This window comes from Pedobacter hiemivivus (assembly GCF_005144565.1).
GTDB lineage: Bacteria > Bacteroidota > Bacteroidia > Sphingobacteriales > Sphingobacteriaceae > Pedobacter > Pedobacter hiemivivus.
Genome location: NZ_SWDX01000014.1, coordinates 57672 through 110254, shown reverse-complemented (window position 1 = coordinate 110254; position 52583 = coordinate 57672). Strand labels below are relative to the sequence as shown.

49 protein-coding genes and 2 tRNA genes (1 of these 51 only partly in view) are annotated in these 52583 nt (G+C 39.1%); 30 read left to right on the top strand and 21 right to left on the bottom strand.

Annotated features, from left to right (window positions below; genetic code table 11):
- A partial coding sequence (locus tag FBD94_RS26170) for a hypothetical protein (RefSeq protein WP_205945321.1) occupies positions 1–192 on the top strand: 192 nt, incomplete at its 5' end.
- 136 nt (positions 193–328) lie between these two features.
- On the opposite strand, the gene FBD94_RS24205 is transcribed toward FBD94_RS26170, so the two are convergent.
- The 6 genes from FBD94_RS24205 to FBD94_RS24180 form a co-directional block, all read right to left on the bottom strand.
- Complete coding sequence (locus FBD94_RS24205; RefSeq protein WP_136882122.1) at positions 329–1264, bottom strand: DUF3137 domain-containing protein; 936 nt, start codon at positions 1262–1264, stop codon at positions 329–331.
- Positions 1264–1821: a LemA family protein gene (locus FBD94_RS24200; RefSeq protein ID WP_136882121.1), complete on the bottom strand. Its 558-nt coding sequence runs from the start codon at positions 1819–1821 to the stop codon at positions 1264–1266. The genes FBD94_RS24205 and FBD94_RS24200 overlap by 1 nt, the downstream gene beginning before the upstream one ends.
- A 317-nt stretch (positions 1822–2138) precedes the next feature.
- Positions 2139–3515, bottom strand: coding sequence for a DNA repair protein RadA (gene radA / locus FBD94_RS24195; RefSeq protein WP_136882120.1), 1377 nt, complete (start codon positions 3513–3515; stop codon positions 2139–2141).
- A 169-nt stretch (positions 3516–3684) separates the two neighbouring features.
- The gene (locus FBD94_RS24190) at positions 3685–5235 is read right to left on the bottom strand and encodes an Rne/Rng family ribonuclease (protein ID WP_131612068.1); all 1551 of its coding nucleotides are present in this window, start codon (positions 5233–5235) and stop codon (positions 3685–3687) included.
- A 251-nt stretch (positions 5236–5486) separates the two neighbouring features.
- Positions 5487–6356 (bottom strand): tetratricopeptide repeat protein, encoded by an 870-nt coding sequence (locus tag FBD94_RS24185; protein WP_136882119.1) that lies wholly within the window; start codon positions 6354–6356, stop codon positions 5487–5489.
- 5 nt (positions 6357–6361) lie between these two features.
- The gene (locus FBD94_RS24180) at positions 6362–6664 is read right to left on the bottom strand and encodes an HU family DNA-binding protein (protein WP_090785712.1); all 303 of its coding nucleotides are present in this window, start codon (positions 6662–6664) and stop codon (positions 6362–6364) included.
- Between the two features lie 171 nt (positions 6665–6835).
- Here FBD94_RS24180 and mutY point away from each other — a divergent pair, with 171 nt between their 5' ends.
- Complete coding sequence (mutY, locus tag FBD94_RS24175; protein ID WP_136882118.1) at positions 6836–7897, top strand: A/G-specific adenine glycosylase; 1062 nt, start codon at positions 6836–6838, stop codon at positions 7895–7897.
- A 3-nt stretch (positions 7898–7900) separates the two neighbouring features.
- Entirely contained in the window at positions 7901–8326 is a 426-nt protein-coding gene (locus FBD94_RS24170; protein ID WP_131612062.1) for a single-stranded DNA-binding protein, read from the top strand.
- Positions 8327–8373: 47 nt separating this feature from the next.
- On the opposite strand, the gene glmS is transcribed toward FBD94_RS24170, so the two are convergent.
- The 3 genes from glmS to FBD94_RS24155 form a co-directional block, all read right to left on the bottom strand.
- On the bottom strand, positions 8374–10212 hold the full coding sequence (gene glmS / locus FBD94_RS24165; protein WP_131612060.1) for a glutamine--fructose-6-phosphate transaminase (isomerizing): 1839 nt from the start codon (positions 10210–10212) through the stop codon (positions 8374–8376).
- A gap of 84 nt (positions 10213–10296) precedes the next feature.
- A complete protein-coding gene (locus tag FBD94_RS24160; RefSeq protein WP_136882117.1) occupies positions 10297–11742 on the bottom strand; it encodes a DUF4270 domain-containing protein in 1446 nt (481 codons plus the stop codon).
- Between the two features lie 23 nt (positions 11743–11765).
- On the bottom strand, positions 11766–12590 hold the full coding sequence (locus FBD94_RS24155; RefSeq protein ID WP_225874830.1) for a glycogen/starch synthase: 825 nt from the start codon (positions 12588–12590) through the stop codon (positions 11766–11768).
- Between the two features lie 152 nt (positions 12591–12742).
- Between FBD94_RS24155 and panC the strand changes: the two genes are divergently transcribed.
- From panC to FBD94_RS24140, 3 genes are all read left to right on the top strand, one after another.
- The gene (gene panC, locus FBD94_RS24150) at positions 12743–13582 is read left to right on the top strand and encodes a pantoate--beta-alanine ligase (RefSeq protein WP_131612054.1); all 840 of its coding nucleotides are present in this window, start codon (positions 12743–12745) and stop codon (positions 13580–13582) included.
- A 45-nt stretch (positions 13583–13627) separates the two neighbouring features.
- Complete coding sequence (gene panD, locus FBD94_RS24145; protein WP_131612052.1) at positions 13628–13978, top strand: aspartate 1-decarboxylase; 351 nt, start codon at positions 13628–13630, stop codon at positions 13976–13978.
- 95 nt (positions 13979–14073) lie between these two features.
- Positions 14074–15213: an acyl-CoA dehydrogenase gene (locus tag FBD94_RS24140; protein WP_131612050.1), complete on the top strand. Its 1140-nt coding sequence runs from the start codon at positions 14074–14076 to the stop codon at positions 15211–15213.
- 244 nt (positions 15214–15457) lie between these two features.
- Here the strand turns inward: FBD94_RS24140 and FBD94_RS24135 are convergent, their stop codons facing one another.
- Positions 15458–15931 carry an Lrp/AsnC ligand binding domain-containing protein gene (locus FBD94_RS24135; RefSeq protein WP_090785720.1) on the bottom strand — a complete coding sequence of 158 codons (474 nt, stop codon included), beginning with the start codon at positions 15929–15931 and terminating at the stop codon, positions 15458–15460.
- Between the two features lie 155 nt (positions 15932–16086).
- Here FBD94_RS24135 and FBD94_RS26060 point away from each other — a divergent pair.
- Positions 16087–16194, top strand: a tRNA-Asp gene (locus FBD94_RS26060).
- Positions 16195–16267: 73 nt separating this feature from the next.
- A tRNA-Asp gene (locus FBD94_RS26055) sits at positions 16268–16412 on the top strand.
- 50 nt (positions 16413–16462) lie between these two features.
- On the opposite strand, the gene FBD94_RS24130 is transcribed toward FBD94_RS26055, so the two are convergent.
- Positions 16463–16858, bottom strand: a complete 396-nt coding sequence (locus tag FBD94_RS24130) for an iron chaperone (RefSeq protein WP_136882116.1) — start codon at positions 16856–16858, stop codon at positions 16463–16465.
- 208 nt (positions 16859–17066) lie between these two features.
- Here FBD94_RS24130 and FBD94_RS24125 point away from each other — a divergent pair, with 208 nt between their 5' ends.
- The 7 genes from FBD94_RS24125 (at position 17067) to FBD94_RS24095 (ending at position 22989) form a co-directional block, all read left to right on the top strand.
- Positions 17067–17510 carry a cytochrome B gene (locus FBD94_RS24125; protein ID WP_131612048.1) on the top strand — a complete coding sequence of 148 codons (444 nt, stop codon included), beginning with the start codon at positions 17067–17069 and terminating at the stop codon, positions 17508–17510.
- Positions 17511–17885: 375 nt separating this feature from the next.
- Positions 17886–19292, top strand: coding sequence for an anthranilate synthase component I family protein (locus tag FBD94_RS24120; protein WP_136882115.1), 1407 nt, complete (start codon positions 17886–17888; stop codon positions 19290–19292).
- 4 nt (positions 19293–19296) lie between these two features.
- Positions 19297–19881, top strand: a complete 585-nt coding sequence (locus FBD94_RS24115) for an anthranilate synthase component II (RefSeq protein ID WP_169472397.1) — start codon at positions 19297–19299, stop codon at positions 19879–19881.
- Between the two features lie 2 nt (positions 19882–19883).
- A complete protein-coding gene (gene trpC, locus FBD94_RS24110; RefSeq protein WP_136882114.1) occupies positions 19884–20675 on the top strand; it encodes an indole-3-glycerol phosphate synthase TrpC in 792 nt (263 codons plus the stop codon).
- Positions 20676–20698: 23 nt separating this feature from the next.
- Positions 20699–21889 carry a GTPase HflX gene (gene hflX / locus FBD94_RS24105; RefSeq protein ID WP_136882113.1) on the top strand — a complete coding sequence of 397 codons (1191 nt, stop codon included), beginning with the start codon at positions 20699–20701 and terminating at the stop codon, positions 21887–21889.
- Positions 21890–21907: 18 nt separating this feature from the next.
- Positions 21908–22285: a 30S ribosome-binding factor RbfA gene (gene rbfA / locus FBD94_RS24100; protein WP_131612040.1), complete on the top strand. Its 378-nt coding sequence runs from the start codon at positions 21908–21910 to the stop codon at positions 22283–22285.
- 53 nt (positions 22286–22338) lie between these two features.
- Positions 22339–22989 (top strand): TonB family protein, encoded by a 651-nt coding sequence (locus tag FBD94_RS24095; protein WP_136882112.1) that lies wholly within the window; start codon positions 22339–22341, stop codon positions 22987–22989.
- A 16-nt stretch (positions 22990–23005) separates the two neighbouring features.
- On the opposite strand, the gene FBD94_RS24090 is transcribed toward FBD94_RS24095, so the two are convergent.
- A complete protein-coding gene (locus FBD94_RS24090; RefSeq protein ID WP_136882111.1) occupies positions 23006–23881 on the bottom strand; it encodes a diacylglycerol/lipid kinase family protein in 876 nt (291 codons plus the stop codon).
- 55 nt (positions 23882–23936) lie between these two features.
- On the opposite strand from FBD94_RS24090, the gene FBD94_RS24085 reads away from it, so the two are divergent.
- Positions 23937–24917, top strand: coding sequence for an App1 family protein (locus tag FBD94_RS24085; RefSeq protein WP_131612033.1), 981 nt, complete (start codon positions 23937–23939; stop codon positions 24915–24917).
- A gap of 4 nt (positions 24918–24921) precedes the next feature.
- Here the strand turns inward: FBD94_RS24085 and FBD94_RS24080 are convergent, their stop codons facing one another.
- On the bottom strand, positions 24922–25290 hold the full coding sequence (locus FBD94_RS24080; protein ID WP_131612031.1) for a YccF domain-containing protein: 369 nt from the start codon (positions 25288–25290) through the stop codon (positions 24922–24924).
- Between the two features lie 114 nt (positions 25291–25404).
- Between FBD94_RS24080 and aat the strand changes: the two genes are divergently transcribed.
- A complete protein-coding gene (gene aat / locus FBD94_RS24075; RefSeq protein ID WP_136882110.1) occupies positions 25405–26040 on the top strand; it encodes a leucyl/phenylalanyl-tRNA--protein transferase in 636 nt (211 codons plus the stop codon).
- Here aat and FBD94_RS24070 read toward each other — a convergent pair.
- Positions 26033–28927, bottom strand: coding sequence for a DEAD/DEAH box helicase (locus tag FBD94_RS24070; protein WP_136882109.1), 2895 nt, complete (start codon positions 28925–28927; stop codon positions 26033–26035). The genes aat and FBD94_RS24070 overlap by 8 nt on opposite strands.
- 244 nt (positions 28928–29171) lie before the next feature.
- On the opposite strand from FBD94_RS24070, the gene FBD94_RS24065 reads away from it, so the two are divergent.
- Complete coding sequence (locus FBD94_RS24065; RefSeq protein ID WP_131612025.1) at positions 29172–29804, top strand: GIN domain-containing protein; 633 nt, start codon at positions 29172–29174, stop codon at positions 29802–29804.
- A 168-nt stretch (positions 29805–29972) separates the two neighbouring features.
- Here FBD94_RS24065 and amaB read toward each other — a convergent pair whose 3' ends face one another.
- Positions 29973–31511, bottom strand: coding sequence for an L-piperidine-6-carboxylate dehydrogenase (gene amaB, locus FBD94_RS24060; protein ID WP_136882108.1), 1539 nt, complete (start codon positions 31509–31511; stop codon positions 29973–29975).
- A gap of 284 nt (positions 31512–31795) precedes the next feature.
- Here amaB and FBD94_RS24055 point away from each other — a divergent pair, with 284 nt between their 5' ends.
- The 7 genes from FBD94_RS24055 to FBD94_RS24025 all read left to right on the top strand — a co-directional run bounded on the left by FBD94_RS24055 (position 31796) and on the right by FBD94_RS24025 (position 37672).
- On the top strand, positions 31796–33199 hold the full coding sequence (locus FBD94_RS24055) for a tetratricopeptide repeat protein (RefSeq protein WP_131612022.1): 1404 nt from the start codon (positions 31796–31798) through the stop codon (positions 33197–33199).
- Positions 33200–33264: 65 nt separating this feature from the next.
- On the top strand, positions 33265–34032 hold the full coding sequence (locus tag FBD94_RS24050; RefSeq protein ID WP_131612020.1) for a phosphosulfolactate synthase: 768 nt from the start codon (positions 33265–33267) through the stop codon (positions 34030–34032).
- Positions 34033–34058: 26 nt separating this feature from the next.
- The gene (locus FBD94_RS24045; protein ID WP_136882107.1) at positions 34059–34802 is read left to right on the top strand and encodes a shikimate dehydrogenase family protein; all 744 of its coding nucleotides are present in this window, start codon (positions 34059–34061) and stop codon (positions 34800–34802) included.
- 1 nt (position 34803) lies between these two features.
- Positions 34804–35388: a gliding motility lipoprotein GldD gene (gene gldD / locus FBD94_RS24040; RefSeq protein WP_136882106.1), complete on the top strand. Its 585-nt coding sequence runs from the start codon at positions 34804–34806 to the stop codon at positions 35386–35388.
- Positions 35389–35398: 10 nt separating this feature from the next.
- Positions 35399–36037 (top strand): MBL fold metallo-hydrolase, encoded by a 639-nt coding sequence (locus tag FBD94_RS24035; RefSeq protein WP_136882105.1) that lies wholly within the window; start codon positions 35399–35401, stop codon positions 36035–36037.
- A 17-nt stretch (positions 36038–36054) separates the two neighbouring features.
- Positions 36055–37290: an ABC transporter permease gene (locus tag FBD94_RS24030; protein WP_131612012.1), complete on the top strand. Its 1236-nt coding sequence runs from the start codon at positions 36055–36057 to the stop codon at positions 37288–37290.
- Positions 37291–37294: 4 nt separating this feature from the next.
- Positions 37295–37672, top strand: coding sequence for a hypothetical protein (locus tag FBD94_RS24025; RefSeq protein WP_131612010.1), 378 nt, complete (start codon positions 37295–37297; stop codon positions 37670–37672).
- Here FBD94_RS24025 and FBD94_RS24020 read toward each other — a convergent pair.
- Both FBD94_RS24020 and mqnB read right to left on the bottom strand, forming a co-directional pair.
- A complete protein-coding gene (locus FBD94_RS24020; RefSeq protein WP_131612008.1) occupies positions 37669–38514 on the bottom strand; it encodes a menaquinone biosynthesis family protein in 846 nt (281 codons plus the stop codon). The two genes, FBD94_RS24025 and FBD94_RS24020, sit on opposite strands and share 4 nt — an antisense overlap.
- A gap of 34 nt (positions 38515–38548) precedes the next feature.
- A complete protein-coding gene (mqnB, locus tag FBD94_RS24015; RefSeq protein ID WP_136882104.1) occupies positions 38549–39181 on the bottom strand; it encodes a futalosine hydrolase in 633 nt (210 codons plus the stop codon).
- 72 nt (positions 39182–39253) lie between these two features.
- On the opposite strand from mqnB, the gene FBD94_RS24010 reads away from it, so the two are divergent.
- From FBD94_RS24010 to FBD94_RS23995, 4 genes are read left to right on the top strand one after another with little or no spacing between them, the layout of a single operon-like run.
- On the top strand, positions 39254–39667 hold the full coding sequence (locus FBD94_RS24010) for a 6-pyruvoyl trahydropterin synthase family protein (protein ID WP_131612004.1): 414 nt from the start codon (positions 39254–39256) through the stop codon (positions 39665–39667).
- A gap of 9 nt (positions 39668–39676) precedes the next feature.
- The gene (gene folE, locus FBD94_RS24005) at positions 39677–40309 is read left to right on the top strand and encodes a GTP cyclohydrolase I FolE (RefSeq protein WP_131612002.1); all 633 of its coding nucleotides are present in this window, start codon (positions 39677–39679) and stop codon (positions 40307–40309) included.
- Positions 40310–40335: 26 nt separating this feature from the next.
- Positions 40336–41214: an ACP S-malonyltransferase gene (gene fabD, locus FBD94_RS24000; RefSeq protein ID WP_136882103.1), complete on the top strand. Its 879-nt coding sequence runs from the start codon at positions 40336–40338 to the stop codon at positions 41212–41214.
- Between the two features lie 35 nt (positions 41215–41249).
- On the top strand, positions 41250–44972 hold the full coding sequence (locus tag FBD94_RS23995; RefSeq protein WP_235884642.1) for a sensor histidine kinase: 3723 nt from the start codon (positions 41250–41252) through the stop codon (positions 44970–44972).
- Here the strand turns inward: FBD94_RS23995 and FBD94_RS23990 are convergent.
- Complete coding sequence (locus FBD94_RS23990; RefSeq protein WP_136882102.1) at positions 44964–45872, bottom strand: hypothetical protein; 909 nt, start codon at positions 45870–45872, stop codon at positions 44964–44966. The two genes, FBD94_RS23995 and FBD94_RS23990, sit on opposite strands and share 9 nt — an antisense overlap.
- A 177-nt stretch (positions 45873–46049) precedes the next feature.
- On the opposite strand from FBD94_RS23990, the gene FBD94_RS23985 reads away from it, so the two are divergent.
- Positions 46050–47606 carry a glycoside hydrolase family 10 protein gene (locus tag FBD94_RS23985; RefSeq protein ID WP_136882101.1) on the top strand — a complete coding sequence of 519 codons (1557 nt, stop codon included), beginning with the start codon at positions 46050–46052 and terminating at the stop codon, positions 47604–47606.
- Between the two features lie 95 nt (positions 47607–47701).
- Here FBD94_RS23985 and FBD94_RS23980 read toward each other — a convergent pair whose 3' ends face one another.
- From FBD94_RS23980 to nagB, 3 genes are all read right to left on the bottom strand, one after another.
- Entirely contained in the window at positions 47702–50566 is a 2865-nt protein-coding gene (locus FBD94_RS23980) for a M16 family metallopeptidase (protein ID WP_136882100.1), read from the bottom strand.
- A 99-nt stretch (positions 50567–50665) separates the two neighbouring features.
- On the bottom strand, positions 50666–51823 hold the full coding sequence (locus FBD94_RS23975) for an acyltransferase family protein (protein WP_136882099.1): 1158 nt from the start codon (positions 51821–51823) through the stop codon (positions 50666–50668).
- 69 nt (positions 51824–51892) lie between these two features.
- Positions 51893–52583, bottom strand: the 3' portion of a protein-coding gene (gene nagB / locus FBD94_RS23970; RefSeq protein WP_136882098.1) for a glucosamine-6-phosphate deaminase. 1229 nt of this gene lie beyond the right edge of the window; only the last 691 of its 1920 coding nucleotides appear in the window; its start codon lies beyond the right edge, outside the window; the stop codon is at positions 51893–51895.

Genomic DNA, 52583 nt, shown 5'->3' with positions numbered 1-52583 from the left:
ACGTGCGACTTCCTATGGAATACAGAATATGGAAATGCAGGGGGCTATGGCAATTTTTACCGTAAACTTAAAAAGAATCCTAAAACTGATCTAATATTCAATAAATCTGAGTTAAATCCAGTCAATTGCAACCAAAATGCTTATTTATCCTTCGAAAAAGACAGGTATATATTGATCAAAAAATCAGTATAACGAAATCTCAACTTTGTTCAATAAAAAAAACGATCAAGTAAAAAACATGTTCTACTTGATCGTTCCTTAAGCTGGCTCATAAATGAGGAACTTTTTCAGTGCCCTCTCGTGAGATATAGCCCTTTTAGTTTACTGATTAATTTTTCGTCCAGATTCTTGTATTTAAGTCCAGATCTTTAATAATGCCATACATAAATCGAATTACTTCGGTGTCTTCATTTAAAAAACCTGAAGTAAGAATACTTTTATACACAGGGGGTTCGAAGTAGTCCTTGTTTAGGGGGAATGCGATAAAAACGCAGGAACCTATAAATGAAAGTGAAATGGTGTAACTGCAGCGCTTATTTAGCTCGCATAGTCGTTCCATCATCGCCGGTGTCAAAATGTATCGGGCTTCTACCTGATCCGTTGAGTAGGTAGCAAATTCTTTTTCAAATTCGGGATTTTCCAGCCGTACAGGTGTTCGGTCTGAAGAATTGAATATAGGCATTGCTTTTGATATCCAGGCGCCTAACGCTGTCCCCATATCTTTGGGTCTTACTATGGTTACACCATTAAAATTCTTATTAAAATCGGCATAAAAAACGATTCCTTTCAATATGGTATGCCAATGTTCTTGCCTACCATTCTTTGTCTGCGTAACAGTTTTGTACTCTGCATGAAGTTCGGAAAAGGAAAATGATGTTTTTCCTGCTATTCCAGAAACCTGATCTTCGCTCCTATAGCGATCCGGCTCTTTGCTAAATAGCTGGGAACAAATGAACTCTTTTTCCGACAGACCGTTTGTATAATCCATTTCAAGGCTTTCATCTATGGTTTTGAGAACCAGTGGAATTACTCCTTGCTTAAAACTATGTCTGTATTGGTAAAACTTAGCATTTGTCTTACTCCATAAAACAAAGCCTGTAATCAGCATTATTCCGCCAATAACAGCCCCGGCTATGGCAAAAGTGCCGGAAGCAATTCCTGCCACTATAGTTAAAATACCTATGGCAATGCACAGGTAGCTCTTTATTTTTAGTGCAGAAACTTCTTTTCGTTGATTTTCTAAGTCGGCTAGTACGCTGTCCATTAGTTATTGAAAAGCTCTTTTGCGCTAATGTTTTTGCGTTCTTCTTCCGTGTTGGCAAGCAGATTTATAGGCTGATAATTCATCATGCCAGCAAAAATACTCCCTGGAAACATCATGATTGCATTGTTATAATCGGTAACCGAAGCGTTATATGTTCTTCTCGCCGCTGCTATTTGCTCTTCACTCTCTGTCCAGGTAGTTTGAAGGTTGATAAAGCTATTGTTGGCTTTTAAATCTGGGTAGTTCTCAACGGTTACCATTAGTCCCTTCACGCTTGTACTCAACTGCCGGTCTATGTCCAGCTTTTCTTCATTGCTGAGGCTTGCAGTTGTGGCCTTAGTTCGTAATTCAACGATCTTTCCTAGTAAGCCTTCTTCATAATTCATGTATTGTTTTACCGTTTCGATCAAATTTGGTAGTAGATCAAAACGTTTTTTTAGCATGACGTCAATTGCCGAGAAGGCGTTGTTGACTTGGTTTTTCTTTCCGATAAGGGAGTTGTAGAAACCGATCCCTACAAGAACGATTACAACTAGAATAATTAAGGCTATTATCATTTCGGCGTTTGAGTTTTTATAAATATATAAAAAAATCAAATACTTGCGTTAAGTGCTTAAGGCAAAAAAAAATCCTCGTTATCTAACGATAACGAGGATAATCATCCCTATTGTTTTGTTAAAATTCATAAATGAACGGTAACGTATAGATAAAGGCAATTAATAGGCCATTATTGAAAAACGACTTTGTTTTGGTTTAAACTCCTGTTATACAGGTTTATATATATTGATTGCTTTTGCTATCAATATCTGTATTCGAGCAAATTAATGCGCAATATGTGTAAAAGCGGGGTGTTATTTACTCAATTGTGCCCATTTTAGCCAAATAATGCGGAGAAGACATCCTCTATTTTACTTACTGGGCTAAGCTCGATTTTATAACGTTCAACTATTAGGCCTTTCATATTATAGTTGGAAAAAAAAATTCGCTCAAAACCTAGTTTCTCTGCCTCAGAGATGCGCTGCTCAATTCTATTAACCGCCCTTATTTCACCAGATAGTCCAACTTCGGCTGCAAAACATATTTTTGAGGAAATAAAGATATCCTCATGCGAAGAGATGATTGCAACGAGGATAGCGAGATCAATTGCCGGGTCTTCCACTTTAATGCCACCTGCGATGTTTAAGAAAACATCCCGCGTACTCAGCCTAAAACCGCATCTTTTTTCCAGGACAGCTAGTAGCATATTCATTCTTTTGGTGTCAAAGCCATTTGAAGAGCGCTGAGGCGTTCCGTAGGCTGCTGCGCTAACCAATGCTTGGGTTTCAATTAACATCGGTCTGGCACCTTCTAATGTGGCCGAAATGGCTATCCCGCTCAGCTCTTCATCACGCTGTGAAAGTAAAATTTCCGAAGGATTCGAAACTTCTCTTAAACCACTGCTGTGCATAGCATAAATACCGAGCTCAGCAGCGGCTCCAAATCTGTTCTTTATGGAGCGCAATATCCGGTATACATGGTGCCTGTCGCCTTCAAATTGTAAAACGGTATCTACCATGTGTTCAAGGATCTTTGGCCCTGCAATCGTTCCATCTTTGGTAATGTGACCGATAAGAAATACCGGGGTATCTGTTTCTTTTGCGAAACGCAACAGTTCGGCCGTACACTCTCTTACTTGCGATACACTTCCTGGCGTTGATTCTATATGTGCTGAATGTAGCGTTTGTATAGAATCTATAATAATGATATCGGGTTTAAGAATCTCTATTTGCTTAAAGATGTTCTGGGTCGAGGTTTCCGTTAAAATGTAGCAATCCGCTTTAGGCTTGTCTGTAATTCGTTCTGCACGCATTTTAATCTGCTGCTCGCTCTCTTCTCCCGAAACATATAAGATCTTTTTACCCGAAATATTTAGGGCAAGCTGGAGCATTAAAGTAGATTTTCCAATTCCTGGTTCTCCGCCAATTAAAGTGACCGATCCGGCAACAAGGCCGCCACCTAAAACACGGTCAAGTTCTTTGTCTCCGGTAAGGGTACGTTCTTCGCTTATGGATTGGATATCGTCTACCTTATTCGGCTTACTCACGCGTTGGGTTTCCGAACTGCTTTTCCATGTAGGAACCTTAGCTGCTGATTTTTCAATTACTTCTTCAACAAAAGTATTCCATTCGTTGCAGGATGGGCATTTACCCAGCCATTTTGCGGATTCATACCCGCAACTCTGACAAAAATATGCTGATTTTGTTTTAGCCAATTGATTTGATTTTAATGAATGATTTCGTCATCTGGGATGCTCAGGAAGACACTGTACTCCGTAAGGGCTTACGAATTTAGACTAAATTCCAGAAATAAACAGCAGTTAAAACAAAACAGGCCTAATCTCTATCAAGAAATTAGGCCTGTTCAAACAACCGTGGTTATTATTATAATTTAATCTCTTCGTCTTTAGAAGAAATAAAATGGAATTCAGTAAGGTTATACGACGGAACTGCTTTGATTTTTATCCGTTGTCCAAATTTAAAGAACCATTTCCACTGTAAAGAAATCAATCCTTTTTTAATGTAAGCTTCGATGTACGGGTGTACACAAAGCGTAATATTTTTTTCGTTTTGCTCCTGCAAAATATAGGTCAGATTATTTTCAATGTCATCCATTAAAACAATACTAGCCTTAATTTCTCCCGTACCGTCGCAGGTAGGGCATTTCTCGCTTGTTACGATGTTCATCTCTGGTCTCACACGTTGACGGGTGATTTGAACAAGGCCAAATTTACTTGGAGGAAGTATGGTATGCTTCGCGCGGTCCAGCATCATCAGATCTCTTAAGTGATCAAACAACATTTTTCTGTTCGCAGGTTTGTGCATATCAATAAAATCGATCACAACGATACCACCCATATCACGTAAACGCAATTGGCGGGCAATTTCTTTAGCCGCCTCTTTATTTACCTGGAGTGCATTCTCTTCCTGATTTTCTTTACTCGCAGTTCTATTGCCACTGTTCACGTCAATAACGTGCAAAGCCTCGGTATGCTCTACCACAAGGTAGGCTCCACCAGCTAGATTTACCGTTTTTCCAAAAGCATTTTTAATTTGCTTCTCAATACCGAAATGTTCAAATATAGGCTCCTTATGCTTGTATACTTTAACAATCTTTTCCATTTCCGGAGAAATCTCATGTACATATGAGCGGATGTCTTCGAAAAGATTAGTGTCGTTTACATAAACATTTGTAAAGTCTGTACTTAAAATATCACGGATCAGTGTGGATGTACGGTCCATTTCACCCCAAACGCGCTTAGAGGGTTCGGCATCGGGCAGCTTTTTTATAAAGCTTTCCCATTTGGCTACAGAATCCAAAAGGTCTTTCTGAAGTTCTGCAACGCCTTTTCCTTCCGAGACGGTTCTAATGATTACGCCAAAGTTCTTAGGTTTAATACTTTCAATAATCTTTTTTAAACGATTACGTTCGGTATTGCTCTTAATTTTTTTGGAAATTGAAATTACATTAGAGAAGGGTACCAATACAATATATCTTCCTGCAATAGAAAGATCAGAACTTAAACGAGGTCCTTTTGTTGAGATTGGTTCTTTAGCGATTTGTACAGGTAAAACAAGGTTTTTATTGACTACCTCTGATATTTTACCCGCTTTGTTAATGTCCTCTTCTAATTTGAAATTATCTAATAGTGTGCCATTAACAGAGCCATTACGCTTGATTTTTGTAAGCTTTATTAAAGATTGTACTTGAGGACCAAGATCGAAATAATGCAAAAAGGCATCTTTCTCATAACCAACATCAACAAACGCAGCATTTAGACCCGGCATAATTTTCTTTATACGGCCTAAATAAATGTCTCCAACTGCGTAATTGTTATTGATCTGCTCCTTATGAAGTTCTACAAGGTGTTTATCTTCAATTAAAGCTATGGTTACTCCCGAAGGAGATGAATCTATAATTAGTTCCTTTACCAAAAGCTACAGATTTTAAGGCATTACTGCCTTATTAACACATGGACAATAAAAAAAATATTGCTGCCAACAACTAAGGCTACGATCAGATCCTAGCCTTAGTTGTTGAGCAATAAACATTAAGAAAAATTATTTTTTCTTATGTCTGTTTTTTCTTAAACGTTTTTTGCGTTTGTGCGTAGCCATTTTATGTCTTTTTCTTTTTTTACCGCTTGGCATAATTTTAAAGTTTAAATATTTTTTGAATCTGTTTATTATTTTTTAGTCTTCAATGCAATTACTTTTTCATCAATAAATTTAGATAAAGTTGCATTGGCAGCCAATTTTTTGCTCTTTAAATAAGCATCAATTGCCTCTTCATTTTTTCCAAGATTTTCATAAGCTGTAGCCAGATAAAAATAAGCATCTGGGGTAGGCTTAATCGCAATAATACTATTAAATCTTGTAATCGCTTTATCAAACTGACCGGATTTTATGGCGAAAGTACCTAAGCTCATATTTGCTTTTAAGTTCTTAGGGTCTTTTTTCACTACATCCATTAACATGGCGATACCTTGCATTGGCATACCCATACCATTAACAATGGTAATACCTAGGCCTGTTTTAGCATCAGCACTGGTCGAATCTGCAGCTACTGCATTGGTATAAGCCGTATTGGCTTTTTGTAACAATGCAGGTTGTAATAAGGTATCGCGAGTGTTGTCATAAGCTTTTAAAAACTTATCACCCGTTACTAGCCAATTGTTTAAAGTAGGCTCTTTTGCTGCTACAATCTCTAAATATAATGCGCTTGGAACAGTTTGTTCCAGATCATCCCATTTTTGGGCCAATAATTTTGCTGCTGGAGCTTTCTTGTCTTCAGAAGCAGATTTAAAGGCATTTTCTAATGAGGTGATTTCAGCGGCAAGACTAGCATTTAGCAAATTTTTACCTGTAGTCGAAACCTCAGTTAAATTGATTGCTGCTGTTTCTTGAGCAGGCATTTGCCCAGCAGAAGGAACAGCAGCAGTGGTATCTTCTTTCGGTTTTACCAAACCTTTAATATCCCTCGTAAACAAAAATGCTACAAGCAAAATGACAGCGCCTATTAGAATAATTTGTTTGGAATGGATACTTTTTATCATGGTTATTAAGCTTCTACGCTAAGTTTTTTTGTGTTGCTTTTCACTTTGTCAACAAATACTTTTGCTGGTTTGAAACTTGGTACAAAGTGCTCAGGGATAATAATCGCTGTATTTTTTGAAATATTTCTTGCAGTTTTTTGGGCTCTCTTTTTTACAACAAAGCTACCAAAACCTCTCACGTATACATTTTCGCCACCGATCATACTATTTTTGATGACCTTGAAAAATGCCTCAACGGTTTCTTGTACATCTACCTTTTCAATTCCTGTTTTCGTTGATATTTCTGAAATAATATCTGCCTTAGTCATATTTTTTGTTTTATTAATTTACTGTGTGTTGTATTTTATAAATGTTTTGGGCTGCAAAAGTATTGCTTTTTAATGAGATAGGAAAATAAAAGATGATTTATTTGTCAGATCTTCTATCACTGGATTGCAAGTTTTGCTAAAATCAAATAATTACGCCGTATTTTTACCACCATGAGTTTTCAATCTGAAATCGTAAACTGGTACCTAAAACATAAGAGAGCGCTCCCTTGGCGGGACACCAAAGATGCATACATTATCTGGTTATCTGAAGTTATTTTGCAGCAAACCCGTGTAGAGCAGGGCTTGCCTTACTTTAACCGCTTTTTGCAGCATTACCCCACAGTTCTGGATTTTGCAGCGGCTTCAGAAACGCAAATACTTAAGCTTTGGCAGGGACTGGGGTATTATTCAAGAGGTAGAAATATGCTTTTTACCGCCAAACAGGTGCAGGATCTTCATAATGGAAAATTCCCGACTAAGTACGATGAGTTAATTAAACTTAAGGGGGTTGGCGAGTATACAGCGGCGGCGATTGCCTCATTTTCAGCTAACGAATCAAAAGCAGTATTGGATGGAAATGTGTTTAGGGTATTGTCTCGTTATTTTGGCATCGATGAACCTATAAATAGCAGTGGCGGCAAGAAACAATTTTTGGAGTTGGCACAAGCGCTGATCACAGATCAGGAAGCGGCGATATATAACCAGGCGATTATGGAGTTTGGCGCTTTGCAGTGTAAACCGAAATCACCAAATTGTAGTGTTTGCCCTGTTCAGTCTGGATGTGAAGCGAGCAAGAATAATCTTGTTAGCATGCTTCCCGTTAAGCTTAATAAATTAAAAAAGCGCACCCGCTATTTTAATTATCTCATCTGCCAGAGCGACGAAAATATCCTCGTCAAAAAACGTAGTGCCGGTGATATCTGGCAGGAGTTGTATGATTTTCCACTGGTAGAAACTTTAGAAAATTATCAAGAAGATCAACAAAATTTTTCAGAACAGCTGGGAAATATCTTTGGAAAGGATTGTAATGTTACTGCTTTAAGTCAGCAAAAACATTTATTGACGCACCAAACTATATATGTTCAATTTTTTGGTTTAGATAATTATATCATTAACTTTAATCAGGATGCAGAAATAAAATGGGTCACACTTAGGGAGTTTGACGAATTGCCGCAACCAAAAGTGATCACGAATTTTATGAATACGCATTTTAATTACTTAGAAAAACCATAATTCATGTCAGGTATTAACAAAGTTATTTTAGTCGGACATTTAGGCAAAGATCCTGAAGTAAGACATTTAGACGGGGGCGTAACTGTGGCCAGTTTCCCGCTGGCAACATCAGAAACCTATAACAAAGATGGCAAAAGGATAGAGCAAACAGAATGGCACAATATTGTTTTGTGGAGGGGATTGGCAGAGGTTGCTTCTAAGTATTTGCAGAAGGGTAAACTGGTATATATTGAGGGAAAATTACGAACCAGATCTTTTGAAGATAGAGAAAAGGTAAAGAAATATGTAACGGAAGTGGTTGCTGAGAATTTTACGATTCTGGGTAGGAAAAGCGATTTTGAACCACCAGTAAGTAGCGAAGGCACAACACCGAAAAGTGAAAACGAATATACAAATCTTACAGATCCGGCAGGAGATTTGCCGTTTTGACTGAAGTAAAATTAAGGCTGTATCACGGGATACAGCCTTAAATAAGATTATTCTACAGTAACCGATTTCGCTAGATTCCTTGGCTGATCGACATTACAGCCTCTCAGTACAGCAATATGGTACGATAGCAGCTGCAAAGGTATGGTTGCTAATAAAGGTAAAAACGCCTCACTTGCATCAGGTATCTCTATGCAATAGTCTGCCATTTTTCTAACCTCCACATCGCCTTCCGTAACAATTGCCAACACAATTCCTTTTCTTGCTTTTACTTCCTGGATGTTACTGATTACTTTTTCGTACGATGAGTTTTTAGTAGCAATAACTACAACAGGCATTTCCTCGTCGATTAAGGCTATTGGGCCGTGTTTCATCTCGGCCGCAGGATAACCTTCTGCATGGATATAAGAGATCTCCTTGAGCTTTAAAGCACCCTCTAGAGCTACAGGAAAGCCGCTTCCTCTTCCAAGGAATAAACAGTTTCTGGAATCTTTAAACTTCTCAGCAATCTCCTTAATCAGGTCATTGGACTCAAGTGCTTTCTGAATCTTGTCAGGTATGCAATCCAATTCCGTAAGCAGTTCAATTAATTTAGAATGGGTTAATGTACCTTTTTGTTGAGCCATATAGAAAGCCATCAAGGTAAGTACCGTAACCTGCGCAGTAAATGCTTTTGTAGAAGCTACACCAATCTCTGGTCCGGCATGTGTATAAACACCTGCATGGGTTAGTCTTGGGATAGATGCTCCAACTACATTACATACCCCAAAAATGGTCGCTCCTTTTTCTTTTGCCATCTCAATAGCGGCCATGGTATCGGCCGTTTCTCCAGATTGCGAAATGGCAATCACCACATCTTTTTCCGTGATGATGGGATTTCTATATCTGAATTCTGACGCGTATTCAACTTCAACAGGAATACGAGCATACTCTTCAATTAAATACTCACCAACCAGACCGGCATGCCAAGACGTACCACAGGCTACAATAATGATACGGTCTATATTTTTTAGCTTATCAGCATATTCTTTTATTCCGCCCAGCTGTACTTTTCCTTCGTTAGGGTAAATCCGGCCACGCATACAGTCTCTGATAGAACGCGCCTGCTCGAATATTTCTTTCAGCATGAAATGTTCATAGCCGCCTTTTTCAAGCATTTCCAGTTTAAGCTCTAGCTCCTGGATATATGGTGTCTGGATTACATTATCCAAACGTTTAATCAATAATTCATCGCGCTTTAAAAAAGCAATTTCGTTATCGTTCAAGTAGATTACATTCTTGGTATATTCTACGATTGGAGTGGCATCAGAAGCGATAAAATATTCGCCATCGCCAACACCAATTACCATTGGACTACCTTTTCTGGCCGCAATCAGTTGTCCAGGTTGGTCTTCGTCCATCACTACGATTGCATAAGCTCCATTAACCCCGTTTAGGGCGAGTCTAACAGCTTCTAGCAGATCCGTATTGTCGTTCTTGTAAACCTCTTCAATCAAATGGATCAATACCTCGGTGTCGGTGTCACTTTTAAATTCATGCCCCCTGGTTAGTAGCTCTTCCTTTAGCGTAGCATAGTTTTCTATGATTCCGTTGTGGATGATGGTAAGCTTCCCATTGTTTGAGGTATGCGGATGTGAGTTCCTGTCGGAAGGAGCGCCATGTGTTGCCCATCTCGTATGTCCGATTCCTACAGTTCCCGTGAGGTCTTTACCCTTCGCAAAGTTTTCAAGTTCTTGAACCTTGCCTGCTTTTTTATAAATATTTAAGCCCGAATCGTTAATTAAGGCAATGCCAGCGCTGTCGTAGCCGCGGTATTCTAATCTTTTTAGGCCTTTAAGGATTATAGGCCAGGCTTCTCTATGGCCGATGTAACCAACTATTCCACACATATATTAGGTTTATATTAGGTAGTAAAAAACAAATCCCCCAAAAATAATTATTCTTGGGGGATTTGACTGCAAAACCAGATGAATTTAATTTATCTGGGTATAGAAAATATTTAGTTTCAGTCCTGATGCAGGGTTCTTTTTATGTTTATTAATAATAGAACGTGCAGCAGAAGTTACCGAAGGGCTTAGGTTAAACTCGGTAAGCGAGCTCGGCGCTAAAAACGTACCATAATCCTGAGTTTTGCCATCCAAAAGATCTTGAATGTACGCAGTGATTGTAAATATGTATCTGTTTCTAACAGAGTCGAAATAACCGCCAAACAAAGCTTCGCCCAATGCGCGAGGATCTCCGGCATATACATTTTGTATGCCATTGTCATTGTCAGGCACGTTTACCCTTTGACCAGCAATATCAAATCTGTATAAAGCAAGTCGCTGTGCTGCACCAAAAGGAACGACATCTGTAGTGTTGTTATTTAGGTCAATTACCAGTTCGGCTTTGTTCACAATCACTTTAGTATTTGGGCTGCCACCGTTTGCCGGTTTTTTTAAATCGGCAATAAAATTCTTCAAGTAAGGGAAAGATATTTTGTTTTTTAATCCCGCCAGCGCTTGTAAATAGGTTACGTCTGTTGCTGGGGGATTTGCGCCAAGTTGGTCTAGGATAACTTGAGTATAGCCATGATTAACCGTAGCGGTTACAGGACCTAAGCCAGCCCCAATTGGAAAGCTTACTGCTACTGTATCCTTCGCAGTAGGCGTAGTTGCATTTTGTTTTTTGTAATAAATCTCTAGTTTGCCATCAGTTCCTGCAAAATTGAAGAACATGATTCCTCCTTTGTTCGATGCTGTAGCGGAAACCTTCAAACCTTTAAACGATTTGAAAAAATTGTTTGGTTTTGATAAAGTGAGCGAGTCTTTATTCAGGATGTTCGTTTGAATAAAGGCATTAGTCAATTTGATCCTCATCTGAGGGACTACTTTTACTAAAGTATCTGGGCCTCCTTTAACAACAGTGGTAATAGATGTCTTAGTGGTTGGTCTGATTTTGCCGCTGAAAGTTCCAACGGTAGCGTCAACTGGCCAGTTTTTATCACTCTGGTATGTCTTCTCTTTCGATAAATCAAGGGTAAGCTGCTCCACATTTACCGTATACACGGATGTTGTTGTATCCCCATAAACCTGGCTCGTATAAGGTAAAACTAGTACTGCTGAATCTATCACAGGATTAGTGCCAAATTTATACGTGCTATAGTCCGCATTGGGTAAGGCAACAGCCATAGCTATGCTGGCTGAAGATGTACCAAATACACCATCAGTCATAAAGCCAAAAGGATATCTCGCCAATGAAACGCCCGAGGTTACATCGTCTCTTAAAGTTTGCGATGTAACGGTAGTCGTATCCATTAAATCACCTTTAATTTGAGAAGCATCGTCCAGATCCAAACCTATGGTATTGGAGTCTTTACAGGAAGCAAAAAGAAAAAGACCTATCAACATGGTTAATAAGTCTTGTTTTGTAAATTTCATATTTAATTTAATAATACCTGAGTTTATGCTAGTGAAGCCAATTCTTCATTTGAAATCTCCTCATACAAGGAATAGAAGTTTTCAAAATTTTCTGTTAAATTATAAGCTAAAGTTGGCTTATTAGAATCTTTAACAAATTTTAACACATTAACATGGATGTTTTCGTCTGCTAATACCACTGCATCAGAGTAAGTTACAGCCGCCATATGCAATACATCACAATCAGCGTTCTCAAACATCTTCGTATCATCAGCGGTCATCGAATTCATGATCGCTTTTTTATGCATGTCGACATTTAAAGTCTCAGTAAAACAGTTTTCATAAATAGAGTAAACTACCTTAGAGTTTTTAAACGTAGGATCGTTTTTGTAAGTCGTTTTGATATACGCAGGTACCAATGAAGTCATCCAGCCGTGGCAATGAACAATATCAGGAGCCCAGCCTAATTTCTTAACGGTTTCAAGTGCGCCTTTACAAAAGAAGATCGTTCTTTCGTCATTGTCTGCGTAAAACTTGTTCTCTTTATCCCTGAATACATACTTGCGCTGAAAATAGTCTTCATTGTCAAGGAAGTAAACCTGCATACGGGCAGCGGGGATAGAAGCCACCTTAATGATTAAGGGATTGTCATTGTCATCAATAATGATGTTCATTCCTGAAAGACGAATCACCTCGTGCAATCTGTTCCTTCTTTCATTAATATTCCCAAACCTCGGCATCAAAATGCGGATCTCAAATCCTTTATCCTGCATTGCCTGTGGTAATTGACGGGTAATTTCAGAAATCTTTGTGAGTTCAAGGAAAGGCGACATCTCGTGTGTAACAATCAGTAGCTTCGTTTTTGCCATCTCCATATTCTAAATAAAAATTTATGTTAAAGAAAAGATTATCAAGGGGCAAAGGTAAGCAAAATAATAACATTTATCAATAATATACGCAAGATGTTTTGTTGGGAATGGATAAATAACCAACTTTGCCCCTTGAAATTTTACCAGCTAGTTTGAAAGTCATAAATACTATAGCGGCATTAAAGTCGCTGCTTGAGCCAATTAAGTTGGCCAAACAGAAAATTGCATTGGTCCCAACAATGGGCGCATTGCATAAAGGACACGTATCGCTTATAAAAATAGCGCAGCAACAGGCTGATGTCGTGGTTTGCAGTATTTTTGTAAATCCTACTCAGTTTACTGATCCTAAAGACCTGGAAAAATATCCGCGTCCGTTGGAACATGACATGAAAATGCTGCAAGAAGCAGGATGTAATGTTGTGTTTATGCCTTCGGTTACAGAAATGTATCCTAAACCTGAAGAATGGCATATAGACCTTGGGCCAGCAGAGTTTCTTTTAGAGGGCGAATTTAGAAAAGGACATTATCAAGGCGTAACTCAGATTGTTAAGAAGCTGTTTGATGCTGTAAATCCTGATATTGCCTTCTTTGGCCAGAAAGATTTTCAGCAAGTGCTAATGATTAAAAACATGGTTTCCGAATTTAATCTGCCTGTTCAGATTGTTTCATGTCCTATTATCAGGGAGGACGATGGTTTGGCGATGAGTTCAAGAAACATCCATCTTTCGGCTGAAGATCGGGAAAATGCACTTGTGCTTAGCAAAGCGTTGACTTATGTGAAAGATAATTTCTCTACACACAGCATTCCTGTATTGCTGGAAGCGGCAAAAAAGCTGATCAATGGAACACCAGGTGTGGAGCTCGATTATTTTACCATTGCTAATGGAGCTACGCTGCTACCCGAAGAAGATAAAAAACATCATGATATTGTAGCATTGGTTGCTGCTAAGGTAGGACAGACCCGCCTTATTGATAATATGATACTGAATTGAAAATAGAAAAAACCTCCCATCCATAAAATTGGTTAACTTTGCGTTATGATTATCGAGATATTAAAATCGAAAATTCACCGTGTTAGAGTAACACAGGCGGAACTGCACTATGTTGGAAGCATTACCATCGATGAAGATTTGATGGACGCAGCCCACATCATTCCAAATGAAAAAGTACAGATAGTAAATAACAATAATGGCGAGCGCTTTGAAACTTATGTGATTAAAGGCGCACGTGGTAGTGGTACCATTTGCTTAAATGGAGCTACCGCTAGAAAGGTTCAGGTTGGCGACATTCTGATTATTATGTCTTACGGATCTTTGCCAATAGAAGAAGCTAAGAAATACCATCCAATTCTAGTATTCCCCGATGATAACAACCACCTGTTGAAATAGTTCGTATTAATAAAAGTAAAAAAATGTTATGCAGCCATAGTAATATGAGCGAGAATATATAAATTTGCCATAACTTATTATTTTACAATATTATTATGCTATTTCAATTAAGTGAAGAACAATTGATGATCCAGCAGGCTGCAAGAGATTTTGCGCAGACTGAGTTAAAACCTGGAGTTATCGAAAGAGATGAGCATCAGAAATTCCCGGCAGAGCAGGTAAAAAAGCTAGGTGAGCTAGGTTTTCTGGGGATGATGGTATCAGAAAAATATAATGGCAGTGGTCTTGATGCCCTGTCGTATGTTCTGGTTATGGAAGAGCTGTCTAAAATAGACGCTTCTGCCTCAGTGGTTGTTTCTGTCAATAACTCACTGGTATGCTACGGACTGGAATCATACGGATCTGATTTTCAAAAAGAAAAATATTTAAAGCCATTGGCTGCCGGAGAAAAGATTGGGGCTTTCTGTTTATCAGAGCCCGAAGCAGGATCAGACGCTACCTCACAGCAAACTACTGCTGTAGATATGGGTGACTACTACCTGTTAAATGGAACTAAAAACTGGATTACCAATGGCAATACTGCTTCAACTTACCTGGTTATCGCGCAAACCGACAGGTCATTACGACATAAAGGGATCAATGCTTTTATCGTTGAAAAGGGAATGGAAGGCTTTACTGTAGGGCCAAAAGAAAATAAAATGGGTATCCGTGGTTCCGATACACATTCATTGATGTTTAATGATGTTAAGGTTCCTAAAGAAAACAGGATTGGTGAGGATGGCTTTGGCTTTAAGTTCGCTATGAAAACACTTGAAGGTGGCAGAATTGGTATCGCTGCTCAGGCATTAGGAATTGCTGCTGGAGCGTATGAACTTGCATTAGGGTATGCGCAACAGCGTAAATCGTTCGGTAAGCCAATTGCGGAACATCAGGCGATCGCCTTTAAGTTGGCTGATATGGCTACGCAAATAGAAGCGGCGCGTTTGTTAGTTTATAAAGCGGCTTGGTTAAAAGATCAAGGGCAGTCCTATACCTTAGCTGGTTCGATGGCAAAACTATACGCCTCTAAAGTAGCTATGGACGTCACTATTGAAGCTGTACAGATCCATGGCGGATATGGGTTTGTGAAAGAATATCATGTTGAGCGCCTGATGCGAGACGCAAAAATTACCCAGATTTACGAGGGAACTTCAGAAATTCAAAAGATGGTGATTTCAAGAGAGATCATTAGATAAGAGTATATCACAGATTATAGTTGAGATTGTTTAAAAGGCCCCGAGCGGGCCTTTTTTGTTATAGTATAAAGTGACTTTATCTACAATTGAGAAAGTTCAGTCTCCTTAAGGGTAACTGGACTTTAACGGCATATGAACGGGTGTTGAACGGACATTGAACGGCTGGAGCCGTTCAGTATCCGTTAATTATTAGTTAATATAGAGCTCTGGTTTGGTGCAATGACAGGTAGCTACCAAAGGTGTGCTATAACTCAATCTGTCTTCTAATGCTCTCTTCTAATGAAATCAGTGTTTCTGTGCGCTGAATCCCTGGTACGGCCTGTATTTCCTCATTTAGTACATGTCTAAGGTGACTGGTGTCCCTACAGATGATCTTGGCAAACATACTATATGCCCCTGTCGTATAATGAAGTTCAACTACTTCTTTGATTTTGCTTAGCTGCTCTACCGCATCCTTATATTGAATCCCTTTTTCTAAGTAAATACCTAAAAAGGCGGTAACGTCATACCCCGCTTTTTGAGGATCAATAATTAAATGTGAGCCTTTTATGATGCCCATTTCCTGTAGTTTTTTCATTCTAACATGTATGGTGCCACCCGAAACGATCAGATCTTTAGCTATTTCGGTGTAAGGCTTAGTAGCGTCTTGCATCAATTGTTTTAAGATGTCAATATCCAGGTTATCAATTTCTAAATTTTGGCTTTCTTTTTTAAGCATGATTTTGATATTTGTTAACGATAATCAAATATAATTATAAATCTGATAAAAATAAAATTAAATGATTAGAATATTTGCAACGTATTAGGGTTGTTGTTACATTTGTATCAAGCAAGTAACAAAAAATAATCGTTCTTTAACATTTGCTTATACTCTGTAGGGTGGTGAAATTGGCAGACGCACCTCCTTGTCTCGGTGGTGGAGAATATGGAAAACCCGTAAGGGCTAACTACTCCTTGAAGGTTCGACTCCTTCCCCTACAGCAATTAAGTAGTAAGATTAGAATCAACCTAAACCAAAATCTTACTACTTAATTAATTTTGTACTTTTAAATTATGTTGGGTGGTGAAATTGGCAGACACGCCTTCTTGTCTCGGTGGTGGGGATAAATGGATAAACGCAGTTTATGGGTTGACCACAAATTAATTTTTGAACTGTAGCTAACTACCCCTTGAAGGTTCGACTCCTTCCCCAACAGCCAGTTTTTTTATGAATAATAAGTTAGTTAAAAACGAGTAATCTTGGATGAGATTACTCTTTTTTTTTGCTCTTTTTCGTTTCGGCGAGCTCTAAATTTTCTTTAACTCTAAATCTTGTCATTTCTTTAATCAGTTTTAGTGGCAATGGCCTATTCAGTGGCAGCTGAATCGCTGATGTACTCACTTTATAATCCGATAATTCATCTTTAAATGTATCGTAAACCTTAGATGGGGGAATAGAAATAGAGATGTGATTTTTGTATGCCGAATAAAAGATAAGCATCCCATGGAACTTGAAAGCAGGGATGTTGTAACTGATCACTTCTTCTGCCTCCGGTGCATTTTCCTTAATAGTTTCTCTGATCACCTCTAATAAAAATTGTACATCTTCAGGGAACGTATTGATGTACGATTCAACAGTGGTGAATTTTGTTTTTTCTTCAGGCATCTTCTTTTGTTTTTATGTTGAAAAACAAATATCGGTGGCATTAACCAGATCTGATGGGGGCGTTGGCGACAATTTTGGGGTGGTTTACGGCAAAAAGACTTTAATTCATCCCTTCTTTTTTTAATTTGTAATGATTTTAAATACCAATTAGTATATAGCTTTTATACTAATCAGGAAGGAATTGGTTAAGTTTGAAAGAAAAAATATTATGTATCAGATTTTAAAAAGCGCACATTCAGGTTGGCGTTACCTGGTTTTAATTTTATTGGTAGTGGCAATTATTCAGGCATTATCTGGATGGCTTGGCAAAAAACCATATACTGAAGGAAATAGAAAAGTAAACCTTTTCACTTTAATCTCTGCGCACATTCAGCTTTTAATGGGTTTAATCCTCTATTTTATGAATGGATGGTATAAAATTGATAGCTCCGTAGCGATAGGTCGTTATTGGAAAATGGAACACATAGGAATGATGATTTTTGCCATTATTCTAATCACTGTAGGAAATGCGAGATCTAAGAAAGGTACAGATGCAGCGGTGAGACACCGTTCTGTTGCGCTTTATTTTGGCCTTGCACTGGCCCTAATTATTGCTGCAATTGTAGCGATGGTTAATGCCGATCCTAGCCGTTCATTCTTTGGTGTTTCATAAAAATTACAATTTTAATTTTGCATTGTAAGATTTATTTATATTTTTGTGACATATGATTAACAATATACATACTTGGCAATGGCGTAGTACTCTAAAAAAGAGTCTAGTCGTAGCTTTGTGTACCTTATAGTTTATCAACCTAAACCAAACCACATTAAAACCCGACGTAGACCACACGTCGGGTTTTTTGTATTCAAGGTTTTTTGTCCTACGGGGCAGATGCTTGGTTTGCTGATGCAGGTATGCTCCTCGTCATCCTGAATTTATTTCAGGATCTCGGAAGAGAAAGAGGACTTTAAGTGCGGGATCCTGAAATAAATTCAGGATGACGATGGTGCTAATAGAACGAAAAAAAATATTAAAGAAATAGTTAACATGAAGACTAATTATATAATTAACACAACTTACAAGAAAAGACTTGCAGATACCACTACTCCGGTGAGCATCTATTTGCGGTTAAGGGATGTGTTTCCAAACACCATTTTGTTGGAAAGTTCGGACTATCATAGTCGTTCCAATTCAGTGAGTTACGTTTGTGCCGAGCCAGTAGCCGGTATTTTATTACAGAATGATGTGTTGTCCACTTATTTTCCTGACGGGCGCAAGGAAGAAAAGACGGATTTTGTACTGGCCGAAGAAATTGATGCTTTTAAAGCAGAGTTTGCACCGGGTGTAGTTGAAGATACCAGGTACATTTCAAGCGGACTCTTTGGATATTTTACCTGGAATGCCGTACAGCATTTTGAAGACATTAAGTTTAGCGCTACTACGCCGAAAGGTCAGGAGATTCCAGTAATGCAATATCATATTTACAGATATATCATTGCGATTGATCACTTTAAAAATGAGATCACCTTATTTAAGAATACCTTTAATGGAGATGATAATGACGATCTGGAAAAGATTGAATACATTATTCAGAATAAGAATTTCCCGGAGTACAGCTTTAAGATTGATGGCGAGGAGCAGTCCAACATGAGTAACGAGGGCTTTATGGACATTGTGGAGAAAATGAAGAAACACATTTTGCGTGGTGATGTATTCCAGATTGTACCTTCCCGCGCATATAATCAAGGTTTCCTTGGAGACGAATTCAACGTGTACCGTTGTTTAAGATCTATCAATCCATCCCCTTACCTGTTCTATTTTGATTACGGAAGCTTTAAATTGTTTGGTTCTTCGCCTGAAGCGCAAATCACGATAAAGGATAATGTGGCTAATATTTTTCCAATTGCGGGTACTTTTAAACGTACCGGAAATGATGAGGAAGATGCGGAGCTGGCCAAAAAGCTGGAGCAGGATCCGAAAGAAAGCGCAGAGCATGTGATGCTGGTAGATTTGGCAAGAAATGACCTGAGTAGACATTGCAATGGTGTTGAGGTAAAATCGTTTAAAGAAGTGCAGTATTATTCTCACCTGATCCACTTGGTGTCGAAGGTAAGCGGAAATCTTCAATCAGATGTTTCAGCGTTTAAGGTTGTCGCAGATACTTATCCAGCAGGTACGCTAAGCGGTGCACCCAAGTATAGGGCTATGCAACTGATTGATGAATATGAGGGTTTGGGGCGTAATTTTTATGCAGGTGCAATAGGTTATATGGGCTTTAATGACCAGTTTAATCATGCCATCATGATCAGAACCTTTATGAGTAAAAATAACCAGCTGCATTACAGGGCAGGAGCGGGCATTGTTGCCGATTCTGTTGCCGTAAATGAGCTGAATGAAGTAAATAATAAAATTGCCGCCCTGCGAAAAGCAATACAGATGGCTACAGATATTTAAGAAAATGGATAAGAGCATACAAAAAAAGGTATTGGTTATCGACAACTACGACTCCTTTACCTATAATTTAGTCCACTTGGTGAATGAATTGGACAGAGAAGTGGAAGTGTGGAGAAATGATAAATTTGATTTGGCAGATGTAGATCAGTTCGATAAAATTATCCTGTCCCCAGGACCCGGCATACCTGAAGAAGCTGGTTTGCTATTGGATGTCATTAAGACTTACGCTGCAACCAAAAGTATTTTTGGTGTTTGCTTAGGGCAGCAAGCTATTGCACAGGCTTTTGGTGGAACCTTGTTAAATTTAGGAAGGCCAATGCATGGAATTGCAACGCCAATTACAGTGTTGGATAAAACGGAGCTGCTTTTTAAGGACTGCCCAGAGACCATAAATGTAGGTCGGTACCATTCATGGGTAGTGAACAATGAAGGATTGCCTGATTGCCTTACGGTAACTGCAACAGACATAGATGCAGAGATTATGGCTTTGCGTCATAAGGAATTAGATGTGCGTGGCGTTCAATTTCACCCGGAAAGCGTGCTGACAGAGTATGGAAAACAAATGATGAAAAACTGGTTAGAAAGCTAGATATGACTATTTTAGATAAAATTGTATTGCGTAAAAAAGAAGAAGTGGCTGCTGCTAAACAAGCTGTTTCTGTTAAACAGTTAGAAGCAGGCTTACACTTTAACCGCAATCCGTATGTGTTTAAGGATTTTTTACTGGATAAAAATCGGACAGGTATTATTGCTGAATTTAAGCGTAGATCGCCGTCCAAAGGGATCATTAACGACCAGGTAACAGTAGAAGAAGTTACCCATGCTTATGCTGCTGCGGGAGCTTCAGCACTTTCTGTGCTTACGGATGTGAATTTCTTTGGTGGTCATACCAACGACTTACTGGCAGCAAGAGCAGCCAATGAAATCCCTGTTTTGAGAAAGGATTTTATGATCGATGAATACCAGATCCTTGAGGCGAAAGCTTTGGGTGCTGATCTGATTTTATTGATCGCGGCGATTTTGACCCCTGCAGAGATTAAAAATCTATCTGCGTTGGCGAAGAGCCTGGGTCTAAATGTGCTGCTTGAAGTACATAATCTGGAAGAGTTGCAGCGCAGTATTTGTAAAGATTTAGATGCGATTGGGGTAAATAACCGTAACCTGGCCGATTTTACTGTAAATATTCAAACTTCTTTTGATTTGGTAAATCAAATACCTAATGAGTTTATGAAGATCTCAGAAAGTGCCATAAGTGCGCCAGAAACGATTAAAGAACTAAGGGCTGCTGGTTTCCATGGCTTCCTGATTGGAGAGAACTTTATGAAGACAAGTAATCCGGGTTTGGCTATGCAAGACTTCGCACGACAGCTGATCTCGGTATAACTTTTGTATCTTTGCACTTTAAGATGGGAAAACAGAAATATTACGATACGGCACTTAAGCAAGAACGAGCAGTACTTGTAGGAGTGATCAGGCCTGGTGAAAAGCCTGAAGAAACCAGGGAATATCTGGATGAGCTGGCCTTTTTGGTAGATACAGCTGGTGGTGTGGTGGTGCATGAATTTACCCAAAAAATGCTGAAGCCAGACCGCTCAACTTTTGTAGGTACTGGTAAGCTAGAAGAAATAGCGGCTTATGTAAAGTCAGAAGAAATTGATATGGTTGTGTTTGATGACGAACTTTCGCCATCACAACTTAAAAATATAGAAAGGGAACTGCAGGTTAAAGTATTAGACCGAAGCAACCTTATTCTGGATATTTTTGCTGGTAGAGCACAAACTGCTCAGGCAAAAACGCAGGTAGAATTGGCACAATTGCAGTATTTATTACCTCGTTTAACCCGATTATGGACTCACCTTGAGCGCCAAAAGGGTGGTATTGGTATGCGTGGGCCAGGTGAAACACAGATTGAGAGTGATAGAAGGATGATTCTCGAAAAGATCGCCCTTTTGAAAGGTCGCTTAAAGTTGATCGATAAGCAGAACGAAACACAGCGTAAAAACCGTACCGAATTGATTCGTATTGCCCTGGTTGGTTATACCAATGTGGGTAAATCGACCATCATGAATATGCTATCGAAATCGGAAGTGTTTGCAGAGAACAAGCTTTTTGCTACGCTGGATACAACGGTTCGTAAGGTGGTAATCGAAAATGTACCATTCTTATTGTCGGATACGGTTGGTTTTATCAGGAAATTACCACATCATCTTGTGGAGTGTTTTAAATCGACACTAGATGAGGTACGTGAAGCGGATATTTTAATTCATGTGGTGGATGTTTCACATCCCAATTTCGAGGACCAGATCAATGTGGTAAACGAGACATTGAAAGATCTGGGAGCCAGGGATAAGGAAACCATTATGGTGTTTAATAAAATTGACGCCTATGTGAGTCCTCAGCCTGACCATGAAGATGAGGAACAGCTTGTGCTTACGTTAGAAGATTTTAAAAGGAGCTGGATGGGGGCTGAGAATACACCTTCCCTATTTATTTCTGCCCTGCACAAAGAGAATTTAGAGGAATTTAGACAGTTATTGTATGATAAAGTTCGTGTTATACACACAGAGCGCTATCCTTATGATAAGTTGTTATATTAATAGAAGAAAGGAACCATTATGGAAAGTAAACGTCAACAGAAATTTGCCGGGTTATTACAAGAAGAGTTAGCTGCAATTTTTCAGCGTGAAGGAGCGGCATATTTGCCAAATACATTGGTTACCATTACCAAGGTGCGGGTGTCTCCGGATCTTGCTGTTGCAAAGGTTTATTTAAGCTTTTTGAATACTAATAATACCAGTTTGTCGGTTGCTGAAGTCAATTCACATGCGGGAGAAATCAGGTATAAACTAGGGGGAAGGATTCGTCACCAGGCCCGTGTAATTCCAACGCTTACGTTTTTTGTAGATGATACCAATGAGTATGTTGAACACATGGATAAGCTGTTCGATAAAATCTCCAAAGACCGTAAAGAAAGCGGAAGCGAAGAGGAATAATTTTAATCGCTCCGTTTTTAAATTGCTTTGATTTAAAAAGCGTAAATTAGTATATGACAAAGATTCTTTTAGCATTTTTTGTTTTATCAGCATTTACCCTAAAAGCCCAGCCTGTAATGAAAGGTGGGCTTGAAAAGTTTGTTACGGCCAATAACATCTACCCTCGCTATTCCTTACACAATTGTATTCAGGGGACGGTAATCATTAGCTTTAAAGTAAATAAGGGCGGCGAAGTATATGATTCGAAAGTGAGTTCTGGCATAGGCACTGATTTGGATGATGAAGCGCTAAGACTAATCAGAATGAGCAGTGGCAAATGGATTGTGCCCCAAGATCACGATACAACCGTATCTCTTATTGCACCGATAAAATTTAACCTTTCCGGTTACGATTGTGATCAAAAGAACCCTGAAGAGATTAAAAGGGCTATTATTGCGTACAAAACGAGCGAAGACCTTGCAAATAGTATCCAAAATTTTTATAAAAACAAAGAAAAGGGAACTTACAGAAAAGAAGAAGAGCCCAGGTTTGTTGCTTTAAAAGAGGAATTAGGCTATAACGATGACTACTTTAAGGAACGAATATCGGATGGTCTTAAAAAGATTAAGCAAAAAGATAAACAAGGCGCCTGTGAAGACTTCCTTTTTGTAAAATACATGGGCTCGGATCTGGCAAATGAAATGCTGGAAAAATATTGTAAATAACTTGCAGTTCTTTTTGTTAGTTAATGATGTTGATCGCGTCTTCAATAATATGAGCCTTAATGCCAGTTACTTTTCCAATATATTCCCCGTCTACTTGAAAGTGAACTCTGCGTGTTGTTTTAATGGTAAGGCTTTTGGTCTGAAAGGATTCGATGTTTTTTGGATTGAAAGGTAAGTTAGTAAATCTGAGTTTTAAGATTTCCATTACTGAGTACTTCTTAACTAGGATTATTTCGAAAAGATCATCGTCTAATTTTCCTTCGGGGTTAATTTTAACACCGGTCCCGTACATGGTTGCATTTGCAATTACCACCATTGCCGCTTGTGATCGAATAATCTGATCTTTTATCTTAAACTCCACATGCATTTTGTTGTGGCTCCATAAAGCAGTCAAGGCAGCTTTTGCGTATCCAAGCATGCCCCGGTGTGATATATTGTCGAACTTTTTAACGAGGTATGCATTAAATCCAATATCTGCAAGGTGTATACACAGCTCCCCATTTGCCATTGTTGCATGAATCTTTTTGGGTCTGCCGTTTACAGCAACATTTAGGGCCTCATTAATCTCTAATGGTATGCCTAATTCTCTGGCCATGCCGTTGGCTGATCCCGTAGGAATTATCCCAATTGGTGTATCTGTTTGAAGTAAACACTCAGAAACCATTTTCAAGGTCCCATCTCCACCAACAGCAATAACCCGATCGGCTTTTGATTTATGAATAATAGCCTTAATTTTTTCCAGTGCGCAGTTTTTAGGTAGTTCGTATAATTCAAAATGATGGTGACTATCGGTAAAGTATGCAGTTACGAGTTCATTGAAATTTATTTCTCCAACTCCGGAACCGGGATTTACAATAAACAGTAATTTTAGTTTCGAAGTTTCTTTATCCATCAGTTAAATACTTAATATAACAAACAACTACTACCGTAACCTGTTTTAATTAGTAATGAATAAATCTGTTAACGTTATAGTATACCACGGTTATGGGCATACACACAATTTGGTTGTGTACGGACATGTTTTTCGTTTTAAAGCTAAAAACAGGCAAGTTTATAGTGATAACCTATTTACAAACATCATTCATCTGATAAAGCTTTTTATACTTAAACCCTATCCCTTTATAAAAGTTAGGTTACAATTTTACGGCCAAACAGTTTATGGGCATACAGAATATGATGGCTTTTTTAGATTTGAGTGGGAGGCAGATAAAAATGTCATTGCTGGGTGGCATGGTGTTAAGGTGGCAGCCCTAGGTCAAAATGATGTGGTTCTTGCCGAAGATGATGGATTAGTTTATGTTCCTCACATTACTCAATTTGCTTTTGTTTCTGACATTGATGATACGATAATGATTTCTCATTCTGCTACAATTGGCCGTAGGCTTAGAGAATTGTTTATTAAAAACCCCAGAACCCGTAAAACATTTGCAGATACGCGATCACTTTATAATAAACTGGCTTTATCACATACAGATCTGGGACACCCTAATCCTTTTTTTTATGTATCGAGTAGTGAGTGGAACTTGTACAATTATCTCGTAGAGACTTTTAGATTTAACGGGTTGCCCGAAGGCACTTTTTTGCTAAATCAGATTAAACGATGGAGAGATTTGATTAAAACAGGTAAAACCGGACATGATGGGAAGCTGATAAGGGTTATGCGTATTTTGGAGGCGTTCCCCAATCAGAAGTTTGTTTTTTTTGGAGATAACAGCCAACAAGATCCGCTCATCTACACCACTATTGCCCGCAAATACCCTGAAAAAATAGCTGCTATATATATACGCAATATTCGTAAAGAGAAGGAAGTTGAAACTAGAAGGCTTCTCGATGAAATTGAGAAGGCTCAAGGTATTAAAACCTGCTTGTTCGATAAGAGTAGTGATGCCATTGAATATGCCGTCATGACGGGGCTTATTTCGGTTTAGCGATTTAACTAATCGATTTGCCAAAAGGAGTAAAGGCAAGGTTCATCAATTTGAAATGTTGTCTACCAAAAGGTATTCCTATAATTGTAATACAAAAGAGTAATCCGAAAACTAGGTGGGTAAGTGCAATCCAGAAGCCCCCAAAAATTAGCCATATAACATTCATAATTGTAGACAGGCAGCCTGTATTTGAGGAGGTGTCGGTTATTTTAACGCCAAAAGGAGCGAGGCCTACAAATGCAAATTTGAAACATTGTAAGCCAAAAGGGATACCGATAATTGTTAGACAAAGGATTAAGCCACCAATTATGTATTCAAAGAATATAAATATGCCTCCAAAAACTATCCAGATAATATTACCAATTAAGTTCATTTTATTTTTTAAATTAAGATGAAATAGGGAAAGGTTAGTTACAGCGTAGTAATTTTTTTTGACGATTATAAAATGAGGCTATTGACATCATGTTTTTAGTGTGTAATATTGCGTATGGTTTTTAAGTTAGACGATAATGAAATTGTTTTCCCGAGGCCAGAACTGGCCGATCCAGATGGGTTATTGGCAATAGGCGGTGATCTGAGCGCCGAAAGACTTATGCTGGCCTATAAGCATGGGATTTTTCCCTGGTTTAGTGAAGGCGACCCAATATGCTGGTATGCACCAATGGAACGGTGTGTAATTTTTCCTGGAAATGTAGTGATCAGCAAAAGCATGTCTAAGCTGCTTAAATCCGGCGCTTTTAAGGTTACTTACGATCAATCTTTTAAAGAAGTGATAGAAAGTTGTGCCAAGATTGGTAGAAAAGATCAGGACGGCACATGGATAACTCAGCAAATGCAAGAGGCTTATATAGAATTGCACAGGCGTGGGCATGCGCATAGTGTAGAAGTATGGCGGGATGAGGTATTGGTTGGGGGCTTATATGGTGTTCAGATGAATCAGATCTTTTGCGGAGAAAGTATGTTTAGTAAAGTAAGCAATGCCTCTAAATGTGCCCTGATCTGGCTTTGCCAGAACAAGGATTTTGCGATGATAGATTGTCAGCTCCCCAATGATCATTTGATGAGCTTAGGAGCCGAGATGATTAGCAACGCCGCGTATGCAGATTGCTTAAAAACTATTTAAGCAGCTCGCTAATGTCATCTTTAGTTAATGACTTGAAGAAGCTTTCCTCGGTAGTAATTAAGGAGCTGGCGAGCCTCTTTTTACGGTTCTGAAGGGCCAGGATCTTTTCTTCTACCGTATCTTTTGCAATGAACTTATAAATAAACACTTTTTTGTCCTGTCCAATTCTATGGGTACGGTCAATCGCTTGTTGTTCAACTGCAGGGTTCCACCAAGGGTCAAGGATAAACACATAATCAGCCTGAGTTAAGTTTAATCCAACTCCGCCGGCCTTTATGGAGATTAAGAAAACCTTTAGTTCTGTATTTTGCTGAAATTCGGCTACAATTTCGCCGCGGTTTTTAGTTCCGCCATCAAGGTATGCAAATGGAATTTTTTCATCATCAAGATATTGCTTGAAGATAACGAGATGCTTTACAAACTGAGAGAAAATAAGAACTTTATGTCCGCCTTTAAGCACATTGTCGAGTGTATGTACTACGTTTTCGAACTTGCCAGAGTCGGAAGTATAGTTGTGATCAACCATTACAGGATGATTGGCCAGCTGTCGCAAGGCCGTAAGTCCCTGCAAGAGTTGTACCTGTTTTTTTGCGTACGTTCCATCGCCCATGCTATTCAGCAGATCATTCCTGTAGGCCGATTTGGTTTTCTCATAATACGCAGCCTGATCTTCACTCATGTTACAGTAAAAGATCTGTTCTGTTTTTGATGGCAGCTCGGCAGCCACTTGCTCCTTTGTTCTACGCAGAACAAAAGGTTTAATGATAGCCTGTAATTTCCGGGCCTTATCCTCGTCTTTTCTCTTCTCAATAGCCTGTACATATTCTTCGTTGAAGAAGGCTTGTGTGCCTAGTAATCCTGGATTTAAAAACGTTAGCTGTGTCCAAAGGTCGCTTACAGAATTTTCGACAGGCGTACCGCTGAGGATCAATTTATGCCTTGATTTGAGTGCTCTTACCGCTTTGAAAGATTTAGAAGTGGGGTTTTTAATGTTCTGACTCTCATCGAGTATGATGTAACTGAAGTAGAATTCTTTGAGAACATCTATATCTACCCGCGTAATGCCATAGGTCGTAATGATGATGTCGAAATCGGAAAAACGGCCAACATCTTTATTTCTGGCGGTTCCAATATGCGCGTGAATCTTTAGCTTAGGTGTAAACTTCTTTGCCTCATTAAGCCAGTTGTATATCAGCGATGTTGGCATAACGATTAAGGAAGTGCTGTGTTTGGATTGCTCCTGATCCTCTTCCTTTAGTTTTTGCAACATGGCCAATGTTTGGATGGTTTTACCCAAACCCATATCGTCAGCTAAACAGCCTCCAAAATTATACTCCCTTAAAAAGCTAAACCAGTTGTAACCTGCTTTCTGATAACCTCGTAAATCACCTTTAAAATGAACAGGCATCTGCGTATCAGTTATATTTTCAAAGTCATTCAGTTTTTGAAGCTTCCGACTTAAAGTGATATTCGCTAAACTGTCTTCAGCCAATTCATTGATCAAGCCGATATGGTGTTTTTTGAGCTTAAGCGCCTTTCCACCATCAGATAGGCTAAAGAGGCTTCCATATTGGGTAAACCACTTGTCGGGAATGATGGCGATTGATCCGTCGGGTAATAGGAACTCTCTTTTTTTATGAAGAATATGTTGTTTTAGGGCGATAAATGGAATGGGGTGACTGCCAAAATAAACAATAGCATTGATGTCAAACCAGTCGTTGTCTTCTTTGATGTCAAAGCTGATTTTATTCGTCGCAAATAAAAAGCGTTTAGTGCCTTTATGCTGCTCTATTTCGAAGCCTTCCTGACTAAGCTGCTCCATGTGTTCGTTAACCCAATTGATAACTGCATAGGATGGATCCTCTTCCTGATCTACTGGTGCTTCCAGGTGATGATAAAGTGCGCTTGTTTTCTTAAGTCCAAGGTCAATCAGTAAATTGAATTTTTGCTTCTCCCAGGTCACATCCCTTTTGATGCGGGTGAAAATATAGTTATCGCCATCTTTATCCAGATGAACAGTTACTTTCTTTTCATTTCCCATAGCAAACATATGTTCACCATATTTAAAGTGTAATTGTAGCTGAGAAACTCCTGCATCCACGTAAATTACTTTAATGATGGGGGTTGGCTCGTATTTTTCTGTTTTAATGTCAAAGCCTTCAGCATAAACATGATACTTCTCTATTAATGGTGCTACAAATTTCCCAAAATAGGCGTCCTCAGTAGATTTTGGAATGGTGATGAATCTTTTATTTAGAAAAGGCATTAATTTTTTGCCTTCAATATCCTGCTCAAAAAAATAAAGCATCTCGTTTAGCAATAACCAGGCAGGCTGATTACTAATTACCTGAGCCTCTTTAAACATAAAGTCGATGCGTAGGCCTTGATATTTTATGGTAGGAAAATAACGGGTCTCTGTTTCATTTCTTCTAAAGTGAAATAAGACTGTTGCTGGTTCTGTGGCAATCTCGATTTTCCTTTCTGCAGGCCAGCCATCTTTATCCATCAGATATAAAGAACCTTCTAATTTTATGATCTCCAATACCTCGGACAGTTTTTTTTCAATCTTTGGGCGTACACTCTCGTAAAACTTGTCGTTAAAAAACTTGCTAAAGAACTCTACAGGTCTGATGGCTTTCTTATGAAATTTCTTGATAATGAAGTCTTGTTCGGTTTCATCCAGTATTTTAATCAGCTTAAGGTCTGTGTCAGTAAGGTGTTTGATGAATTCCTTCGCTGTATGTGAAAAAACACGCTGATAAGTTAAGGAAAAATCGCCTTGCGGGTTTAATTGGACGATATGAGGTTCAATTAAATAGCCCAAATACGCATGTTTACATATAGAGTATACAATTTTGCAAGGTTTGGAGCTATCTACGCGTAACATTGGCTAAAAATTAAAACAATCAGGAGGTAAGCATTTAAAAATCTTTAAACTTACATCAAATTGAAATGCTATCAAATAAAATGGGCGAATTATTACCTGTTTTTTATTTCAGTTCGTCGAAAAAAAAAGGCTGTTGGTCGGGTATTACATTCATGTTGCCTAAAAGCATAAAAAATGCTGTAACGTTTCGCCGTTTCAGGCGACTTATATGTAAACAATTTGAAAAACTTAAAAACTAAAAAATATGAAAACTTTAGCAAAAACATTATTCGCCTCAGCTTTAACATTAATCGTTTTAGCCACATCAACTTTCAGTTCATCAGCAACTGAAAAAAGTATTAATCTTGCAACATCGGTAGACTTTAATAAAGTGATCGTTTCAGGGAACGCAAGAGTTGTATTGATCCAGTCTAACAAGCCACATGTAATGATGCCTGAGAACTACAACAAGGAAACTACTACTATCATTCAAAAAGCCGACAAGTTGTATATTACAACAACAGAGAAGGAGATGATCGACATTGTTGTTTATGTGAAAGATTTACAACGGATTGATGCCTGCCAAAAAGCAATCGTAAATACCAGGGGTAAATTTACTTCCAAAGTGCTTCAGGTATTTTTAAAAGATAAAGCCAGCGCTTATGTAAATGGTGATATCGCGAGCTTATATACTGTAGTAAAGGACAACTCTTCACTTCGTTTAAAAGGAACTTCAAAAGATCACACGGTAACTAAAGGAAGCATTGCTAAATTAAAAATGGATAAATTTGCAGCATTAAAAACCACAGTTACTGCAGCCGATGGTCAGGTTTTAGCAACAGAGTATTCAACCGAGATTCCAAGAGATACAGTGCTTGCTGGTAATAAAACGAAATAAGACGGACACAGAGACCATACTATACAAAAATGGCCAGAGAACTTATATTCTCTGGCCATTTTTGTATATACATGCTGGGTTAGCTTAGGTTAGGCTCTCAGCATGACGATCGGCTACAATCGGCTACAGGATGACGACTGGTTGTAAGGTGGCGACTTGATCACTGTACTAAAGATCGAATTTAATCCCCTGAGCCAATGGTAAAGTATTTGAGTAATTGATGGTATTGGTTTGTCGGCGCATATAAGCTTTCCAAGCATCCGAGCCACTTTCCCTACCACCACCAGTTTCTTTCTCACCACCAAATGCACCACCAATTTCGGCTCCTGATGTTCCGATATTTACATTCGCAATTCCGCAATCAGAACCTGCTACAGATAAAAACTGTTCTGCTTCGCGTAGGTTTAAGGTCATGATTGCAGATGATAAGCCTTGAGGAACGCCATTTTGTAAGGAAATGGCCTGATCGAGTGTCTTATATTTGATGAGATAGAGGATAGGCGCAAAGGTTTCTTCCTGAACAATCTCGTAATGGTTTTCTACTTCTGCTACACAAGGTTTTACATAACAACCCGATTGGTATGGATTGCCGTTCAATACGCCGCCTTCTACTATAAATTTAGCACCTTCTTTTTTACCTTTTTCGATCGCATGCGTATACATATCTACCGCTGCGGTATCAATGAGTGGGCCTACATGATTGTGCTGATCCAGTGGATCGCCAATGCGTAATTGCCCGTATGCTTTAGTCAATTTATTTTTAAAGTCTTCGTAAATATCTTCGTGGATAATCAATCGTCTGGTAGATGTACAACGTTGACCCGCTGTACCCACCGCTCCGAAAACGGCTCCAATGATGGACATATCTATATCCGCATCTTTAGAGATGATAATGGCATTGTTACCGCCCAACTCGAGAATGCTTCTTCCAAATCTGCCCGCTACTGCTGATGAAACCACACGGCCAATACGGGTAGAGCCAGTAAAAGAAACCAAAGGGATACGTTTGTCGTTGTTGATTAGGTCGCCAACCGCATTTCCAATTAGCAAGTTACTGATGCCTTCAGGCATATCGTTGTTTTTAAGTACTGTTGCAATAATATGCTGACAGGCAACCCCACATAATGGCGTTTTTGAAGAAGGTTTCCAGACGCAAACATTACCACATACCCAAGCCAGAGCCGTATTCCAGCTCCATACGGCAACAGGAAAATTAAATGCAGATATGATGCCTACGATTCCCATAGGGTGCCATTGCTCGTACATTCGGTGATTCGGTCGTTCGGAGTGCATCGTTAATCCATAAAGCTGACGCGAAAGACCAACGGCAAAATCGCAGATATCAATCATCTCCTGTACCTCACCAAAGCCTTCCTGCAAACTTTTCCCCATCTCATAAGATACCAATGTGCCAAGATCTTCTTTGTGCAAGCGCAATGCATCACCAAATTGACGCACGATGTCACCCCTTTTTGGAGCCGGTAAGCTACGCCAGAAAATAAATGCTTCTTCAGCCTTTTTTACTACAGCTTCATAATCTTCAGCGGTAGCTAATTGTACACTAGCGATCTTTTTTCCATCAACAGGAGAAAGACTATCTATCGTTTTTGCGTTTGCCGAAGCGCTCCAATTGATGCCCGTGCTAAAGGCCGGATTTAGATCAAGAACGCCTAAATTTTTTAAAACGGTACTGATATTATTTTGCATGACATAAATGGTTAGGTATACAAATCAACAAAAAAAATAATGGAAGGTTGGTAAGGAGAACCTCTAAATGAGTTTCGTGACTTGAATTTTACCTGATTTCAGATAATGTTGCGTTCTTTTGTAAAATAATACTGATCAGAGACCACTCGCATGATTAATATAATCAGTCAGTTAACTGTTAGGTTGTGTGTATGTTGAAAATTATTTCGCTTATCCCAACTATAATAGTTGTAAACTTATGATGTATTTAACAAAAAGGGATCTGTTCTTTAATTATTCGATACATGGAAGAGGAATTTTACTTTGATTTTAGTGATGATGCCCAACGATCAGTTGAGCGTTACGAGGAGATGATACGCAATCAGGATCAGTATTTTTTTGATGCCCAGGCTTTTGAAAATATTATTGATTACTATATTGAGAAGAGCGATCCAGTAAAGGCGTTGCAGGTGATAGAGTATGCAGTAAATCAACATCCATATGCTGCGGTTTTTTTAGTTAAACAAGCACAGTTGCTGTTTATAACAGATCAAACGGAACGCGCATTTTTATCCTTGCAGAAAGCTGAAATGCTGGAAGCTTCGGAAGCAGAGATCTATATTTTAAGAGGAAACATCTACAACAGCCTCGAAAGATACTCGGAAGCACTGGAGAACTTTCAGATCGCACTAGGCTTTGCAGAATCAACGGATGAAATTCTTTTGCAGATTGCTTATGTCTATCAGAATATGCTGGACTATGAAAGCGCAATTGTATACATTAAACAAAGCTTAGAGCAAAATATGGAAAACAAAGACGGTTTGTACGAACTGGCTTTTTGTTACGATATTTTGGATAAACAGGAAGAGAGTATCAAGTTTTATCAAGAATATATTGATAACGACCCATATTCTTATGCGGCATGGTATAACCTTGCCAACTCTTTTCATAAACTGGATCTGTTTGAGAAAGCCATTGATGCTTACGATTACGCTATCTTAATAAAAGACAACTTTGCTTCTGCCTATTACAACAAGGGCAATGCCCTGGTTCAGTTGGATCGTTATACGGAGGCCATTGAAGTTTATATACAAACTTTTGAATACGAACCACCTAATGCCGATACCTATTGTGCCATTGGGGAGTGCTATGAGAAGTTAGAAAAGATGGACGAAGCCAGGTCATACTATAAGAAATCTGTGAAAATGGATCCTAAGATGGCTGATGCATGGTTTGGAATAGGCGTTACACTTAACTTTGAGGAGCGTTATTTTGAGTCCTTGCATTTTTATAGAAAGGCCCTTGAGCTGGATGGTGAAAACCCAGATTTCTGGTTTGCTATGGCAGATGCGCATTACAAACTCGGACAGATAGATGAATCCGTTGCAGCCTACCATAAAGTACTTGAGTATAATCCGGTAGATGTAGAGGCATGGTTGGATTTTTCGACCGTATTGTATGAGCAAGGTAAGTTGCTGGAAGCATCTGAAACGATTTTAGATGCCATAAAAAACAATCCTGATGCTGCCGAGTTGTATTACCGTATGGTGGCTTATTTGTTTGCCCTTGGGAAAAAGAATGAAGCGCTTGTGTATCTTGAAACGGCCTTGGTTACTGACCCTGAAAAGCATTATATTTTATTTGAGTACTTGCCGCAATTGCAAGATAACAGCTCAATTATCGAAGTTATCAATAGGTATATTAAATAGTACTGTGCCTTTTATTAGATAGTATTGATAAAAACTGTCTATTTTTTTTCACCTTTGTGACCTATATGAATTACCAATTGAATAACATACCCGAGCGTCCTGTTAAACCACGTAATAAAGGAATTACAATGGTTATGGATAAGGGATTAAGCTTAAGACAGACAGAAGATTTTATAGAGGTTGCCGGAACGCATACTGATATTGTGAAGCTTGGATGGGCTACTTCCTTTGTTACCCCTAATTTAAAAGAGAAACTTCAGATCTATAGAGATGCCGGAATCCCAACTTATTTTGGCGGAACACTTTTTGAAGCTTTTGTGATACGCGACCAGTTTGATGACTATCGTCGTGTGTTGGATCAGTTTGGTATGGAGTATGCCGAGGTTTCGGATGGCTCTATTACAATTGAGCATGATTTAAAATGCGAATTTATTCAAAAACTAGCTCAGCAGGTTACCGTAATTTCTGAAGTAGGCTCTAAAGATGCAACCAAAATATTTGCGCCATATAAATGGATTAAATTGATGAATGCAGAGATCGAGGCCGGATCATGGAAGGTTATTGCTGAAGCAAGAGAGGGTGGAAATGTTGGTATTTACAGAGGCTCAGGAGAAGTTCGTGAAGGTTTGGTAGATGAGATTTTAACCCAAATACCTGAAGAAACAATTATCTGGGAAGCTCCGCAAAAGGAACAACAAGTTTGGTTTATCAAATTGCTGGGCGCCAATGTAAATATTGGTAATATTGCACCTGCAGAAGTTATCCCTTTGGAAACTATACGCCTTGGACTTAGAGGTGATACCTTTGATCATTTTTTGAACCTGGGGAAATAGTTCCTTAAACCCATCTAAAGCTATAAATGAGAAAATTTGGTTTAATAGGTTACCCTTTATCACATTCTTTTTCGAAGAAGTTTTTTGGCGATAAATTTAGGGAAGAACAAATCTCGGATTGTGAATATGAGTTATATCCTATACCCGAAATTGGACTCTTTTCGAGCCTGATTACTGAAGATAAGGCGCTTTGTGGTATCAATGTAACTATTCCCTATAAGGTTCAGGTATTGCCATTTTTAAATGAAATGGATGAAGCATCAACTGAAATAGGAGCTGTAAACTGCATTTCCATAAAAAGAACTGAGGATGGGCGGTGGCTTAAGGGCTACAATACAGATGCCTATGGTTTCGAAGAGTCGCTAAAGCCTTTACTGGAACCTTATCATCAAAAAGCATTGATATTTGGTGATGGGGGAGCTGCAAAAGCGGTAAAGTACGTATTAAATAAATTGAATATTTCCTTTCTGGTTGTCACCAGGAAGCCCGCTGAAGGCTGTATTCTGTATGATGCAGTTGATGAAAAGCTACTTCAGGAACACACTGTACTGATCAATACTACGCCTCTGGGAATGTCGCCCAATGCAGATACTTACCCAGATATTCCTTATGCTTATTTAACTGACAGACATGTTGCGTACGATTTGGTTTACAATCCTGCAGAGACTATCTTTCTAAAAGAGGTAAGGGAAAGAGGTGGAAAAACAAAAAACGGACTTGAAATGTTGCATCTTCAGGCGATACGTTCCTGGGAGATTTGGAATCCATAAAATGAGAAACTATTCTTTTATCCTCATGTTCGCTTGCTTATTGGCGCTTTCTGCCTGTAACAACAATAGCTATACCCCTAAGCCAAGAGGATATTTTAAGATAGATTTTCCGGCTAAGGCTTATCAGAACTACGATAAGGATTGTCCCTTTTCATTTGATTATCCAAAATATGCAACGCTGGTTGCCGATAGCAGTACCGACACCCAGCCATGCTGGTACAATGTTAGTTTTCCTCAATTCAATGGTCGGTTGCATTTAACCTATTATGATATCTCTTCAAAAAAGGAGTATGAAAATTTAGTAGAGGATGCCCGCACATTTGCTTTTAAACATACTGTGAAAGCAAATGCCATTGATCAAAAGCTAATTAATTACCCTGAAAAAAAGGTTTATGGTGTTTATTATGCCATTGAAGGGAATACCGCATCTTCGGTGCAGTTCTTTTTAACAGACAGTGTGAAGCATTACTTTAGAGGAGCTTTGTATTTTAATGAGCGACCTCAGTACGATTCGATTCAGCCGGTAGTTAACTTTATTAAAAAAGATATTGATCGTATGATCAGTACATTCAAATGGAAAAATTAATAATAAAATAATGATAAGTATTAAACAATTCACCTTTAACCCTGTAAGGGAAAACACATATGTTCTGTTTGATGAGACCGGCGAATGTGTAATCATAGATCCGGGAATGTATGATGCAGAAGAGCAAAATGCAGTGGTGAACTTTATTAAAGAGCAGAAACTTAAGCCTGTACTTTTACTAAATACGCATTGTCATTATGATCATGTATTTGGTAATAAGTTTGTTTTCGACAATTGGGAATTAAAGCCTCAATTTCATAAAGGCGAGCTATATGTGTTGCAAGCTATTCCAGGTTATGTACCTCAGATGGGCTTACACTATGAACTTTCGCCTGAACCAGAAGTGTTTTTGGAGGAAACAGGGATAGTGAAATTTGGCAATAGCCAATTAGAACTCATCTTTGCACCTGGGCATTCACCGGCGCATTTATGTTTCTATGCTGCGGCGGATAACTTTTTAATTGGTGGTGATGTATTGTTTTATTCCAGTATTGGCCGTACAGACCTTCCTGGGGGGAACCATTCACAATTAATCAATAGTATCAAAAATAACTTGTTTATATTGCCAGATGATTGCAAGGTTTACCCAGGACATGGTCAATCTACAACTATAGGTTTTGAAAAATTACACAATCCATTTTTGCAATAAGTATTAGTTCATAAGTATTGAATACACCATTTTACATAGCACGCAGGTATCTTTTTGCAAAAAAATCTACCAATGCCATCAACATCATCTCTGCAATTTCGGCAGCTGGTGTTTTTGTGGGTAGCGCTGCTTTGATCATTATATTGTCCGTGTTTAATGGCTTTGAGCAAGTGGTGTTAAAAATGTTCAATACCATTACGCCAGAGCTTGTTATTTCACCCGTTCGAGGCAAAACGTTCGATCCGAATACGGCATATTTTAATGAACTAAAAAAGAAAAAGGAGATTTATTCTTATACCGAAGTACTGTCAGAAAATGCGCTGTTAAGGTATAATGACAAGCAATCGGTAGGCTTGGTTAAAGGCGTGAGTCCGGATTATTTAAAAAATAAGAGCCTGGATAGCATTGCGGTTGATGGGGTGTTTAAATTAGAAAACAAAAGCTTGAATTATGCGGTTATAGGTTCGGCAATTCAGACTTATCTAATGGTAAATACCACTGATCCATTTAATCCACTTCAGGTGTTTTCTCCAAAAAAGAAAAGCAATCAAAGCGGCTCAATTAACCCTGCTGATGACTTTACCATTCTTTCTATCCCCGTTTCCGGTGTTTTTGAAGTCCAGCAAGATTTCGATAATGTGGCTATTGTACCCTTAAGGTTTGCGCGAAAGCTACTCGAAGAACCAGTAAAGATCTCCTCTATTGAAATTAATTTGCAACAAGGAATCGAGCCAGATGAATTTAAAGCCCGCATTGAAGATCAGATTGGAAAAGACTTCGAGGTAAAAAATAGAATACAACAAAATACAGTGCTGTATAATATTTTAGGGAGCGAAAAATGGGCAGTATATATCATCCTGACCTTTATATTAATCATTGCTATATTTAACATCATAGGCTCTTTAACCATGCTTGTCATTGATAAACTAAAGGATATTGCCATTCTTAGTAGTTTAGGGGCGGGAAAGACCTTAATCAAACGTATTTTCCTATTTGAAGGAATGATGATTACCATGGCCGGCTGCATCTCCGGTTTAATTGTAGGCTTAATCTTTTGTCTGTTGCAGCAGAAGTTGGGCCTAGTAAAAATGTCTCAAGACAATTTGATTATTACCAGTGCTTACCCTGTTGCTTTAAAATGGAAAGATTTTTTGCTAGTATTTATAACAGTAACTGTTTTTTCTTTTATGGCATCAGCTTTGTCATCTAACTTGAGTGTCAAGAAGGTAAATCATTTAAATCAAGATCTTTAAAATCATGAATATATTTAAGCGTCCACTATTTTTATTAATAGCAATTGTTGTTGCGATTGCTGCTTGTAATCCTAAGCCTGGCGAGGTTCAAGAGAATGTCACACGTACGATGAAGGGGTTGTATAGTTACGGCCCAGAAATAAAGTCATTCACAGATTGTGAAGACGGGAATGAATACTGGGTTGCCGATAGCGCAAAAACGCTTGAACTGGCTTATAACAACCTTGGTTTCGAAAAACCTTACGAGCCGGTATATGTAGAGGTGGAGTGCCACACCATAAAATCAGACAGCCTGAATATGTCTGCTGATTATGATTCGACATTGGTGGTGACCAAATTGCTTAAGATTACAAAAGAGATACCTGATGGCCCTTGTAACTAAGGGATCAGGTAGATGTTTTGTTTAATGGGGGTAATCAAATCTCTTTCCTGAGCCATTTTAAACAACACATCGATGGCTTTTCGTCCTTCTTCGCCCAGTTCGATGCTATATTTATTGACATAGAGTTCGATGTGTTTGTACATTACTTCTTCACTCATTTCCTGCGCATGTTGCTTGATGAAATCCAGGCCTGATTTTGGGTTGGCGAAGGCAAACTCTACCGATTTTTTAATCAATCTGTTTACCTTTTCTTTGGTTGTCTGATCTAGGGCTCTGTTGATGACAATCCCGCCTAAAGGAATGGCGCATCCTGTGAGTTGCTCCCAGTAATTGCCCAGATCGACGATTTTATGCAGCCCTTTTTCAGTATAGGTAAATCGGTTTTCGTGGATAATTAAGCCCAGATCAATTTTATCTTCCAATAAAGAAGTTTCTATGTCTGAGAAAACCATTTCCTGTTTATTTGTCAAATGGGGGAATGCAATTCCCAACAAGAAATTCGCAGTGGTATATTTACCTGGGATGCCGACTTTATATTTGGGATTTAATTGTTCCCGCTGGGCAACTATGTTTTCATCATGGCAAATGAGTAGTGGACCTACACCAAAACCAAGGGCACTACCTGCATCTAGCAGTGCATATTGCTCATGGACATAAGCGAAAGCGTGAAAACTAAGTTTTGTGATGTCCAACTCCCCCCTCAGTGCTTTTTGATTTAGTGTTTCCACATCGTCAAAAAAAACTTCAAATTCTAAACCTTCAGTATCGATTTTATGATGGATCAGGGCATCGAAAATGAAGGTGTCATTAGGACAGGGGGAAAAGCCAAGACTAAGTTTCATCTTGTAAAGGTAAGGACTATGCGAAAAGCAATGGTTATGTATTTGTCAAAAATCCAATGGCCCATTCGTTAAGGTTCTTTATAGCCAGACCAATCTGCCATTTTTCCTTATTCCGAGGTTCAACATAATTGGATATGCTGCGGATCTGAAGGACGGGTAAAGATTCTTTTTCGCAAGCGTAAATCACAGCAGCACCTTCCATACTTTCCACTGCAGGGTTACTTTGCTTTATTACTTTAAGGATGCTATTCTCCTCTCCGTGGACCTTGTTTACGGTTATGCCATGCGCTTTTTGTAGCTTTTCTACACCATCGTGTAGCAAATTGTTTATGGCGCTATATCTGGCTTTGCCAAAACCCAATTCGTCAATAGTCAAAAAATCAGCTCCATTTTCGGCGCCTAGTTCGGAAAACTCATCTGTGGTTACATTTACCACAGTTCCTAAAGGGATGTTGCGATCAAAAGCGCCGGCAATACCGAGATTTAGAACCAATTTGTAATGGTTGGATAGGTGCTTGCCCAGGGCAAAAGCCGTAGCGGTCATCCCAACACCTGTAACCAAAATGTCAAAGTCTTTCGTGCGCACAAAATCCTGATCCGGTAAATGGAAGTGTGTGGCTAATAAAGCGATCTCAGCCCTTGTTGCGGCAACCAAAAGAATCTTCATGCTAGCTAAGTTAGATATTTAACCTTTCTACTTTAAGCTTTCTGCGTATATTTGTCGATAATATAACAGATAATGATTTATATAACCAGAAAAGCATCATTTAACGCAGCGCATAAATTATCCAGACCAGATTGGACTGACGATAAAAATACTGAAGTTTATGGCAAATGTGCCAATCCAAACTGGCATGGTCATAACTACCAATTGTATGTAACCGTTAAGGGAGAAATTAATCCGGAAACAGGTTTTTTGGTAGACCTGAAATGGCTGAAAGATATCACCAACACTTATGTCGTTGATAAAATTGATCATAGAAACTTGAACCTTGACGTTGATTTTATGAAGGGCAAATTGGCTTCAACAGAAAATCTGGCTATTGCCATCTGGGAACAATTGGCCGACCTGATCGCCGAATCGGGCGCGCAGTTACATAGCATAAAAATTTACGAGACTGAAAACAACTTTGTTGAATACTTCGGTCAATAACTGTACATAATGGACAACATACAACGTTTCGAGGAGGAAGAGGATAGCGGGTATATTAAAATTGACCGCTATAACGAAGATAAAATAGCTGCAGTAGCAGATCATTATAAAGATATTTTGGGTCAATTGGGTGAAGATCCAAGCCGCGAAGGTCTAGTGAAAACGCCTGAGCGTGTGGCCAAGGCCTTACAGTTTCTTACCCATGGTTATGACCTTAATCCGGCAGAAATATTACGCTCAGCAATGTTTAGAGAGGATTATAGTCAAATGGTAGTGGTTAAGGATATAGAGGTTTTCTCTATGTGCGAGCATCACATGCTTCCATTTTTTGGGAAAGCCCATATTGCCTATATTCCAAATGGCCATATCGTTGGTTTAAGCAAAATCCCTCGTATTGTTGATGCGTTTGCAAGGAGGTTACAGGTACAAGAGCGTTTAACAAACGAAATCAGAGACTGTATACAAGATACTTTAATGCCTGCTGGTGTTGCCGTTGTTATTGAATGTAAACACCTATGTATGGCAATGAGAGGGATACAGAAACAAAATTCTGTAACCACCACTTCAGCTTTTACGGGCGAATTCGCAAAAGATAAGACAAGAGCAGAGTTTTTAAGACTAATTACAGCTAATCTGCATTAGCAGAGTTTAAAACAAACATAAAACAAATGAAAGCATATATATTTCCAGGCCAGGGCGCTCAGTTTTCGGGCATGGGTAAAGAACTTTACGAAAACGAAGTTGCAAAAGCGTTATTTGAGCGAGCCAATGAAATCATCGGTTTCCGCATTAGCGATATCATGTTCTCTGGTAGTGACGAAGAGTTGAAGCAAACTAAAGTTACTCAACCTGCGATATTCCTTCATTCCGTAATTCTTGCTAAAACCTTAGGTGATGCTTTTAAGCCGGATATGGTAGCTGGACATTCATTAGGCGAATTCTCGGCCCTTGTTGCAGCTAATGCACTATCTTTCGAAGATGGACTGAGATTGGTAATCACTCGTGCAAATGCGATGCAGAAAGCTTGTGAATTAGAGCCTTCAACAATGGCTGCAATCCTTGGATTAGCAGATGAAATCGTTGAAAACGTATGTAAAGAGATTCCTGAAGTAGTTGTAGCGGCTAATTATAACTGCCCGGGACAAATCGTTATTTCTGGAAGTATTGAAGGTGTAGATATTGCCTGTCAAAAATTAACTGAGGCTGGAGCAAAGCGCGCACTGAAACTTAATGTTGGTGGAGCTTTCCATTCGCCATTAATGGAGCCTGCACGTCTGGAACTTCAGGAAGCAATAGAAAAAGTAACTGTACTTCCTCCAGTATGTCCTATTTATCAGAATGTAGATCCGGCTCCAAACGTTGATCCTCAAAAAATAAAAAATAACCTAATTACACAATTAACAGGCGCAGTGAAGTGGACACAGACAGTTGAGCGTATGCTTGCTGATGGTGCTGATGAATTTGTAGAAGTTGGCCCGGGAAATGTATTACAGGGATTAGTTAAAAAAGTAAATAGAGCCGTGCAGACCAGTTCTGCTTCAGCTTAGTGAAAGATGAAGAATCCTTAAATAATATAACAAGCGTGAGTATAAGAGGTAAAATTAGATTTCTTTTATTAATACTGGGCGCTTGTTGTATTGTTACAGCTTTATCCTTAAAACACTCGATCACCAAAAGGGATCTGCTCAAGTACGATGCCCATCAGCTTCAGGAAAACCTGAAAGCCAAAGAGCAAACCATTTATAGTTTCCTTTCGGATTCCCTTCAAGTGGAGCGGGCTAAACAGTTTGATCAGAACGAACGTGCCAGCGCAGATTTTATCAAAAGCTATTCCGATAAGGGGCTTAGCTTATTGGTGTATAAAAATCGAGACCTTAAATTCTGGAGCTCATTCAATGTATTTCCTGCTGATCCAAAGACGGCTAAAGAGGGTTCTTCTTTTGTTAAACTCCGCAATGGCTTTTATGAGCTGATCAAGAAGACTTCGGGGGATTATATCCTTATTTTTCTAATTGAAGTAAAGAGTCAGTTTGATATTCAAAATAATTTCCTCGAAAATATCATCTCAAAATACCTTTCTCCTTCTAATTCCTTGTTACTGGCAACTTATTCTGATCCAGAAGTATATGGGATAAAAAATCTAAAAGGAGAGCCCTTGTTTGAAGTTAAATTAAAACAGGAGGCATCTAAAAGCATTTACGGAACTATAGAAGTCTGGTTATGGGTGGTAGGCCTTTTCAGTTTTTGTCTGTTTTTAAACTCTTTTTGTGCCTGGTTGGTTAGAAGAGGACATTTACTAAGCGGAACGTTATTGCTGGCGGTCTTTTTTTTGGTAGTTAGGATTACAGACCTTGAATATGGCTGGTTTAATCACCAATTCAACTTGCAGATCTTTAGTCCAGCTATATTTGGGGAGAGTTTTTTCCTTCCCTCTCTAGGTGATTTTTTACTTAATGTAATTGCCATTACCTGGGTAGTCTTGTTCGTTTACACTTATCGGGATAAATATAAAGTTCCAAATTGGCTGGCTATAAGTAAGACAGGGGGTATAATCTTGCATTTGATCCTTTTGATCGCTTTCTCAGGGTTGGCATTTTTGTTTGATCAGGTTTTTCATGGCTTGATCATGAATTCGAAGATAAATTTCAATATCACCAATATCGTTAACCTGGGCTGGATTAGCTGGATCAGCATTTTCATTCTATGCCTGGTATGGTTTAATGTTTATCTGGTTGGAAACATTGCCATGCAGCAAACATTGCAGCTCAATGTAACCAACAAGGACCGTTTAATTTTATTCCTTGCCGCTTTTTTTGCCTACCTCATCTACAGAATAGAAAATGGATTTAGCATATTTTTTATCGCGTATGCGCTATTCATTTTTATTATGGGCTGGAATGTCTATATTAGAAGGGATAAGTTCTCTATAGGGATATTTGCGGCCTTATTTTTCTGTTTGGCTTTCATAACCTCAATTAAATATTTGAGATTTACTGATGAGAAGGATAAAAGTAAGCGCTACAACATCGCTAAAAAATTGGGTTATGCCGATGATCCAAAGATAATCAGTTCTATTGAGAATCTGGAAAAGGCCGTTTCTACAGATGCATTTATTGCCGAGTATTTTAAAAGGCCGATTCTAGATGGGACCTTTGATTTGGAGAAACATGTTAATAAAATATTACTAGGCGGATACCTTACACAGTACGAGTACAATTTGTATGAATATAACCGACAGGATTCTGCGATATCGAATAAAGACGGCGTTCCGCTCAGTTATTATAAAGATTTAGTAAAGTCGGGCTCTGTTAAGGTACCCGAATCGCGGTCCTTCTACAGGTTAAACTATACTTTTGGCTACCAGAATTATTTTGGGATCATACCAATATTTGTCGATAACCACAGGTTGGGCACATTGGTGATAGATCTTAAATCCCCACAGTACAATTATAACAGTCAGCTCCCAGAGATATTGGTAGATGGCAAGGTGAAAGGGGAGGAAGATTATACCAGTTACTCTTTTGCTTTTTACAACTCGGGCAAGCTAATCAACCAGTCAGGTAAATTTACCTATAAACTGTCCAATGCAGGATTTAAAGGAGAGGTTGGGAAGGGCGAAGTTATTCGCGATACGCTTGGTTATACCCATTTAGTGTATATGCCAGCCAGCTCCAAGATGATTGTGATTAGTAAGGAACGCGTTTCCTATGTCGTAAGGCTAGCTACGCTGTCATTTTTCTTCCTTGTTTTTATTATTTTTTCGGTTACGCTTTATGCTTTGATCTGGCTCATCAAAAACATAGATGAAACCTGGGGTGGTTGGTTTAACATCAACCGGTCGTTAATGATTAATGCCAATAAGATTCTTTACAAAACCCGGATTCAGTTCTCCATTGTACTATCTGTGGTGGCTACTTTATTGATCGTAGGCTGGACGACTTATTTTTATATTCGTGATGAGTACCGCAAACAACAGGAAACCCTAATAAAAGAAAAGATCCGGAAAGTTCAGCTTGCTTACGAAAAAGTGGTTTTTAGTGCTGGTGCCATTCCTGATGCGAACGATCAAACTGAAGCTGACTTTAATCAATTTGCTAACGTTAATGCGGCCTACTTGAATCTTTTTGACATCAATGGTAATGTTCGCTTTACCTCCTTGCCAAAAATATACGACTTCGGGATTATTGGCAAAAAGATGGAGGCTACGGCTTACATCTATCTTAAATTACAGCAAGTATCAGAATATATTAATCCTTCAGAGCAGATTGGTGATTTTAAGTATGCATCAGCATATGCGCCGATAAGAAACGCAGAGAATAAAACTATCGCTTATATTGGATTGCCGTATTATGGGAATGAAGCGGATTATCAAAGTAAAATTGGCCTTTTTATCAATACGTTGATTAATATTTATGCGCTGGTATTTGTGGCCATAGGTATCCTTGCTGTTTTTCTGGCCAACCAAATTACCAGTCCGCTTACATTTATACAGGATAGTATCCGGAAAACCAAGCTGGGGCAAAAGAATCAACCTATTCAATGGTCGCGACATGATGAGATCGGCTCTTTAATAAAAGAGTACAATAAGATGATTGCTGCCCTGGAAGAGAGCGCCGCCAAGCTGGCACGCTCAGAGCGGGAGAGTGCTTGGAGAGAGATGGCTAAACAGGTTGCTCATGAGATTAAAAACCCACTGACCCCCTTGAAATTAGGTGTTCAGTTGCTCGAAAAATCATGGAAAGAGAGAGATCCTAATTTTGAAAAGAAGTTTGAAAGGTTTAATAAATCATTTATTGAGCAAATAGATAGCCTGTCGACCATAGCCTCGGAGTTTTCAAATTTCGCAAAAATGCCTGATACTAAGCTGGAAAAACTGGTGCTATTACCGATCATTGAGCAGGCGAGGAACGTTTTTACAAATACGGAGGATGCCGAGATTTATATCTTTAATCATTCGACTACAGAGCTGGTTGTGTTGGGCGACAAAGACCAATTGCTTCGAACCTTTAATAATCTGCTAAAAAATGGAATTGAGGCTGGTAATGTAAACCATAAATGTGTCATCAAGATTCGTATTGTTCAAGATGAATCGAATGTATTTATAGAGGTAGAGGACAATGGAAAAGGAATAGATACTTATCTGCAGGATAAGATATTCGTGCCGAATTTCACGACTAAATCATCCGGAACCGGATTAGGATTGGCGTTTGTTAAACAAGCTGTAGAAAATGCGGGTGGGACGGTTGGTTTTAAATCTGTAACCAATATAGGTACTACATTTTACCTTAGCTTTCCCTTATCTTAAGGTAATGGAAGCCTTACCCATGGTAAAGCCATCTGTGTATAAAATGATGGAATAGTCTCCCTTGATAAAGGGATTAGGATTAATCCAGTCCATCACGTAAGCCGTATCATCACCAGAGTAGGCTATGGAAGTAGATGAGGTGTATTGCATTTCCTGCCCATCAGCTTCAAACATGTTGCGCTCATTGGCAATCAGGTTACCCACAGGATCAAAAATGCGAAGGTAAACTGTATGGTTGTTTTTCTCCGCAAGCTGATTAGGAACGATAGTGAATTTTACGCTTAGTTTTTTAGCGGTGCTTGCGCGGGTTACTTCTACGTTTTTACCACTGCTTTTAACCTTATAAGCTGTAATCAGAACATTGTTTGCCTTTAAAGCCGCACTTGTTTTGACTTTTGCATTCAGTTCGGCATTCTTTTTCTCCAATTCGTTTGTCTTAAACCTTTCCGTACTAACGGACTGTTTTAAGCTATCCCGCTGTGTTTTTAAGAATAAGTTTTCTTGTTCCAAACGAAGAATCTGTTCGTTGTGGGTGCTCACAAATTGCCTTAGTTCGCGAACTTCTTTTTGGGCTGCGGTTAAATTCGCCTGAGTTAAGGTGCCTTTTTGGAGAGCGAGCTTCAACTCCGCTATCTTTTGCCTGGCTGATTGCTGCTCTTCCTGAAGCTTCCCAGTCAGCACTAAATTGAGCTCGTTCGCTTTATCTAATTCCACTTCAATTTTCTCGACCTCTAGTTGTAGCCGGTCTTTTTCGGTATTAATGGACACAAAACGTCCGTTTTGCTGTTCATCTTTAATATATAGATAAAGGTTAGTGCCAAGTAAAGCCGCAATAACTACAATCAAAAAATAAATTTTGTTGCGGTCACCTCTATTGACAGTATCATTTTGGTTTGACATTTTTTAATTCAAATAAGCTGTTAAAGAGGGAAGGCCATAAAATGCAGGATTAGGTAAAAAAACACTCAATTTGTATAAGAGCTAGAAAAAAATCGTTTAATTGCTAGATTCAGAGCGAATACTGTCTACTGAACACAACAAAATGAAACCAATTTTAATCACCACTAATTACAAAAGATGTTTAAAATACTAATTTATGCACTATTATCAGTTATAATCCCCATTTCCCTAATAGCGCAAACCCCATCAAAAATTGCTCCAAAAAGAGAGTTTAGAGGGGTGTGGGTTGCAACTGTTGCTAATATTGATTGGCCATCTAAGCCTGGACTTAGCGTTGACCAGCAAAAACAGGAGCTAATTGGGCTGTTGGAGCAGCATAAAGCAAATGGTATGAATGCGATTATGTTGCAGGTACGTCCTGCTGCGGATGCATTTTATGCTAAATCAAGAGAGCCCTGGAGTCAATGGCTAATGGGCAAACAGGGCGTAGCGCCAGCTCTGGGTTACGATCCATTGGAGTTTGCGATTAAAGAAGCTCATTTTAGGGGGATGGAGCTCCATGCCTGGTTTAATCCTTATCGCGCAACTATGAGTGCCAACACGGTGGTTAGTGCTGATCATATGACACGAAAACGTCCCGATTTGTTTTTCGTGTATGGCGGTAAGAAACAATTCGATCCGGGAATACCCGAAGTAAGGGAATATATTGTTCAAGTGATTTTGGATGTGATAAAGGGATATGATGTTGATGGGATTCATTTCGACGATTACTTCTATCCATATAAAATAGCTGGTCAAACGATAAATGATGCCACAACTTTTAACAAATACCCGAATGGCTTTACGAATGTGAGCGATTGGCGCCGGAACAATGTTGATTTGCTGATCAAACAGCTCGATGATAGTATCCATCATTATAAAAAGTATGTGAAGTTTGGCGTAAGCCCTTTTGGGATCTGGAAAAATCTTTCTGAGGATAGCCTCGGATCTGCAACCAATGGCCTGTCTAATTATTCTGAACTGTACGCGGATTCCCGCAAATGGATTAAAGAAGGTTGGGTAGACTATATTAATCCACAGGTATATTTTAGTTTTACGCGTAAGGCAGCGCCTTTTGCGACCATTGTAGACTGGTGGACGAATAATACCTATGGCAGGCATTTATACATCGGACAGGGCCCTTATTTGATCCACAACGGAACGTCAAAGAAGGAAGCTGCCTGGGCTTTATCTAATCAGATTCCTAACCAAATCAGACATATCCGAAAGAGTAACCTGATACAGGGAAGCGTATTCTTTAGTTCTAAGTCTTTCTCTACTGTTGGACGGGCTTTTGGCGATTCTCTTAAGAATAACTTCTATAAATATCCGGCCCTGCCACCACAAATGCCATGGTTGGATGATGTGGTTCCTAATCAACCGCTCAATCTCATTGCTGAAGCACATGTCGATGGCGTTCACTTAAGCTGGGAAAAACCATTAAAAGCAGCAGATGGCGAAACGGCTTCCGGTTATGTAATCTATCGATTTAATGAAGGAGAAAAGATTGATGTGCTGGATGCAAAGAACATCATCAGGATTAGGTTCGAAGACTTTACTAAGTTTATAGATACCAATGTAGAAAAGGGAAAGCGTTATAATTACCTGGTCACGGCATTGGATCGGTTAAAGAATGAAAGTGAGCCGAGTGGACCCGTAGGAATTCAGACAAAGGAGCTTGCTAGTGCTGAATAAGGCTGCTGCGTGACGACCGTACAAAAATGACTATCATACATAAAAAATGGGGTGTTTAAATTAATAAACACCCCATTTTTTATGTATGATAATTCTTACTTCTGTGGCATCAATACCAAACGGATATAATTATCTTCATTTAAGTATTTCTTCGCAGTCGCTTTTGAAGTTTCAACAGTAACGCTGTTTAACCTTTGTTTAATGTCCAGGATTTGATCCAAATCATCTCCATACTTTAAACGGTTGGTTAGGTAGTTCAACCAAAAACTATTGTCACGTAAGCTAAGCTCAACCTGACGCTGTTCTTCTGATTTAAACTTACTGATGTCATCAACAGTGGCGCCATTGTTTTTAATCTGGTCAACCTCATCTAAAGCAGCAGCAATCAACTTTTCAACATTTGCTGTAGCGCAACTGAATGAAATGGTGAAATAATAATGAGCAGTTGGATACTTGGCTACGCTTAAACCTACACGTGGACTGTAAACACCGCTTTCTTTTTCGCGTAAGCGCTCTAGTATTTTATTTTCTAAAGCGGCCTTTAATGCATTTAACTGGATATTGGTTTGTGCGTCATAATTGTAATCACCATGGATGTACAATTGTACTTCCGCTTTATCTTCAAGACCCTTATATACTGTTTTGCTAACTTTTCCTTTTGGCGAGTTTATACCATTGTCAACAAAGTTTTGTTTTTTGTTTAAAGCAGGTAAGCTTGCAATGTAAGTTTCAAGAAGCGGTTTTATGCTTTCGATATTGAAGTTACCTACAATCACAAAAGTCTGCTCACTGTTGTCAGCAAAACGATCTTTATAAAAATTGTAAGCCTCATCCAATGATATTTTATCCAGGTCTGCTAAGGTTGTGGGCATTGCCCGTTTATGGTAAGATGACAATACTGCCTGTACCGTATCCGAAAAAACGCTTTCCGGGTTTGAATTTTTGTTCTCCAGGCTTACTTTATAATCGCTGATGCTTTTATTAAATAGCTCTACATCTTTACGTGGATTGGTTGCATAAGCATAAACCATCTGAAAAGCTGTTTCAAGGTCTTTTGGAGTCGAACTACCACCATATCCCTGGTATAAGTCACTTACATAACTGCCGCCAGTTCCAGTTTTTCCAGCCATCAATTTATTCAATTGTGTTGGGTTGAAGGCGCCAACGCCACTTTGAGGGATTAGACTAACCATTTCGGCCGACTTAAAGTTGGCATCGGTAGCTAATGAAGTACCGCCTTTAGAGAAAGAACTGAAAACGATCTGATCATTTTTAAAATCAGTGGGCTTAAGTAATACCTTAATGCCATTGCTTAACGTAAGCTCAGTTACACCAATTTTATCAAATTTCTTTTCAGCTACCACTTTTCCGGCTACGGGTTTCTTATCCAATAGAGGTTTGTCTACCGTATTGTCTACGTAGGCAGTTATATTGTTTCCTGCATTTTTTAACGCAGCAAGCAATTGAGCTTCTGTTGGAAGATTCGCTTTTTCTTTCTCTGGTGCCTGTACAATGATGATTTGGTTTTCTTTAGTGATCAGCGTTTTTGCCAATGCATTAACCTGGTCAAGACTAATGTCAGCAAGTGCTTTTTTAGTCAACTCATAAGAAACTTCAGTAGACGGAATGATTGATCCAGTCAGGAAGTTGTTCAAGTATCTCTTTACAAGGGTTGCAGACTGTATTTTGTCCTTTTCCTTCAACCTCACTTCATTACCAGCCGCAATGTTCTTTTTAGCTACATCCAATTCAGATTGCATGAAGCCATACTTGTTCATACGCTCATTCTCGGCAAGGACGGCTGTAAAGGCTTTTTCAAGTGTAGCGCCTGTTTTAGATACAGCTGCCGACTGAAAGGCGTTAATGTTGGGTACTAAGCCGCCTTGGTAAGCACCATATCCGCTTTGACCCTGCAAAAATGGAGCATTTTCTTTTTGCATGATCTCTTGCATCCTCGCGCCAAGCATGCTGTTGATCATATTGTACATGATGCTCTTTTTGTAATCAGCAGCAGTTTTTGTGGTGTTGCCACGTTGTTTGTACATGATTTGTGCTACATTGTATTGTTGCTCAGGGTCAGTAATGATCTTTACAAGTGGTGCCTTGTTGTCAGGGAGATCATAGCTTGGTCGCGGTCTTGGGTTTGCTGGATTAGTTAGACCCGAAAAGTTAGCTTTGATCAATTGTTCAACCTCGTTCACATCAAAATCACCAACAGCAATTACAGCCTGCAAGTTTGGTCTGTACCAATCTTTATAGAAGTTTCTGATCTTATCGTGCGTAAAGGTGTTTAATACGTCTATTTTACCAATAGGCAAACGATCAGCATAGCGAGAGCCTTTCAATAATAGCGGCAACAATTGCTTGCTCATTCGATCCTGCGCATTCTTACCGCGTTCACGATCTTCTTCTACAATTACACCACGTTCTTTATCTATTTCTACACCTTCCATGATAATTTTACCAGCCCAATTGGCTAATATTTTAAAGCCATTTTTAAATAAGGCGCTGCTATCTGTAGGAATAGGTAATTGATAAACGGTATGGTCAAAGCTGGTATAGGCATTAAGGTCGGCGCCAAAGCGAATACCTGCTTTTTGTAGGTAATTGATCATTTCATTTTTAGGGAAATCTTTTGTTCCGTTAAATGCCATGTGTTCTGTAAAGTGGGCTAATCCTTGTTGATTGTCGTCTTCCATTAAGGAGCCGATACGGGTTGCCAGATACAGTTCAGCCCTTTTTTTAGGCTCAGTATTCTTTTTGATGTAATAAGTAAGGCCATTTGAAAGCTTTCCAATTTTTACATTGGGGTCGTTGGGAATAAGATCTCCATCAACCTTTTTAGCCACAGCAGTTGTCGTTTTTTTAACAACCGTAGTTTTTTTCTGTGCGTACCCAGGCGTGTTTACAGCAAAAATGACTGCAAGTCCCAAGCTAAGGACGCTAAAATTTTTTCTCATGAATAATAAGTTTACCATCAAACCTACTAAGGCCATAGTATAGATGATAAAAATTTAACATAATTTAACAAATGGGCGGCCGGTTTATGCAGACCGAAATTAAACTTTGATGATGATTTTTCTATTGTACATCACCCAAAGTATCACTAGCCAGAATAAAATATAGGCAATGGCCCAGGCAAGAGAGGCATTGATGGGAGATAAGCAGCAGGTAAAGCCAGAATATAACCAGGCTTGTAGGTTCATTTCGGTTCCATCAGCGGCCTTTACCGTAAACATACCCAAAGTTCTTGGGATCAGCCCCGAAAGGAAGAATACCGTGATGGCGTTTACACCATAAACCACGAACGGCTTAGTAAAGCGGTTGTATTGCTGAATGTCGATAATCCAGTAGCAAAAGGATAGGATAAGCGTAGCCAAACCACCGGTGTAAAGTACAAAAGAGCTTGTCCAAAGCGATTTGTTAATTGGAAACTGCAAATCCCATAGTAAGCCTAAGGCTACGGCTGCTATCCCGGTACAGAACAACCAGGCGATCTTCGTTGCGGGATCAATGTCTTTGCGTTTTAAATATACGCCAACCAATACGCCGAAAAGACCACTTGCAATTGCAGGTAGGGTGCTTAAAATTCCTTCAGGATCCCATGTTTTCGCGGCCTTCCATAAATGAGCTTCCGAAAGGATGCTGCGGTCTAGCCAGGCACCCAGGTTGGTCTCTTTCTCCAGGTTGGCATAACCAACACCCGGAACGGGAACAAAGGTCATTAGTGCCCAATAAACAGCCAGTATGGCAATCAGGATTTTGAATATATTCTTTTCTGAGTTTTTAAGAAAAATCACTGCCGAGATGAAAAATACAATAGCTATGCGTTGCAATACCCCCGGGATCCGTACATGTTGAAAGGCCTCAAGGGGTTCGGTGAAAACCTTAGGGTATAGCGATAAGAACAAGCCCAATCCAAATAAGATAAGCCCTCTTTTTAATGCCTTTAAAATAGTTTTTCCATGAGTAGCGGAATCTGCTTTCTTGCTGCCCATGGCGTAAGCGATCGATACGCCCACAATAAACAGGAAAAACGGGAAAATAAGATCAGTAGGTGTACAGCCATTCCAGCTCGCGTGCTCTAGTGGCGCATAAATATTTCCCCAATCTCCAGGATTATTGACAAGAATCATGGCCGCAACAGTTGCTCCTCTAAAAAAATCAAGTGATAATAATCTGGTAGGAGCGTCTTTTGCAATTTGAGATTGGGCCATATAAAAGATCTTTAAACAAAAAAACCGCTAACAGTTTAACTGCTAGCGGTTATAAATATAATAATTTAACTAGAACTTATAGCGTACAAAAGCTTCCATAGCTTCGTACTCTGCTAAACCTAGGCTGTCATAAGCCTGGGCTGTTTCTCTGTTTCTGTCTTCAGCACGTTGCCAGAATTCTCTAGGGTCGTCACCAGGGAAAACAGCAGTGTCTTTTTGCGACTGGTGTTTAAAAATAGCCATTTTTTTACGCTCAACTTCTTGCGGACTAAGCGGAACTGCCATTTCAATTTCATGGGTCTCAAATTCTTGCCAAGCGCCACGATACATCCATAACCAGCAGTCTTTAACCCAATCTTCAGTTTTAGCCAAACGTTTTAATGCCTCTAAAATAATATTGAAGCAAACGATGTGCGTTCCATGTGGATCTTCAAAGTCGCCTGCTGCGAATACCTGGTGAGGTTTTACTTTTTGCAATAGTTCCATTGTTAAAACAACGTCAGCTTCTGTTACCGGGTTTTTCTGACTCTTCCCACTTTCGTAGAAAGGTAATGCCATAAAATGGATATGGTCATCATCTAAACCGCAATATCTTGCGCCGGCAATCGCCTCCCCTTTTCTGATCAGACCTTTTACAGTTTGAATTTCAGGGGTATCAATTTGATTGGGCTTCTTTTTCCCCATGAAAGTACGCATGCTCTGATATAAAGCTTTTAATTCTTTAGTATCAAGGCCCATCTTCTCAGAGAAATCGATGTTA

Coding starts and splice junctions, on each gene's coding strand:
- folE (WP_131612002.1), top strand. CDS start 39,677: ATGGACAACATACAACGTTTCGAGGAGGAAGAGGATAGCGGGTATATT.
- FBD94_RS24205 (WP_136882122.1), bottom strand. CDS start 1,264: ATGGACAGCGTACTAGCCGACTTAGAAAATCAACGAAAAGAAGTTTCT.
- FBD94_RS24020 (WP_131612008.1), bottom strand. CDS start 38,514: ATGAAACTTAGTCTTGGCTTTTCCCCCTGTCCTAATGACACCTTCATT.
- FBD94_RS24050 (WP_131612020.1), top strand. CDS start 33,265: ATGAATTACCAATTGAATAACATACCCGAGCGTCCTGTTAAACCACGT.
- FBD94_RS23985 (WP_136882101.1), top strand. CDS start 46,050: ATGTTTAAAATACTAATTTATGCACTATTATCAGTTATAATCCCCATT.
- FBD94_RS24090 (WP_136882111.1), bottom strand. CDS start 23,881: ATGGATAAAGAAACTTCGAAACTAAAATTACTGTTTATTGTAAATCCC.
- FBD94_RS24115 (WP_169472397.1), top strand. CDS start 19,297: ATGGATAAGAGCATACAAAAAAAGGTATTGGTTATCGACAACTACGAC.
- fabD (WP_136882103.1), top strand. CDS start 40,336: ATGAAAGCATATATATTTCCAGGCCAGGGCGCTCAGTTTTCGGGCATG.
- FBD94_RS24055 (WP_131612022.1), top strand. CDS start 31,796: ATGGAAGAGGAATTTTACTTTGATTTTAGTGATGATGCCCAACGATCA.
- FBD94_RS24010 (WP_131612004.1), top strand. CDS start 39,254: ATGATTTATATAACCAGAAAAGCATCATTTAACGCAGCGCATAAATTA.
- FBD94_RS24080 (WP_131612031.1), bottom strand. CDS start 25,290: ATGAACTTAATTGGTAATATTATCTGGATAGTTTTTGGAGGCATATTT.
- FBD94_RS24125 (WP_131612048.1), top strand. CDS start 17,067: ATGTATCAGATTTTAAAAAGCGCACATTCAGGTTGGCGTTACCTGGTT.
- panD (WP_131612052.1), top strand. CDS start 13,628: ATGATTATCGAGATATTAAAATCGAAAATTCACCGTGTTAGAGTAACA.
- FBD94_RS24155 (WP_225874830.1), bottom strand. CDS start 12,590: ATGGCAAAAACGAAGCTACTGATTGTTACACACGAGATGTCGCCTTTC.
- gldD (WP_136882106.1), top strand. CDS start 34,804: ATGAGAAACTATTCTTTTATCCTCATGTTCGCTTGCTTATTGGCGCTT.
- FBD94_RS24160 (WP_136882117.1), bottom strand. CDS start 11,742: ATGAAATTTACAAAACAAGACTTATTAACCATGTTGATAGGTCTTTTT.
- FBD94_RS24070 (WP_136882109.1), bottom strand. CDS start 28,927: ATGTTACGCGTAGATAGCTCCAAACCTTGCAAAATTGTATACTCTATA.
- FBD94_RS24065 (WP_131612025.1), top strand. CDS start 29,172: ATGAAAACTTTAGCAAAAACATTATTCGCCTCAGCTTTAACATTAATC.
- FBD94_RS24135 (WP_090785720.1), bottom strand. CDS start 15,931: ATGCTTAAAAAAGAAAGCCAAAATTTAGAAATTGATAACCTGGATATT.
- FBD94_RS24025 (WP_131612010.1), top strand. CDS start 37,295: ATGAATATATTTAAGCGTCCACTATTTTTATTAATAGCAATTGTTGTT.
- FBD94_RS24180 (WP_090785712.1), bottom strand. CDS start 6,664: ATGACTAAGGCAGATATTATTTCAGAAATATCAACGAAAACAGGAATT.
- rbfA (WP_131612040.1), top strand. CDS start 21,908: ATGGAAAGTAAACGTCAACAGAAATTTGCCGGGTTATTACAAGAAGAG.
- amaB (WP_136882108.1), bottom strand. CDS start 31,511: ATGCAAAATAATATCAGTACCGTTTTAAAAAATTTAGGCGTTCTTGAT.
- trpC (WP_136882114.1), top strand. CDS start 19,884: ATGACTATTTTAGATAAAATTGTATTGCGTAAAAAAGAAGAAGTGGCT.
- FBD94_RS23975 (WP_136882099.1), bottom strand. CDS start 51,823: ATGGCCCAATCTCAAATTGCAAAAGACGCTCCTACCAGATTATTATCA.
- glmS (WP_131612060.1), bottom strand. CDS start 10,212: ATGTGTGGAATAGTTGGTTACATCGGCCATAGAGAAGCCTGGCCTATA.
- FBD94_RS24045 (WP_136882107.1), top strand. CDS start 34,059: ATGAGAAAATTTGGTTTAATAGGTTACCCTTTATCACATTCTTTTTCG.
- FBD94_RS24095 (WP_136882112.1), top strand. CDS start 22,339: ATGACAAAGATTCTTTTAGCATTTTTTGTTTTATCAGCATTTACCCTA.
- mutY (WP_136882118.1), top strand. CDS start 6,836: ATGAGTTTTCAATCTGAAATCGTAAACTGGTACCTAAAACATAAGAGA.
- FBD94_RS23980 (WP_136882100.1), bottom strand. CDS start 50,566: ATGAGAAAAAATTTTAGCGTCCTTAGCTTGGGACTTGCAGTCATTTTT.
- FBD94_RS24085 (WP_131612033.1), top strand. CDS start 23,937: ATGAATAAATCTGTTAACGTTATAGTATACCACGGTTATGGGCATACA.
- mqnB (WP_136882104.1), bottom strand. CDS start 39,181: ATGAAGATTCTTTTGGTTGCCGCAACAAGGGCTGAGATCGCTTTATTA.
- FBD94_RS24185 (WP_136882119.1), bottom strand. CDS start 6,356: ATGATAAAAAGTATCCATTCCAAACAAATTATTCTAATAGGCGCTGTC.
- FBD94_RS24170 (WP_131612062.1), top strand. CDS start 7,901: ATGTCAGGTATTAACAAAGTTATTTTAGTCGGACATTTAGGCAAAGAT.
- FBD94_RS24140 (WP_131612050.1), top strand. CDS start 14,074: ATGCTATTTCAATTAAGTGAAGAACAATTGATGATCCAGCAGGCTGCA.
- FBD94_RS24035 (WP_136882105.1), top strand. CDS start 35,399: ATGATAAGTATTAAACAATTCACCTTTAACCCTGTAAGGGAAAACACA.
- FBD94_RS23990 (WP_136882102.1), bottom strand. CDS start 45,872: ATGTCAAACCAAAATGATACTGTCAATAGAGGTGACCGCAACAAAATT.
- FBD94_RS24130 (WP_136882116.1), bottom strand. CDS start 16,858: ATGCCTGAAGAAAAAACAAAATTCACCACTGTTGAATCGTACATCAAT.
- FBD94_RS24200 (WP_136882121.1), bottom strand. CDS start 1,821: ATGATAATAGCCTTAATTATTCTAGTTGTAATCGTTCTTGTAGGGATC.
- FBD94_RS24120 (WP_136882115.1), top strand. CDS start 17,886: ATGAAGACTAATTATATAATTAACACAACTTACAAGAAAAGACTTGCA.
- aat (WP_136882110.1), top strand. CDS start 25,405: ATGGTTTTTAAGTTAGACGATAATGAAATTGTTTTCCCGAGGCCAGAA.
- hflX (WP_136882113.1), top strand. CDS start 20,699: ATGGGAAAACAGAAATATTACGATACGGCACTTAAGCAAGAACGAGCA.